The sequence below is a fragment of the Saccharibacillus sp. WB 17 genome, from assembly GCF_008634075.2.
Taxonomy (GTDB): domain Bacteria; phylum Bacillota; class Bacilli; order Paenibacillales; family Paenibacillaceae; genus Saccharibacillus; species Saccharibacillus brassicae.
The window spans coordinates 1-57,671 of the sequence record NZ_VPFK02000039.1 but is presented as its reverse complement, the minus strand read 5'-3'; the positions used below and the strand labels follow the sequence as shown (position 1 = coordinate 57,671).

The following is a 57,671-nucleotide window of genomic DNA, read 5'->3' as shown; positions in this document are numbered from 1 at the left end:
ACCGACTCAAGGAGATGGCTCCCGAACTGAAGCAATGGGGCATCGATTCCGTCTGGATTCCGCCTGTCACCAAAGGCCAATCCGCGGAAGATACCGGCTACGGCGTATACGATTTGTACGATCTGGGCGAATTCGACCAGAAAGGCACGGTCCGGACCAAATACGGCACGAAGGAAGAATTGAAAAGCGCTATCGCGGCCTGCCACGAATTCGGCGTTGCCGTCTACGTCGATCTGGTCATGAACCACAAAGCGGGCGCGGACGAGACAGAACGGTTCAAAGTCGTCGAAGTCGATCCGAACAACCGCAACGAAGTCATCTCGGAAGAGCCGTTCGAGATCGAAGGCTGGACCAAGTTCACGTTCCCGGGCCGCGGCGAGCAGTATTCCGCGTTCAAATGGGATGCTACCCACTTCAACGGCACGGACTTCGACAACGCGACCGGCAACAACGGCATCTACCGCATTGGCGGCGAGAACCGCGGCTGGGACGACAAGGTCGACAACGAATTCGGCAACTACGATTACCTGATGTTCGCCAATATCGACTACCGGCTGCCGGAAGTGCGCGAAGAGATGATGGAGTGGGGCCGCTGGCTCGTCGATACGCTTCAGTGCAGCGGCTACCGGCTGGACGCGATCAAGCATATCAACCATGACTTCATCCGCGAATTTGCGGGCGAGATGATCCGCAAGCGCGGCGAAGACTTCTACATCGTCGGCGAATTCTGGAACAACGACCTGAATGCCTGCCGGGAATTCCTCGACAACGTCGATTACCGGATCGATCTGTTCGACGTCGCGCTGCACTACAAGCTGCACGAAGCTTCGCAGTCCGGCAGCGCGTTCGATCTGACGAAAATTTTCGACGACACGCTCGTCCAGACCCACCCGACGAACGCCGTCACGTTCGTGGACAACCATGACTCCCAGCCGGGCGAATCGCTGGAATCGTGGATCGACGACTGGTTCAAGCAGAGCGCATACGCGCTGATCCTGCTGCGCCGCGACGGGTATCCGTGCGTCTTCTACGGCGATTACTTCGGTATCGGCGGCGAGAACCCGATCGAAGGCAAGAAAATGGCGATCGATCCGCTGCTCTACGCACGCTGCCAAAAAGCGTACGGCGAGCAGGTCGACTACTTCGACCATCCGAACACGATCGGCTGGGTTCGTCTGGGCAGCGAAGAAGTCGAAGGTTCCGGCTGCGCGGTCGTCATTGCGAACGGCGAACCGGGCGAGAAAAGAATGAACGTCGGCGCGGAGCGCGCGGGCGAAGAATGGATCGACCTGACGAACACGCGCGAAGACAAGATCGTGATCGAGGAAGACGGCTTCGCCACGTTCCCGGTCAACGGCGGCAGCGTATCCGTCTGGGCGCTTCCCGAACAAGACAGCACGATGGACTGCGCGGCGCAGGAGTAAGCTTGCGTCTGGCGCTTGGAGCGGATTCGGACGGCTGTGAGCCGTTGCGGACCGGGGAGCGCAAGTTCCCCAGCCCGACCGTCCGCGTCCTGTGCGTGTGTCATACCAACAGCCCGTTAGAAGCGAATCCGCCGAAAGGCGGATTTGCGGCTAACGGGCTGCTTGGCGTTCAGCCGCGCGGCAGCTCCTGCAGCAGATTCCACGCCAGCACCAGCGCGGTGCCCCAGATGAACAGCGCCGAGCCGCGGTTGAACCGCAGCATCAAGCGGCCGCCGCCGTCGAAGCGGCGCAGCGCCGAACCGGCTCCGGCCAGGCCGGCGAACCAGATCCACGAGACGGCGACGCAGGCCGCCGCAAAGCGCAGTTGGTCCGCGCCGGCGTAAGCGAGCGCGCTCGTCCCGATCACGCCGATCGTGTCGAGCAGCGCGTGCGGATTGAGCAGCGATACCGAAGCGGCGAACAGGATCTGCTTCGCCGGCGACAGCGCCCGGGCAGGCGCGGCCTCGCCGCCCTGCGTTTCGGCCGGGCGCGACCGCCAGAGCGAGAAGCCCATATAGGCGAGAAAAGCGATCCCGGCCAGCATCAGGGCGAGGCGGAGCCCTTCGAACTCCAGCACGACGGCGGAGACGCCGAATACGGCGAGCAGGATCAACAGCGTGTCGCACAGCGAAGCCGCGACCACCGCCGGCAGCGCGCCAGGCAGGCGCGGCTGGGCCGCGCCCTGGGTAAATACAAATACGTTCTGCACGCCAAGCGGCAGAATCAGGCCGAGAGCCAGCACGAATCCGTGCAGGATGGCTTCCATGGGGCATCGACTCCTTTGCTTGTTCCATGTTACGCTACGGACAGCAAAAGAAAACCTCCAATTGGATGGTTTGGACACCATCCAATTCTGATCCGGTCGGGGTTTGTTTTACGAATACCCGGCAGGATTCCGACGAAGAAAGGAGCCGCTGTCATGGATTGGAGACCGGACCCAAACTCGCCGCGCACTTTGCAGGCGCAGATCGCCGCCTGGATCGCCGAGCGAATCGAACGCGGCGACTGGCCTGCCGAGAGCCGCCTGCCCGCGCAGCGCGAACTCGCCGCGCGCTTGGGCGTCAACCGAAGCACCGTGCAGGCCGCGCTCGACGAGCTCAGGGCGGACGGCCTGATCGAGACGCGCCGGGGCTCGGGCGCCTACGTCTCGGGCAGCGCCTGGAACGCGCTGCTGGCGCGCTCGCAGCCGAACTGGCAGCGCCATATCCGCGCGAGCGTCCATAAGCCGAACCGGCATACGATCCGGCTGATCAACGACAGCGAGCCGGACCCGTCCTTCGTTCGGCTCGGCACCGGGGAGCTCTCCCCGGAACTGCTGCCGGTCCGGGAGCTTGAAGCGTCGCTGCGCGAGCTGCGGCTCGATGCGCGCTCGATAGGCTATTCCGAGCCGCTCGGCAGCCTGCGGCTGCGCCGGGCGCTGTGCGTCAAGCTTGCGGCGCTCGGCGTGAAGGCGCAGCCGGATAACGTGTGCATCGTGTCCGGCGCGCTTCAGGCGCTGCAGCTCATCGCCGTCGGCCTGCTCGAAGAAGGTTCCGCCGTGTTCCACGAACCGATTTCGTATCTCAATTCCGTCCATCCGTTCCAATCGGCAGGCATGCGGATGCTGCCGTTCCGCCAGAAGGACCCCAAGCTCAAAGAGCGGCTGGCCCGCTCCGCGCGAGGCCGGCAGTCGCTGCTCTACACGGTGCCCACGCTCAACAATCCGACCGGCCGAAGTTGGGACGAAGCCGCGCGGCGCCGCGTCTACGAAGCCTGCGCGGAACTGCGCATGCCTATCGTCGAAGACGACGTGTACCGCGACCTTCTGTTCGCTCCCGGCACGCAGCCGATCAAATCGTTCGACGATTCCGGACAGGTGCTCTATCTCGGCAGCCTGTCCAAATCGCTGAGCCCCGGCCTGCGGATCGGCTGGATCGTCGCCCCTTCGCCGGTGGCTGCCCGACTGGCGGACGTCAAGATGCAGACCGATTACGGGTCCAGCGCTTTTTCCCAGCATATCGCCGCGCACTGGCTGGAATCCGGCCTGCACGAACGAAATACGGAGCGGCTGCGGAGCGAACTGCAACGGCGCGCTGCATTCGCCGAAAATATCCTGCGCGGCAATTTCAGGGAACTTGCGGACTGGGCGTCGCCCGAAGGCGGCTTCTATATCTGGCTGCGCTTCCGGCAGCCGATCGTGGACAAAAGCTTTTTTCGGCGCCTGTTCGAACGCCGTATCCTGATCAATCCCGGCTACGTCTACGACCCGGACGATTCGCATCATGTTCGGCTCTCCTATGCGTATGCATCGCGCGAAGAGATGGAGATCGGCCTTGCCGCGCTGCGCGAAGAAGCGGAGCGGGCCGGCTCCCAGCAGCGCAGTTAGAGCGACGCGGAAGGCTGCCGTGCAGGAACAGGAAAAAGCCCGCCTTATGACAAGGCGGGCTTTTTGTCGTTCGTTTCGAACGCAGATCTTCGCGGCGGTGCGCTTATACCCAGCGGATGACGTCTTCCACCGGTCTGCGCGTCTGCGGCCGGGGCTCCTTGTCCCGGTAGCCGAACGCTGCCATGACGCTGACGCCGTAGGCGCCGTCTTCGAGCAGGCCGGCTTCCGCCAAGATGTCGTCCAGCTTGGCGCGGTCGAAGCCTTCGATCGGGCACGAGTCGATGCCGATCTGTGCGGCGGCGGTCATCATGTTGCCGAGCGCGATATACGTCTGCTTCGAAGCCCAGTCGAACAGGCTGCGTTCGTCGCGCAGGTCCATATGTTCTTCCTGGAACGTCTTGTACAGATCCGTCGTCATCTTCTCGACGAGTTCGGGCGGATACTTTTTCACTTCAAGCATCTGCTCTTTCATATAGGCCGAATCGTAGCGCACGTCGCGGCGGGCCAGAATAACGACGAAGTGGCTGGCCGTCGATAGATGGCCCTGTGCGCCCCACGAGACCGGGCGCATCTTCTCGCGCAGTTCCTGATTCTGGACGACGACGAATTTCCACGGCTCCAGACCGACCGAACTTGGCGACAGCCGCCCTGTCTCCAGAATAAAATCGAATTCCTCGGCCGGAATTTTCCGGTCGGGATCAAAAGTTTTGGTTGCGTGTCTGAACCGGTACGCGTCCAGAATGTCTTGTCTTTTTGCTTCGCTGCTCATAGATCCGGTCACCCTCCGATAGATGCTAAAATCGATAATTGGTTACTTTTAATTACCGATACATTCTATCGCGTTTGCCGCCCCGGGTCAAACACGCGAAAATTCTTTGCTCCCGCTCGGCTGCGAAGGCTGCGACAGAACCGCAAAGCGGCCGCGGCGCCGACATCCGTCCGCACGCAAAAAGCCCCGCTGCCGGCCGGGGCCGTAAACGGGGCTTTCCTTGTTGGTGCCGACTTGAATCGGCACCATTTAGATGCTGACGTCGAAATTGCGTCCGACCCGTACGGCTTTGGCCGGTTCGGAACGGTTCTCCCACGGCTGCACCGCGCCCGGAGCGGCCGGCGGCGCGTAGAGCGACCCCAGCGAACCGAGCGCCTCCAGCGAGCCGAGCATCGCTCTGGCGTAATCGTCGCCGCCTTTGGGCGCTTTGCGCGGTACGGCAGGTTGTTCGTTGACCGACTGTTCCTGAAGTTCTTCGGTCATGCTGAATTCAGGCTGCGCCTGAGGTTCCGATTCCGGGTGCTCGCGATCCGGGCGTCCCTGCACGGAAGTGAATTCCGGGCGTTCGCCGTTGGCTGCGTCCAGCAGCGCGATATGCCGTTCCAGCAGCGCGATATGGCGCCGGATACGCATCGCGCGCTGTTCCCGGTCCTGATCCGATACCGGAAGCTGAAGGATACGCGACAGCTCGACTTCCAGGCTCGCTTTACGATTCTCCAACGGCGCCTTGCCGTGACGGCTCGGCGTGTAGGACGTATTCAGCGCGGGCAGGGCGCTGAGCGGAGCCACCGGCGAAGTTCTGCCCTGTATGCCTTGTATGCCTTGTATACTGCTCATTGAAGCCATCCGCCTTTCCTTATCAAAATGAAAAACGTCGAATTTCAAATGCGCTGCACAAACTTAAGCCGTGTATTTCATTCGTGTGTTGAAGCACTTGCTGCGGTTGTGATCACACAGGTTGGACAGGCGCAAGCGGTTCGTCGGCTGGAGCAGAGCGAAGTAGATTACGAAGGTTGTGATTCCGTAATCATTACCCCGTTTTCAAACTTTGTAACGGCCTTCCGCAAAAAAAATGTAAATTCAGGCATAAACGGATAAAACAAGTTAGTTTGCAAGCAAAACTTGATATTTCGCGGTTCCGTTACCGCAAATCGCCTGTTCGATCGGCGCCGCGCACCGCTTCCGCCGTAACGCGGACGACGATGCGCAGCGCTTCGAGCAGCGTCTCCTGCGGCAGCGAAGGCAGCGAAGGCTTGAGCGCGGCAAGCCGGGTCGATGCCGGAAAATGCACGAAGCCGGCAAGCGAAGGCGAGCCGCTTTCCCGAAGATCGTCGAGCAGCGCGTACATCGTATTGTTGCAAATATACGTGCCGGCCGTATTGGAGACGGCAGACGGAATGCCGGCCGCCTGCAGCTCCTGCACGATCCGGCGGATCGGCAGCGTCGAGAGCAGGCCGTCCGGACCGTCCGCGCGGATCGGTTCGTCTGTCGGGCTGCGCCCTTCGTTATCGGCGTAACTTTCCGTGTCCTTGACGTTGATCGCGATCCGCTCCGGCGTGATGGCGGTGCGCCCCGCGGCAAGGCCGCAGGCGATGACCGCATCCGGGTTCAGCCGCCGCGTCTCGGCCAGCAGCTTCGCGGCGCATTCGTCGTAGCGGACCGGCAGCAGCAGCGTATGCAGCCGCACGTCCGCAAACGCTTCGCCCAAATCTTCCTGTCCGATCTGCTCCATCAGCTCCTCGGTCGGATTGATCGGCGAACCGCCGAACGGCTCGAAGCCGGAAATCAAAATATTCATATTTTTTCCCCCGTTCGTTTATTTGGCGCTTTTTTCCCCTTCGTTCGGCCGAAACCGTCGTCTTCTTCATGTTCGTCATGTTCTTCGCGCCTTTTATCTTTGAAAATGGCGTAGGCGATATGCAGAATCAGGCCGATAAAAATGCCCGTGCCGGCCATGACGTACACCATCGTGAACACTTTGCCGAGGTTCGTCGCCGGCACGAAATCCGGATGCCCGACCGTGCTCAGCGTCATGACGCAGAAATAGAGCGCGTCCACGACCGTCAGCCCTTCTTCGTTGACGTAGAACAGGGTGCCGGACAGCAGGAATACGAGCACAAGCACGAACAGCGCCTGAAAATTTTTGGAACGGAACGCCCGGAAGATGCCGCCAAGCAGACGCTTGAGCGTCAGCAGAAACGAAATCATGCCATCCCTCCTTTTTTTGTATCCACCGTACGATAAAAAAATCCGTACGGCAAATACGCGACGCTACTGCCTCTGCCGCACGCCGTCTTCCGGGAACAATCGGTCTTGAGACCGAGTCCTTTTCAACCCGTTGAACGAGGTGCCGATCGGCAGAAGGGCGTATAGTGAAACCAGACGATAAAAAGAGGAGAGGTTGTTATGTCAAAAAAAGCGATTTGGGGACCCCTGCTGATCCTGCTCGGCGCTTATCTGCTGCTCGGCCAGGGCATCGGCATGAACTCGGGCATGATCTTCGGTTATTTCTGGGCGTCGCTGTTCATTCTTCCGCTGGGCCTGTTCTTCCATTGGATGTATTTCTCGATGACGCACGGGCGTCTGCCCGGACTGCTGATTCCCGGCGGCATTCTCGTGACCGTCGCGATCGTCTGCCAGATTGCGATGCTGTTTGGCAGTTGGAACGTCATGTGGCCGGGCTTTATTCTCGCTCCCGCCATCGGATTGTTCGAATTCTATTGGTTCAGCGGCCGCAACCGCTGGCTGCTGATCCCGATCAATATCCTGACCGTGCTGTCGCTGCTGTTCTTCGCCGTCTTCTCGATCGAAGCGCTGACGACCCGCACGTTTATGGAGCAGCCGCTGCTGGCGTTCGTCCTGATCGGCCTGGGCGCCCTGCTGCTGCTGCCGCTGCGCAGAAAGACCAAATCCGGCCCGGTCGGCCGCGTCTAGGCGAAATTCCGCCGGGTACGTCAAAAAGCCCCTGTGTCCGCGATCGGCGGCGACAGGGGCTTTTTTCTATTCATATCCGAAGCTGCGAATCTCTCGCGATCCGCATCCGCGGCACCGGTCACGCGGCACCGGTCACGAACCTTTGAGCGCGTCCACGAGCAGCTGCGTGTAGGCGCGCGCGCCGGCCGGCATCAGATGCACGCCGTCGCGGGCGAAGAAATCGTCGCGCCCGGCGCTGGCCGAATGCCAGTCGATCAGCAGGACGCGGTCGTCCCGCTGCGCCGCGCGTTCCAGCGCGCTGTTGACGACGCCTTCCCACGGACGCGGCACCCGCGTGTTGACCAGAATGATCTTCTTCGCTTCCGGCAGCTTCGCCAGCAGCCCGTCCAACTGCTCGTCGGTAAACGAGCCGTTCGTCCCGAGCTGGATCAGCACGGTCGTGCCGATCCGGCCTTCCGCTTCGAGCTGGTCGACCAGCGCCGGCGCCTGCGACATCTGGCGGCCGACGAGGCCGTCGACCGCGATGCCCGGCAGTTCCGCCGTCAGGTACGGCTTGATGTCGAGCATGACGGAGTCGCCGATAGCCGTCATGCCGACGCCCGTGCCGGCCGGCAGCGGCACATCCGCGGCGTCGACCGCCGGCACTGCCGCAGCCGGATCGGCTGCCGCTTCCACAGCCGGCACGTCCGTGCCGGCATAAGGCGTCTGCGCTTCGGCCGGCGGCGCCAGGCGGTTCATCGCGAAGCCGAGCACCAGCACGAGCGCCGCCGTACCGCCGAGCGTGCGCAGCAGCCGCTTGCGGCCGATGCCGGGCTCGCGCATGACCCGCTTCCACCAGCGGCCGAAATTGCCGCTCCGCACAGGCTGCTCGACGTAGCGGTACGACAGCTCCGCCAGCACGAAGCTGACGAGCAGCTGGAGCAGGATGCGCGTCATGTTCGGGCCGCCGGTATTGACGAGCGGGGTCGTCAGCACGATGACCGGATAGTGCCACAGATACAGTCCGTACGAGCGGGCGCCGATCCAGCGCAAAGGCTTGGCGCCGAGCACCCGGCCGAGCCGGCAGGCCGGATGGGCGAGCGCCGCGACGAGAATCGTCGTCGCCAGCGACAGCAGCACCATGCCTCCGCGGTACAGGAACGTGCCGTAATCGTTAGACTTGAAGATAAGCACCGCGATCACGATCAGGCAGATCGTCGCCGTGACGTCGAGCGTCTTCGTGGCCGATCTGGAAATGTTCGTTTTGAGCTTGCGGCTCGGCCAGACGACGGCGAGCGCCGCGCCGATCAGCAGCGAGAACAGGCGCGTATCCGTGCCGTAATAGACACGGCTCGGGTCCTGTCCCGGCTGGTACATGATGCCCATCGCGAGCGCCGAAGCGAGCGACAGGCCGGCCAGCACGAGCGCCAGCTTGCCGCGGTTCTTCTGGGCCAGAATGAGTCCGATGCCGAGCAGCACCGGCCAGAAGATGTAGAACTGTTCCTCGACCGCGAGCGACCACAGATGGCCGAGCGGCGAGAGCGGGCCGAAGCTCTCGAAGTAAGACACTTCGTGGAAGATCAGCCACCAGTTGCTGTAATACAGCAGCGCCGCCGGCACGTCGCCGAGCATCGCCGGCAGGCGGCTGCGGTCGACGAGAATCGACCACAGCACCGTCGCCAGCACGACCGCGAGCATGGCCGGCAGCAGTCTTTTGGCCCGCCGGACCCAGAAATCTTTCATGTCGAAGCGACCTGTCCGGTCCCACTGCGCCAGCAGGATATCCGTGATCAGGTAGCCCGACAGCACGAAGAACATCGTAACGCCGAGCAGTCCGCCCGGTGCCCACTGCGTATGCAGATGATAGAAAATGACGGCGAGCACCGCGAGCGCGCGCAGCCCGTCCAATCCCGGCATGTAGCGGCCCGCGCCCGGCTTGGGATGCTCGGCCGCCGGTTCGCGGCGCCGGGGCGGGGAATCGTGTCCGGCATACCGCCGATTTTCGCTGTTCGCTTCGCTGCCTGCGTATCTTCCATTGCTCATGGCCTCTGCCCTTTCGACATCTCGAATAGTCCGATTTTTGAAAATCCAATCTCTATCAGAATCCAATCTCTATGTAAAATCTAATCTCTATTATAGCAGGACGCCGGTGGATATCTAGAACAGGAACGGAGAAACTCGGCAGCGGAGACCGCATTATTTGAATTGTTCGGCAGGAATGGGTAAGATCAACAGGATTGCCCCAAATACATATAGCGAAAGCGAGGTTCGGGCCCATGTTCGAATGGATTAGGGAATTGGACGTAGTGTGGCAGTACGCGGCTTTGTTTCTGCTGGCAGCCGCCCCGTGGCTGGACATTTTTCTGGTCGTGCCGCTCGGCATTGTCTGGGGCTTGTCCCCGGTCGCCGTGTCGATCATCGGCTTTGCAGGCAACTTCCTCATGGTTCTGCTGATCGGCCTCTTCTTCACCCGCATCTCCGCCTGGCTGGAGCGCCGCAAGGTCAAGCAGGGCCGCACGGCTTCTTCCAAAAAAGAAACGCGGGCTAGGCGGGTATGGGAAAAATACGGCGTCCCCGGCCTTGCGCTCGTCGCTCCGGCGCTCGTGGGTACCGATATTGCCGCCGTGCTTGCCTTGTCGTTCGGTTCTTCCCGACGCTGGGTGATCGGCTGGATGGCGGTCAGCCTGGCCGTCTGGACGGTGGTCATGGCCGTCGGCTCGGTGTACGGCTTGAGCTATGCGACGCAGTAGATTTAAGGTGTCCGTCAAAAAAAGAGCAAAAAAAATCCCGTCCGCGCTTCTGCGCGAACGGGATTTTTCGTCGTGTGCTGTACGTGGTCCCTTTTCCCTCTACGTTTTGCGTTTTGCGTTTTGCGTTTTGTGTTGAGTATGCTGCGCTTTACGAACCGTTCATTTTGAACTGCAGGAACAATTCGTTGTAGCGGACCAGCCATTTTTTGCCCAGATTCTCGTACACTTCAAGCTGATTCGTCAGCTCGTCGGACGGATAGAAACGTTCGTCGCCCGAGATGTCTTCCGGCAGCAGCGCAAGCGCGGCGTCGTTCGGCGTCGAATACCCGACATATTCCGTGTTCTGCGCGTTCACTTCGGGATCGAGCATGAAGTTGATAAATGCCATCGCCCCGTCGACGTTCTGCGCCGTTCTCGGAATGACCATGTTGTCGAAGTACAGATTGGACCCTTCCTTCGGCACCACGTAATCGAGTTCTTCGTTCTCGCTCATGATCTCCGAAGCGTCGCCCGAAAATACGAGACCCGCCGCCGCTTCGCCGTTTGCCAGCAGCAGCTTGATCTCGTCGCCGACGATCGCTTTGACGTTCGGCGTCAGATCCATCAGATGGTCCAGCGCCTGCGCCAGATGCTGTTCGTTCTTGTCGTTGAGCGAATAGCCCTGGCTGACGAGCCCGGTGCCGATCACTTCGCGCGCCCCGTCGGTCAGCAGAATGTCGTTGCGAAGCGTCGGGTTCCACAGGTCTTCCCAGCTCTCGAACTTCAGGTCCGTCAGGGTCGGGTTGTAGACGACGCCGAGCGTCCCCCAGAAATACGGCATCGAGTACTCGTTGCCCGGGTCGAACGACAGATCGAGAAACTTGGGATCGAGATGCCGCATATTCGGGATCTTGGCATGATCGAGCGGAATGAGCAGCTTCTCTTCCCGCATCTTCTCGATCGCGTAATCGGACGGAATCGCCACGTCGAACGTCGTGCCGCCCTGTTCGATCTTGGTCAGCATCGCTTCGTTCGAATCGAACGTCTGGTAGATGACCGTGATGCCCGTCTCTTCCTGGAAGCGGTCGAGCAGTTCGGGATCGATATAATCGCCCCAGTTGTAGATGGTCAGCGTGTTGCCGCTGCTGTAGCCTTCGCTGGAGTTCAGCCGGTTGGCGAGAAACATCAGCGCAAAAGCCGCGACCAGTATCAGGATCAGCGTGCGCGTCATCGATTTCATTCCGGCACCCCCATCCGCGCGGCCGCGTCGGCCAGCTTGCGCTTTTCGCCGCGGCGCATCGAAATGTAGTACGCGACGACGAGGAACACGGTGAACAGGAAGATCAGCGTGGACAGCGCATTGATCGACAGCGACACGCCCTGTCTGGCCCGCGAGTAGATTTCGACGGCAAGCGTCGAATAACCGCTGCCCGTCACGAAGAACGTGACGGCGAAGTCGTCCAGCGAATACGTCAGCGCCATGAAGAAGCCGCTGAAGATGCCGGGACGGATAAACGGCAATATGACTTTGGTCAGCACGTCGCGCTTGCTCGCGCCGAGATCGCGCGCCGCGTCGAGCAGCGTCGGGCTCATCTCCTGCAGCCTCGGCAGGATCATGAGCACCGTGATCGGAATGCTGAACGCCACGTGCGAGATCAGTACCGAAGCGAAGCCGAGCTTCACCCCGACCATCGTGAACAGGATCAGGAACGAAGCGCCGATGATGACGTCGGGGCTGACGATCAGCACATTGTTAAGCGACAGCAGCGTGTTCTTGAGCCGGGCGCGCCGGATATTCTCGATCGCGAGCGATCCGAACACCCCGATGATCGTCGCGATCGTCGAAGACAGCAGCGCGATGACGAGCGTGTTGATCACGATGATGATCAGCCGCGTATCGGCGAACACTTCCTTGTAATAGTCGAGCGTAAAGCCTTCGAAGCCGTGCATCGTGCCGCCGCTGTTGAACGAGTAGAACATCAGGTACAGGATCGGCGCGTACAGGACGGCGAAGACGAGGACCAGATACAGATTGGAGATGCCGTTCTTTTTCCTCATCTTCGCACCCCTTTTCCGGTTCCGCCGGTCAGGAACATGATGACGGCCATCGCGACGATCAGGAACACGGCGACGGTCGAGCCCATGCCCCAGTCCTGCGTGACGAGGAAGTGCTGCTCGATCGCCGTGCCGAGCGTGATGACCTTGTTGCCGGCGATCAGGCGCGTGATCATGAACAGCGACAGCGCCGGGATGAACACGGAGATGCAGCCCGATTTGACCCCGGAGAGCGTCAGCGGGAAAATGACCCGGCGGAACGTGATCCAACTGGAAGCGCCCAGGTCGCGGGCGGCGTCGGTGAGCGACACGTTCAGTTCTTCGAGCGCGTTATAGATCGGCATGATCATGAACGGCACGAAGATGTAGATCGACACGAACACGAAGCTTCCGCTCGTGAACAGCAGCTGCTGTTCGCCGAACCCGATCGAACCAAGCAGGGCGTTGATCGGTCCGTACGTGCCGAAGATGCCGATAAACGCATACGTCTTGAGCAGCAGATTGATCCACGTCGGCAGGATGATGAGCAGCAGCCAGAGCTGCTTGTGCTTGGTGCGCGTCAGCAGATACGCCGCCGGATACGCGATCAGCAGCGAGAACAGCGTAATAAGAAACGCGTACCAGAACGAACTCAGCGTCATGCTCAGATAGACGGGAGTGAAAAAGTCCGCGTAATTCGACAGCGTCAGATTGCCTTCCACGTCGAACAGCGAATAATAGACGACCAGCACGACAGGCGCGATAACGAACAACGCCACCCACAGATAATAAGGAATGTAGGCGAGCGACCGCGCGTTTCCGCTGCCCTTACCGTTCATGGACCGGCACTCCCGCGTCTTCGTCTTCTTCGTACGCTTCCAGGCGGCGGTCGAATTCTTCCTCCGTTTCGCCGAAACGCATGACGTGGATCGCTTCCGGATCGAACGTCAATCCGATCTGCGCGCCGACTTCGGCCCGTTTGGTCGAATGCACGAGCCATTCCTGGCCGGAATCGTCGTAGCAGCTAATCTCGTAATGGACGCCGCGGAACAGCTGCGAATCGACGCGGACTTGCATCTTGCCGGCTTCCGGCGTCGTAATCTCCAGATCTTCCGGACGAACGACGATCTCGATCGGCTCGTTCGGACGCAGGCCCGCGTCGACGCATTCGAAGCGCCGGCCGTTAAATTCGACGCGGTAGTCTTCGATCATGACGCCGGGCACGATATTCGATTCGCCGATAAAATCGGCCACGAAGCGGTTGATCGGCTCGTCGTAAATATCGTTCGGCGTGCCGCTCTGCTCGATCCGGCCCTGGTTCATGACGAAAATATAATCCGACATCGCCAGCGCCTCTTCCTGGTCGTGCGTGACGAAGATAAACGTGATGCCCAGCCGCTGCTGCAGCTCGCGCAGGACGTACTGCATCTCGGTCCGCAGCTTGAGGTCGAGCGCGGACAGCGGCTCGTCGAGCAGCAGCACTTCCGGCTCGTTCACGATCGCCCGGGCGATCGCCACGCGCTGGCGCTGGCCGCCGGACATCTCGGTAATCGCGCGGTTCTCGTAGCCGTCGAGATTGACCATGTTCAACGCTTCCGTCACTTTGGCCGCGATAACGTTCGGCTTCATTTTTTTGATCCGCAGCCCGAACGCCACGTTCTCGAACACGTTCAGATGCGGGAACAGGGCGTAATCCTGGAAGACGGTATTGACCTGTCTTTTCTCCGGCGGCACTTTGTTGATGACCCGTCCGCCCAGATAGATCGAGCCTTCCGTCGGTTCCATGAAGCCCGCGATCATGCGCAGGATGGTCGTTTTGCCGCAGCCCGAAGGACCGAGCAGCGTATAGAACTTGCCCCGCTCGATTTCGAAATCGATCTTTTTGAGCACGGTGAGCCCGTCGTCGTACTGCTTCGTTACGGACTCGAAACGAATGATGTGTGGATCTGTGATGATGAAACCCCTCCTCTGGCAACCGGATGCCCGGACCCCGATCGGCTCCGGTCTTTTCCCGATATTTAACGGTATCTTTAACTTCTTTCTAACCGCTATTCTATAGAAAAAAACGCATGAAGGCTACATTTCTATGTATGCGGACGTCGCTTTCTTGATTAAAAAGCAGGGAAAAGATCGGCTTCGCGAGCCCGATCTTTTCGGCGCCGGTCAAGTGCGGGTCGCAGCTCCGATTCCGTCAAAATTTATATTTGCGCATGATCGGCACGCCGACCCGGTTGAGCAGCGGCGACAGCAGCGCCCAGCCGGCCCGGCGATGCGGCGGCAGATGCCGGTCATACACGGCGCTGTATTCGATCTCCGCGACCGCGCCGCGGTTGCGCTTGAACTGCGCCGCTCCGGCGCTCTCGTGCAGCAGGCAGCCTTCTTCGGCCGCCAGGCGCAGCAGCACCGCCGACAGCATGCGGTACAGCCCGATCTTCTGCGGCACGCCCGTGTCGTAGCCGAACACGGGCGTCGTCATGATGCCGCCCTGCGCGTAATAGCCGAGCACGGCGTCCAGCCGGCCGCTTGCGCGCGAGCGCAGCGCATGCAGCTTCAGCAGGTTCGACCGCAGCGCCCGCTCGAAAAAGCGCGGCGTAAACGCCGGATTGTGCGCCGAATATTTGTCGAGGTACAGCAGCCGGTACAGCTCGGCCAGCCGCGGCGCGTCGGCTTCGCCCAACTCTTCCGGCCCGCACACGTCGTAACCGTGCTTGTCCAGCAGGCCGTAATCGCGCTTCTGCAGCCAGCGGGCTTTGGACGGAATCCGGTCCGGCGCTTCGTACAGATACACCTGGCGGCTCGGCACGAGCCGGAAGCCCATCTCCGTCAGCGCGTCGAGATAACCGGGCGTCGTGCAGCGGTTGAGCGAACGGAACACGATCGAGCGGTCCGGGAACTCCCGGAGCAGCAGGGCGACGGCGGATGCAAGAGCCGACGCGTCAAGCGGCGGATACAGATTCGTCGACAGCAGCCGGTTGTTGACCTGAACCGCGCGGTTGAACCGCGACGCCTTGAGCAGCCAGCCGGCCGGCGTCAACAGCGCGCCGAGCAGGGCGCGGGCGGCGCGCGATTCCAGCAGCGACAGCTCCTCGCGCGCGTAGCTGACGTAATGCGTGTACGGCGAGAACACGTAGGAATCGCCGTATTCGCGGTCGCCCACGCTCAGCGGAAGCGTCACGCCGAGCGCTTCGCAGCGCAGGGCGCGCAGCTTCGTATCGACGTTCGCGATCAGTGCCGATACGCCTTCGCCCTGCATGGCGGACAACCAGCGCAGCGTGGAGGCGTCGTCGTCCGAAGCTTCGTGACAAGAAGATTCATTAAGAGACACTTCGTTATAACAAGAACAAGATTCGTTATAAGACTCTTTATTGTCAGGTTTATTATTGTAAGAAATCTTACTATAAGGTGGCTTATTATTTGCGGATTCGCCGTCCGCAGCTTCGCGGCGGGATTGTTGTTCCGTCAGCCAGCGTTCCAGACTGTCCCCTTCATACAGGTTCCATTCGGTCATTCACCGCAAACCTCCTCTGCACCCGTCTCAATTTGACCGCTCCGGGCACGAAAACGTACGGCGCGAACGCCGTCTCCGGCATGGCCGCGCCGATACGCGCGCACAGCGCGGCCAGCGCATTTTGCACGTCGGCTTCGGTCTGCGCCCGCACTTCCGTTCCGGCTGCCGCGGCCGTGTCCAGTTCGATCTCAAGCCTGCCCGGCGCGTGCAGAACGGCGCGGTAAGCTTCGACCCGCTCCGACGCGCCGATAATCGCCCGCGAGACGTAGTCCGGGAACAGCGTCACGAAGCCCGTCCCGTTTGCCGCAGGCAGCACGAACAGGTCGTCGCTTCGCCCTTCGATCCGCTCGATCGCCGTAAAAGGCGAGCCGCAGGCGCAGCGCTCCGCACTTTCGGTCAGCAGGTCGCCCAGCCGGTAGCGCACGATCGGCTGGGAGAAGCGGACGAAATCGGTCACGATCGGCACGAACGTTTTGCGCTCCGCGTCCACGTATTCTTTTTCGATATGGACGACGTCTTCGTTGAGATGCAGCGTCCCGTGGCTGCACGACGCGCCCAGAAAACCTTCGGTGCACTGGTACACCTGATGGATGCGCAGACCGAAGCTCTCTTCGATCATGCGCCGGTCCAGCGGATCGAGCACTTCGGCCATCGACACCAGATGTCCGGGCGCGATGCGGAGCCGGCCGGAGCGAACTTCGCCCGCCAGCAGGCGCAGCATCGACGGCGGCGCGGCGAGCACGCTCGGACGCTGCGCGTTCAGCCGTTCCACATGCCGCTCAAGCGGATGCAGCAGATCGTAGAACTCGAAGGCCACCCGCCGGCTGCGCACCGATCCGTACAAATTGCTATCGGCCCGCAGGAAAAAAGCGATCCGGTGTCCCTGCAGCAGCGGTCCGGGCAGCACACGCTGCAAAATGGTCCCCGTCCAGGCCAGACGCTCGCGGCGGCTGACGAGAAACAGCCCCCGGCTGCCCGACGTGCCGGATGACAGGCCGATCGTCAGCCCGCCGATCTCCGGCGTGAAATCGCGCGTGCGCTCCCCTTCCAGTGCCAGCTCCATCGCGTCTTCGCGGCGGACGCCCGCTGTATTGAGCGTATCGAAATGCTCCATCATCGCTTTTTTGTCGATCTCCGGGAACCGGCGCCAGTCCCGCGTGTCCAGCCCCTGCCACAGCTCCCGGTAAAAAGGCGAAGCGGCACGCACCCTGTCCAGATGGCGGAGGATGCGCGGCTCCCGCCACCGTTCCAGGGCATCGCGATCCGGCATGGCCGCGCGCCGGCGTGCCGCCGCGTACTGCATAACAATATGTAGGGAATCGGTGTTCATCGGCACGTTCCTCCTGTTTGAAATATGAATGTTCGGCGCAAAAGTTCGAGCGGCGCGCCCGAAGCGGAAAGTCCGGCGCCCTTATAGCGGGCTGCCGCCTATCGCGTAGGCGGCTTCCGCTTCCGGGCAGTGCGAAGCGACGATGCGCAGCTCCGGGAAAGCTTCATGCAGCCCGCGCAGCGCGCGGAAGCTGTCCGCGTAGGCGCGGCGGTCGGGCATGATGACGCCCGCAAGCGCACTCGGCGGGCGGTCTTCCCGGTAAGCCGCCGCCGACCAGGCGGCATCGGCGCACAGCAGCGCCGGTCCGCGGGCCGTGCGCAGCAGCAGCCCGATCTGCCCATAGGCATGGCCGGGCAGATCGACGGCGAGCAGGCTGCCGTCGCCGAGCACGTCGGTCAGGCGCCGCCAGGCAAAGCCGGGCAGGAACCCTTCCGGCACGTCGACGCGCGACTCCGGCGCGAACGGCCGCGCCCGGCGATCGAAATCGCCGGGCAGCAGCCCCGGCAGGAATCCGCGCTTGACCGCGCCGATCCCGCGCAGTCCGCGCATCTTGTCGAGCGCTTCGCGCTCGTACAAAAAGGCCGCCTGCGGAAAATCGCGCAGTCCCGCCACATGGTCGGCGTGAAAATGCGAGATAATAATGCGGCCGACCGCTTCCGGCCGCATGCCCGCGGCCCGCAGCCGCTCGGCCGCGCTCTGCCCGGCTTCGAACTGCACCGGAGTCGTGATCCGGTACAGCCGTTCCGGGAACGGGTCCGTCTCGCGGAAAAAGCGGTCCGAATAGCCCGTATCGAACAGGATCAGGCCGTGCCGCGGATGGCGGATACAGGCGAACAGCGCCGGAATGCGGACGCTGCGCAGCCGGCCGCCCCGGATCGTGACCCATTCCGGATGACGGCAGCTTCCGGTCGGGAACAGGCTCAGTTCCACTCTGGGCACGGGTCCGCCGGCCAGTTCCCAGAGCGAATCGAGCGCGGAAGGAGTCGGGCGCACGCCCGTTTTTGCCTCGTCCGATTTGGTATTCAACTCGATATTCAACGCGATCTCTCTCCTTCCCGCACGTTCCACCATTCGACGAAACGGTCCAGCCCTTCTTCGATGCCGACGAGCGGTTCGTAGCCCAGTCCGCTCCGCGCGGCGCCGATATCCAGCGTTTGGCTGCTGCCGAGCATGCCGACCAGCGCGCGGGTCAGCATCGGTTCGCCGCCCGAAGGCCGCAGCCTGGCGGCGCCCTCCATCAGGGAGGCGAGTGCATAAGCGGCGGCAAAAGACAGCTTTTTGCCGCGCAGCGGACGGCCCAGCTTCGCGAACAGCAGCTCGGCGGCCGCGGCCAACGCGATCGGCACGCCTCCGCTTATGTTATAAATGCGGGCGCCGACCGAAAGTTCCGCGGGGGCGAACGCAGCCAGCTTGAGCGCGCGGACCGCGTCGTCCACGTACGTCAGGTCGATCAGCGCCTCACCTCCGCCGATCAGCGGCACACCCGTCCGGCCGTTGGCTTCGATCAGCCGGGGCAGGATCGTGAGATCTCCCGGCCCGTACAAAGCACGGGGCCGCAGCACGATCGCGTCCAGTCCGAGCCGGCGTACGCGTTCGACTTCCTGCTCCGCCAGCCGCTTGGTCCGGGCATATGCGCTGATCGGCTTCGCGGGCAGCGGATCGTGTTCCCGCACGCCGATCCGGGCTTTGGCCCCGAAATACAGGCTCGGCGTGGAGATATGCACAAGACGGGACACGCCGGCGCGCAGACAGGCTTCCGCCACGTTCGTTGTACCGTTCACGTTTGCCGCCATGAACGTTTCTTCCGGTCCCCACGCAGCGGAATGCGCGCCGCAGTGAATCACGGCGTCGAATCCCGCGCCGATCGCCCGCCCGATAGCTTCCGCGTCGTCCAGTTCCGCGCGGACGAAGCGGATGCCGCTCCGCTCCAGCCGTTCGCCGACCGTTACGTTTCGTCCCAAGCCGGTCACTTCGTGTCCGTCTTGGAGCAGGTTGCGCGCCGCATGCCCGCCCAAAAACCCGGTCGCCCCGGTCACCAGAATCTTCATTTTCCGTCCCTCCCGAGGCTGTCATATTGAATTTTTCCCGCAAATTCCGGTGTTGTGCACAACTTTTTCCAAAACAAATTTTTCATTCATCCACAGAAAAGGGGGGTGGTTATCCACGTTGTCCACCGTTTTTCACCGATTTGGACACAAAATGGCCCAAAATAGTCCTTTTCGACACTTCTCCACATGTGGATAACTTTTTTCTCCCAAAAAGTTGTCCCTCCCTTATACACACACCATGCTCGGTATCCTTTTGGCAGGATCTCTCCGGGACGGACTCTTGATCCGCGGTACCTCGGCGGGCTGCCGAAGTCTCGTCCGGGCCAAGCTGCTTTCGCTTCAATCGTTCGAAGGGGCGGCTCGCCCGTCGATCCCTTCTTCCCCGATCGGCTGGCCATCCCAGCCGATATCGGCTACCGAAGCTTCCGACAGCGAACCTCCGATCGAACGCGCGCGGCGGCGAAGTTCCCGCATCATGCGCAGCGCCTGCGGCAGCACTCGGGCATCGCCGCGCCGCAGCAGCACGTCGCGCGAGCCGCGCAAATCGCGCAGCCAGCCGGCAAAGCGCTTGGGCCGCGTCAGCTGGCCCAATCCGCTGCCGAGCATCGGCAGCAGCAGCATCGGCGTTCTCGCCGGACAGGCCAGAATCACGGCGTCCACCGTATCCGGCCGCGCCAGCGCATCCGTCAGATCCGGAGCGCGCCGACGATCGCCGGACGCGGACAGCTCCGCGCCCCCGAACGAAGTTCCGCCGCCCGCGGCCTGCGGCGCAAGCAGCAGATGCACGCCGCTTGTGGCGCGCGGATTGCATTCGATCGGCAGCAGCTCCCCTTCCTCCGTCCGGATGAAGTCGAACGCCAGCTGACCGCTGAAGTTCGTCCGCTCCACGAAGCGGACCACCCATTCCCGCACCTGCGGATCGGCGTCGGGTTCGAAGCAGACGGACGCTCCGCTCGCCGTCTGCGGCGCGCGATACGCCGCATGCGCGAGCAGCCGCCCTTCGTGCGCGGCTCCGTACGTGCACAGCAGCTCGCCCGCGGCGTAGCGCTGCGCCACCCACGACCCGCCCGCGCGGCGCGCATGCTCGCGCGCTTCGCCGAGCGACCCGTGCCGGGATACCCCGGCCGAGAACCGGGAAAACTCCGGCTTCAGCACATAAGCCGGATCGCCGGGCGCCGTCCGCGGAATCCGCCCTTCGATCCGCTCTTCTTCGCGGCTGCTTGCCCGGCCACCGCCACCGGACGGCGCTTCGCTCCCGACCGCTACGCTTTCTCCCGCGCCTTCACCGCCCTCCTCGCCCCCAGCCCCGTCCGCGAACGTCAGCCGCACCGTCTCCGGCACGGCCAAGCCCAACCGCGCGCACAGCGCGATAAACGCCCATTTGCTGTGCAGTTCGCGCAGCGTCCCCAGCGGAGGCGCGAGCACGCGGCAGTCCGGGCCGAAGCTGCCCCGGTACGCGGAAATGTAGAAGATTTCCTCGCAGGTCGGCAGCAGCAGACCGATACTCTCGCGGCGCACGATATCGCGCAGCGCGGCCGCGTAGCCTGCCGGGTCCTGCGCCGGCGGCGGCACGCGGAAGCTCCGCTTGACCGCGCGCGAAGCCGCGCACAGCGGATGCTCCAGACTCTCGGCGGCATACACCTCCGCGCCTCTCGCCGCGAAAGCGCGCGCCAGGTCCAGCGCGCACGGCGCGCGGCCGCCCGTAATCAGAACGCGCAGCCCGTTCATGACGTCTCCCCCTTCTTCGAACCGTCGCCCCGCGTGTCCGTCCGTTGTCCGCCTCAATAGACCAGCGCGACGCCGCCGAGCGACAGCCCGGCCGACGTGCCGACCAACAGCACGTTGTCGCCGCGCTCCAGCCGGCCTTCGCGCACGGCCCGGTCCAGGCCAAGCGGAATCGAAGCGGCGATAACGTTGCCGTAATATGGCGCGATATAGAGCATCTGCTCCTCGCTAATGCCCAGCTTGCGCTGAAGCAGCCGCATGGCCATCACGCTGCCCTGATGCGGCACGACGAGCTTGAAGTCGGCCATGGACAAGCCGGCGCCGCCCAGCAGTTCCTGCATAAACGCCGGCAGCAGGCGCGAAGCCTGGCGGAAGATACCTTCGCCGTCCATCGAGAACAGATAATCGGCGGCTGCCGCTTCACTGTAGGAAGCAGACGGCAGGCCGCTGCCTCCGCCCCGGATCTCCGAATGGTGCGCGCCCGCGCTGTGCGTCGTCATCCGGGCATGCAGGATGCGCGAAGGCTCGCCCGCGGCGGAGCGTTCCACGACCGCGGCGGCGGCTCCGTCGCCGAACAGCGCCGCGCTTTCCTTGTCGGACCAGTTCAGCCCTTTGGAAGCAATCTCGCTGGACACGATTAGTACCCGGCGATAGCGGCCCGCGTCCACGAGGTACGACAGCGTGTCGAGCGCGGTCACGAAGCTCAGGCAGGTCGCATTGATGTCGAAGCACGGCACGCCGGATTGTTCTTCGCCCAGCGCGCGCTGGATCAGCGCGGCCGTGCACGGAATCGGCTGCTCCATCGTGCCGCTTGCGCAGACGAGGCAGTCGATATCGGCAAAAACCAACCCGGCTCGCTCCAGCGCTTCGCGGGCCGCTTGCGCCCCCATATGCGAAGCGGTCTCCGCCCCGACGAAATGCCGGTTGGCCACGCTCGTCTTGCGCATGACCCAGCCCGGTTCGGTGCCCAGCCTGTCGTCGATCTCTGCAGCCGATATGCCGTCGCCCGGCAAATACCGTCCCGTTCCCGTAATTTTGACATGACGCGCTTCCATAACCATTCCCCCTACCGAATATCTGACCCACCCTCCGGCGTTCGCCGGCCGCGAATTCGTGATCCGCGGCCAGCTGCTTCGGGTTTTGTCTTCCTTATACGACGGACGGTCCGCGCGGTTTCTCATATTCGCCGCACTTCGGCCGTTCCAACCTGCATGCACCCGCCCAAACAAAAAAAATCGCTTCCGGTTCGAGGCTCAAAACGAGCGATTCGTACCGAAAACGATTTGATATTGGGTCTTCAATGAACTCATGTATGGCGCTATACTTTCGACCGGTCTGCCGGTCTTACTTGTTCTGCGCTTTCGGATCTCCGGTCGGATTGGCCAGCACCGGAAGCATTTTCGTATCCCGTTTCATCGAAGACGAGCAGATCGGACACTTCGGTTCATCCTCGAACGAAAAGTTGTCCCTCATCCAGCCCTTGCAGTCTTCCTGCTCGCAAGTCCATACGGCGGTGCTTTCTTTCACAAGTTCCTCGTCCTGTTTTTTACGAAAATACATGCTCGATGCCTCCCCGCATTTGATAGGGGCCGCAGCCGGTCCCGGTATATGTTAACCATTAAAAAGTTGTTTCCAAGTGAAAAAGGACTGCCCCCAACGCATGGTTAAGAGCAGTCCGTTCATTGAGTTCTTACAGTTTAGTTACGTTTTCAGCTTGTGGTCCACGGTTGCCTTCAACGATGTTGAATTCTACGCGTTGGCCTTCGTCGAGGGTTTTGAAACCGTCGCCTTGGATAGCGGAGAAGTGAACGAATACGTCGCTTCCGCCTTCTACTTCGATAAAGCCGTAACCTTTTTCTGCGTTAAACCATTTTACTGTTCCTGTTTCCATGAGAGAAAACCTCCAAAAATTTTGATTCCGGAGCTTTGGAGATGATCCAAGTCCGGTCAACATGCATTTTTTATGCTCCGTGGGGATATAAAAAAATCACACATTGGAAAAGGTTCCATAACCCATACATGACAACCCTTTCCAATATGTGAAATCAGGAGGCATATTCATATTCGCTGTTACCTAAAATATTACCACAGCCTTTCCCCAAAAGCAAACGTTTCCGCTATTTTTTCGATAATTCCGCCCGGAATTTAGCTTGGACGCTCGCTTTAAGCCACGCCGGACCTGGGAAAAAGCCCTGTGCACTTTTTTGGTTTTTGCGGCCGCATTCGGCGGAACCGGCAGGCGCCTGAAGGCATAGCCGTCTCCGCCAGCGCTCCCGATCCGGCGAGGCGGAATTACGAACTCCGGACTTTTCCGTAAGCCAGCGAACTGATGCCGATCCCCGCCTCGTACAGCAGGATGAGCGGCAGCGTCACGATCAGCAGCGACAGCGCGTCCGGCGGAGCGATGAAGCCGGCGGCGACCAGCAGGGCCAAATACGCGTACTTGCGGATACGCCGTAGCGAAGCCGGAGTCACGATCCCGAGCCGGGTCAGCAGCGTCAATAGAAGGGGAAGTTCGAACAGGATGCCAAAAGGGACGACGAGGCGCAGCATGAAGTCGAAATATTCGCGAATGCCGATCACCGGCTCAAGTCCCAACTCCGCCGTCAGCCCGAACATGAAGCGCAGCATGATCGGGAACACGATCTCGTACGCAAACGCCGCCCCGACCAGAAACAACGCGAAGATCGCGAAGATATGCAGCCGGATCGCGCGGCGTTCGGCTCCGTACAGCCCCGGCTTGACGAACTGCCACGTCTGGTGCAGCGCAAGCGGCAGAATCAACACCGCGGCGAACCAGAATGCGGCCTGCACCATAATGGAGAGCGCGTCCGTCACGCGGAACACGTGCAGCGACAGACCAAGCTCCGCGCCGGAACGTTCGAGCAGGCCGATGACCGGAGGCGCCGCGAAGAATCCTCCGACGAACAGCACCAGAAAAACGCCCGCGCATACCAGCAGGCGCCGACGCAGCTCGACCACGTGATCGAGCAGTCCCATGCGCGCCTCGTCAGGGAGAGTCGGGCCGTCCTCCCCCGCTTTCGCCTTCAACCGGCTCTTTGGACAGGGCGACCGTCGGCGCCGCGTCGGCCGATTTGCGTCCGCCCGCGCCCGAATCCTTGGCGGAGTCGTCTCCGAGTCCCCGCGTCGCGCTGCGGAATTCTTTCAGCGTCTCTCCGGCCGCGCGTCCGAGCTCCGGCAGCTTTTTCGGACCGAACACCAGCAAGGCCACCCCTACTACGACCGCAATGCTTCCTGGCCCAAAAGCCATATTCAACGCCTCCGTTTTACATAATTGATAATGATTATCATCCAAGCGAAATAAACTTAGTATAGAGCGAGGCAAAGCCCTTGTCAAACTTAAATCTCTCCCCGGAAACCGGAAAACCGTTTCGGTAAATATTCGGCTGTAATCCTTGCCGTTATGGGCTTTTCCTTCCCGCTCGCCCTGAACGTACCTGCTAATTTTTTGACATTGACAACCTTCTTCCGCGCTTCTATACTCAGAGTTACTTTTAACCAAATGATAATCATTATCAAAACGAAACAAACGAACGAGGCGTTACCCGGAAAGGAAGATCCGTCCATGTCCATCCCGTTTCTGATTCCTGTCCGCGTTCGTGTCCCGGCCGTCCTGCTGGCGCTGCTTCTGCTGCTCGGCATCTTCGGCGGGCACGCTTCGGCTGCCGGCGATGCGCCGGCCGACGCGCTCGCGGCCGTGGACGCGGCCCTGCTTCAGCTCCGCAGCGGCGACGCGGAAGCTTCGAAAGCCAGCTTCGCCCCGGTCAAGTCCTGGTGGGCCCGCAGCAAGCAGGGCGCCAAAGCCGACTCCGCGGCGCTTGCCGCCGAAATCGGCAGCGGGATCGCCGACGTGTCGCTGGCCTACGTCGGCGGCGATGCGGAGGAGATCCGCTCGAAGCTTGAAGCGCTGCGTCTGGCGCTCGTCAGCTACGACGAAGGGGCCTACGCCGACAACGACGGCCGTACCCGCATGACGCTCGGCGCTTACCTATCGAAGCTTGGCGGCGTCAAATCGGCGATCGAAGCCGGCGATCCGGACGGCGCGGCCCGCGGAGCGCGGGAGCTGCAGAACCTGTGGCTGGCCGTCGAAGGCGAAGTCGTCGGCCGTTCGGCTTCCGTCTACGCGAATACCGAACGCGATCTCGTGCTGCTGCCCGCCTACCTGGATGATCCGGACCAGATCGACCGGGCCGTGCCGCTGCTCGACGGCATGATCGCCGCGCTGACGCCGCTCGCGGACGCCGGCTACAGCTGGATCGACGCGGCGCTCATTCCGATCCGGGAAGGGCTCGAAGCGCTGCTCGTCGTCGGCTCGCTGCTCGCTTTCGTCCGCAAGTCCGGCTCCGCGCGCGGACAGCGCTGGATCGTCGCCGGTTCGGCGGCCGGCCTGCTGTTCTCGGTCGCGGCGGGTGCCGGCGTCTCGCTGCTGCTGTCCGCTTCCGTGTTCGGGGCGGGCAACTCGCTGCTCAACGGCTGGACCGGCATCGCGGCCGCCGCCATGCTGCTGTACGTCGGGTATTGGCTGCACCGCAGCTCCGATATCCGGCGCTGGAACGAGAAGCTGCAAGCAGGCAGCCGCCGGGCCCTTTCGGGCGGGCGGACGTTTTCGCTTGCGCTGCTCGCTTTTCTCGCGATCGTGCGCGAAGGACTGGAGACGGTCATTTTCCTGATCGGCCTCGCCGGCCGGATGCCGGGACGCGAACTGCTGCTGGGCATCGCAGCCGGATTCGGCGTGCTGATCGTCGTCGCCGTCGTCATCCTGAAGCTGGGCGACCGGCTGCCGTTGAGACCTTTTTTCCTCATTTCAAGCGTCGTCGTGTTCTATCTGGGCTTCAAATTTCTCGGCTCGGGCATTCACAGCCTGCAGATGGCGGGTCTGATTCCGTCCACGACCGAAAGTTACCTGCCGTCGATCCCGTCGATCAGCCTGTATTCCTCATGGTACAGCACGCTGCCCCAACTGCTGCTCCTGTCCGCCGCGCTGGCCGCTTATGCCGGTCCGCTGCTGACCCGCAGAAGCCGCCGGGCGGCCTGATCCCGCTTTTTTTCCTATTCCATTTACGGAGGTACCCCCATGACCCATCTGTACCCGATCAAAAATAACGAACCGACGCCCCGCCGCAAGCTCCCGTTCGCCATCCTCTCTTCGGCCGCCCTGGTCGCGATGCTGGCGCTGAGCGCCTGCGGCGCCGCCGCGGAAGACACGGCCGCAAGTACGCAGACCGCTCCCGCAGCCGCCGAGGAGCCCACTTCCGCAGCGCCGGCTCCGGCGGACACCGCGGCAGATAACGAAGCCGACGAAGCGGTGCGGCAGGGCGCGCAGAAGATGAAGGACGAGACGACGCAATTCCAGGCGGCGCTCGCCGCCAAAGACGATGCCAAAGTCAAGGAACTCAGCGGATCGATCAACGATTTGTGGCTCTCCTACGAGAACACGGTGCGCGACCGCTTACCGCTGCTGTACACCGAAGTGGAGAAATACGAGATGCCGATCTTTTCCGCTTCCGCCTATGACAAAATGGATTACGCTGCGCTGACCGACAACGCCGGCAAGCTGCAGGGCGCTCTGGACGACCTGCTGACGGCCAAAAAGACCGACGCCGACGCTTCCGAAGTGCTCGCCGAAGCCGTCGCCGGCTACGAGAAATACGTGCGCGAGCAGACGGACCGCTTTGTGGAAGAGACGCAGGTGTTCGCCGACGCGGTCAAAGCGGGCGATATCGAAGCGGCCAAAACCGCTTATCCCGTCTCCCGTACCTATTACGAAAATATCGAACCGATCGCGGAAAGTCTCGGCGACCTTGATCCGAAGATCGACGCGCGGCTGCCGGACGTGGAGAACGAAGAACAGTGGACCGGCTTCCACCGGATCGAACGCGCGCTGTGGGAAGACGGTTCGCTGGAAGGCCAGGGCAAATACGCGGATCTGCTCATGACGGACGTCAAAGCGCTGCAAGCCAAAGTCGCCGACCTCAAGCTCGAACCGGAAGCGATGGTCGCCGGCGCGATGGAACTGCTGAACGAAGCGGCAACCTCGAAGATCACGGGCGAGGAAGAGACGTATTCGCATACCGACCTGGTCGATCTGGCCGCGAACGTGGAAGGCTCCAAAGCGGTCTACTTCGCGATGATCCCGGCGCTGAACGACGGACACCGGGAGTTGGCGGACCAGCTCGACCAACAATTCCGCACGATGGAAGAGACGCTGGCCCAATATAACAAAGACGGCAGCTATGCGCTCTACACCGATCTCAAGACGGAACAAATCCGGGAACTGAGCGATCAGCTGTCCCAACTGTCGGAACTGATGTCGCAGACGGCGAAAATCTTGTAGGCGCCACGGAGCGGAGGACGAAAAGATGAAGCACACAAAGCACGAACCGGCAGACGGCGAACGCGGCACCGAAAGCTTAGACGGGAATCCTTCGGCGCAAGAAGCGAAGGCAGGCGAAGTCGCAGGAGCAAGCGAAGCGGGCGGTTCGGACCGTTCGGGAAAAGGCTATACGCGGCGGGAAATGCTCAAAATGTCCGCAGCCGCGGGCGGAGGGATCGCGCTGGGCGCAAGCGGCCTCGGCGCCATCCTGAAAATGTTCGGAGCGGCGGAAGCCCCGCCGGCCGCGGTCGGCGGAGAACCGGCGGCGGCCGCGAATGAGCGGCTGGACTTCTACGGCGACCACCAGGCCGGCATCGTCACCCCGCAGCAGACCTATATGTATCTGGTCGGCTTCAAGGTGACGGCAGCCGATCGCAAGACGCTGATCGGCCTGCTGCGGGACTGGACCCGCTTTTGCGACCTCAGCACGGGCGGCGCTTCCGCCGTCGAAGCGAACGGGCGCCTGCTGCCGCCGAGCGACAGCGGCGAAAGTGTCGACCTTCCGGCCGCAAAGCTCAGCGTCACGTTCGGGTTCGGCCCTTCCCTGTTCGCGCAGGGCGGACAGGATCAGTTCGGCCTTGCGGCGCGGGCGCCCAAGCATCTGCGCGACATTCCGCGCATGCCGAAAGACCGGATCGACGAAGCGCTGTCCGGCGGGGACATCTGCGTGCAGGTGTGCGCCGAAGACCAACAGGTCGCTTTTCACGCGGCGCGCAATTTGATCCGGCTGTCGGCTTTTACCGCCTCGGTGCTGTGGATGCAGGAAGGCTTCATCAGCTCGCCTCCGGGCAGCACGCCGCGCAACCTGTTCGGCTTCAAGGACGGCACGGCCAACGCGCTGCACGATTCCGGCGCCGGCTACGGCGACGTCGTCTGGTGCGGCGAAGACGAGCCGGACTGGATGCGGGGCGGCAGCTATCTCGCCTACCGCAAAATCCGCATGCTGCTGGAAGTGTGGGACCGTTCCTCGCTCAAGGACCAGGAAGACACGTTCGGCCGGCGCAAAGACTCCGGCGCGGCCTACGGCAAGACGGGCGAATTCGACACCGTCTCGCCGGGCGAACTGCCCGCGGACTCCCATGTCCGCCTCGCCAAACAAGACGGTGCGCAGATGCACCGCCGGGCCTATTCGTATACGGGCGGGATTGATGCCCGGACCGGCAATGTAGACGCCGGACTGCTGTTCCTCAGCTACCAGCGCGACCCGGACAAGCAGTTCGTGCCGATGCTGCGGCTGATGAGCCAAATGGACAAATTGAACGAATATACGGTGCATATCGCGAGCGGCCTGTTCGCCTGTCCGGGCGGCTGGAAGCCCGGCGAATACGTGGGGCAGCGCCTGCTGGAAGGCTAGCCGCTAGGCGCCGAGCAGCGGGCGCAGCGCCTGCACGATCTCGCCCGCCCGCTCCAGGGCGTCGTCCCCGCTTCGCACGATGAGGTCGCAGCCGCTCAAGGCCGCGATCTCTTCGTCGTATCCGGCGAGGCGCGCCGCGATCTGCGCGGCGTCCGACCCGCGCGCCAGCAGGCGCGCTTCGCATTCGGCGCGCGAAGCGGACACGCCGAGCAGCAGCGCGCGCTCGCCGAGCAGCGCCCGGGCGACGCGGGCGCCGCTTGCGTCGAGCACGATCGAACGCAGCCCCGCGCCGCGGGCCGTTCCTTCGATCGAAGCGAGCGACGTACCGTACAGGTGGCCGCGGTATTCGCTCGTCTCCAGCATGTCTCCCGCTTCCTTCATCCGCTCAAGCGTCTGCCGCGGCGCAAAGTGGTAATCGACTCCGTCGATCTCGCCGGCGCGCGGCGCCCGCGACGTCCAGGTCACGATGCGGGGCAGCCCCAGCATCGCTTGAAGCGTACTTTTGCCCGAAGCGCTCGGACCTTGAAAAACAACCAGGGATACGTTCATGTTCCAACCTCCGAATACCGAACTTGCGGGAAGCACGGCTTCTCCGATTCGGTCTGATAAGATGCAACGTGTATTTTCTCACGTTCGGGCGCAATCCGCCAGCCGGGCCGCACTTTTTTCGAAAGCCTTTTTCATGATAAACTAACGGTATGCGCGTGCCCGCCGCATGTTTGCGTGCGAGCCGGGCCGCCAAATCGAAGTGCCGATCCGGTCGGAATGCCCGCCGGAGACGGCCCACGGAAAGAAGGCTTTGCATCCATGAAAAAAGAGCTGATCGAACGTCTCGACCGCTACGCCCGTTTCGATACCCAGTCCAACGAAGACAGCGAGACCTGCCCGTCCACGCCGGGACAGATGAAGCTGGCCGAGCAGCTCGTGCGCGAGCTGACAGAAATGGGCCTTACCGAAATTACGCTCGACGAAAACGGTTACGTCATGGCTTCACTCGAAGCCAATACCGACAAAGGCGACGTGCCGGTCATCGGCTTCCTCGCCCATCTCGACACGGCAACCGAACTGAGCGGCGCCAACGTCAATCCGCAGATCGTGGACCGCTACGACGGCGGAGACATCGTGCTGAACCGGGAACTGGGCATCGTGCTCTCCCCGCGCGATTTCCCGGAGCTTACGCATTACGTCGACCACACGCTGGTGACGACCGACGGCACGACGCTGCTCGGCGCCGACGACAAAGCGGGCATGGCCGAGATCATGACCGCCCTGAATCATCTGATCGCGCATCCCGAACTGAAGCACGGCAAGATCCGCGTGGCGTTCACGCCGGACGAAGAGATCGGGCGCGGCCCGCAGCGCTTCGACGTGGCAGCGTTCGGCGCGAAGTACGCCTACACGATGGACGGAGGCCCGCTCGGCGAACTGGAATACGAAAGCTTCAATGCGGCGGCCGCCAAAGTGACGATCAAAGGCGTGAGCGTCCATCCGGGCACGGCCAAAGGCAAAATGATCAACGCCGCCAAGATCGCGATGGAGTTCCACCGCCGCCTGCCGGAGCAGGAGTCGCCGGAATTCACGGAAGGCTACGAAGGCTTTTTCCACCTGCTCGACATGAACGGCGGAACGGATCAGGCGACGCTGTCGTACATCATCCGCGATTTCGACCGCAGCAGCTTCAAAGCGCGCAAAAAGCTCATGGAAAGTATCGCCGGCGAGTTCCGTCAGACGTACGGCGACGAGAACGTGCTGCTGGAGCTGCGCGATCAGTACTATAATATGCGCGAGAAAATCGAACCGGTGATCGAGATCGTGGATCTGGTCGGCGACGCGATGAAGAAGCTCGGCATCGAGCCGGACATCCGTCCGATCCGCGGCGGCACCGACGGCTCGCAGCTGTCGTACATGGGCCTGCCGACGCCGAACATTTTCACCGGCGGCGAAAACTACCACGGCCGTTACGAGTTCGTCTCCGCCGACAACATGGTCAAAGCGACCGAAGTCATTCTGGAAGTCGTCCAGGCGTTCGAGCGCCGGGCCTAGACGGGAGGCGCCATCGACATGTTCGAATATCAAAATCGCGAATACGAAGACGTCGATTTCGGCTCGCAGGAGATGCGCGACGGCGAACTGGTCAACTGCACGTTCGTCCGCTGCCGCTTCGCCTACGGTTCGATGGAAGAGATTCTGACGACAGGCTGCCGGTTTACCGAATGCGATTTTCGCGGCGCTTCGATGAACGGATCGATCCATACCGATTCGGCGTTCGAGAACTGCAAGTTTACGGAAGCGAATCTGTTCGCGGCCAAGTTCGACAGCTGCAAGATGACCGGGTCCGACTTCGCGGGCGCGAAACTGGACGGCTTCACCGTCGTGCGCGGCGACTGGTCGTACACGAACCTGCGGCAGACGCGGCTGGACCGGCAGGATCTGCGCGGAGCGCGCTTTTTCGAAGCCGATCTGTCGCAGACCAGCCTGCAAAAAGCCGATCTGCGCGGAGCGGACCTGACCCGCTGCGTGCTGGCCGGAGCGAAGCTGCAGGGCGCGGACCTGCGCGAAGCGATTCTCGACGGCGTCGATTTCAAATCGCTGGACGTCAAAAACGTGCGCATGGACCGCGAGCAGGCCGTCTTGTTCATGCGCGCCTACGGGGCAAAAGTCGATTGAGGCGCAGCCACGCTTTTTGAGCGAACGACTTTTTGGGTAAATAAACAGGATACCGGGGAGACGCGGTTGCGACAGCGCGGCGTCTCCCTTTTCCTATTCCCAGTTCCGGAAAGCGAGGTTTTTGCAATGACGAAAGCGGCACACCAGAAAACGACTTTGGGCAAAAGCGGACTTCGGGTCAATCCGATCGGACTCGGCACCAACGCGGTCGGCGGGCATAACCTGTTCCCGAACCTGGACGAAGAAGCCGGCAAAGCTTCCGTGCGCGCGGCGCTCGAGAGCGGCATCGATTTTCTCGATACGGCGTTCATCTACGGTCCCGGGCGCTCCGAAGAATTGATCGGCGAAGTGCTGAAATCGTACGGACGCCGAGACGAGATCGTGATCGCCACCAAAGGCGCGCACAAAATAACGGACGGCGGCGTGGAAATCGACAATTCCCCGGCTTTCCTGCGCCAATCGGTCGAAGACAGCCTCAAGCGGCTCGGCACCGATTATATCGATCTCTACTATATCCATTTCCCGGATGACCATACGCCCAAAGACGAAGCGGTCGGCGAACTCGCCAAGCTGAAGCGGGAAGGCAAGATTCGCGCGATCGGCGTGTCCAACTTCTCGATGGAGCAGCTCCGCGAAGGCAACAAGGACGGGCATATCGACGTGGTCCAGGGCGAATACAATCTGTTCAAGCGCGGCGCGGAAGCCGAACTGCTTCCTTATGCCCAAGAGAACGGCATCTCGTTCGTGCCTTATTTCCCGCTGGCTTCGGGCCTGCTGACCGGCAAATACGGCGCGGACGACACGTTGGACGAGAGCAAGCTGAAGAATCCGCTGTTCCAGGGCGAACACTTCAAGCGCAACGTGGAAAAAGTGGACCGGCTGCGCGAGATCGCCGGCGCGCAGGAAGCGAGCGTCGCAAACGTCGTCCTCGCGTGGTATCTGACGCGCGGGGCGATCGATGCCGTTATCCCGGGCGCCAAAAACGACCAGCAGGTCGCCGCCAATCTCAAAACGCTCGACGTCGCGCTGACGCCGCAGCAGATCGAACAGATCGACTTCCTGTTCCGGGACTGAACCGGAACACGCTGACCGGATCACGCCGGAGTCCGTCGTGATCGTTATCGCTTGGCTGCCTGTTCAAGACCGTTGGCTTCGGCCGGCGGTTTTTTGGCGTGTCCGCAAACCGGGTGGGCGGAAAGCGTCTCTTCGTCCGCACGGACAGAAAGCCGTTTTTTCGAATCGCGGGCCCGGTAAGCGCATCCACTTTCTTCCCGCTGCCGATTCCCGAAATTTTTTCGAAAAAACGTGACTTTCCATATTCATTTCGGCTTTCTTTTCGAGTACAATAGGTCAGTTGAGTTCTACACGGAACGTAAAGCTCCGGGCCTTATCCGCTTTCTATCTTGCATTGTTGGAGGAATAACAGAATCATGAATCACCCGTCCCCTACCCACGTCAAAATCACTACCGCCGATCCCGGCGCCATCGGCTTGTTCGGTCTGGCCATCGTCACGCTCGTCGCTTCGTCGCAGAAGCTCGGACTGACGGAAGGTCTCGGTTACGCCGCGGCCTGGGCCGTTTTCCTGGGCGCCTGCGCCCAGTTGTTCGCTGCGATCCAGGACGCCAAGCACGACAATACGTTCGGCATGACCGCTTTTGCGGCGTACGCGTTTTTCTGGTTCGCGATGGCGGCCAACTGGATGATCAAGCTCGGCACGTTCGGACCGGAACTGGCCGGGTCTGTCGACGGCAAGCAGCTCGGCTTCGCGTTTGGCGGCTATCTGGTCTTCACCCTGTTCATGACGATCGGGGCGATGGAGACGAACAAAGTGCTGTTCTTCATCTTCTGCCTGATCGACGTGCTGTTCCTCGGTCTGACGTTCGACGCGTTCGGCGCTCCGGAATTTTTCCACCAGCTCGCCGCTTACGCGGAAATGGCGATCGGCCTGCTGTCGCTGTACGGCTGCGGCGCCAACGTGCTCAACGCGCACTTCGGCCGCGAGTTCCTGCCGATCGGCAGACCGTTCGGCATCTTCAAGCCCCGTCCTTAACCGGAACAGGCCAACGTTCGACCGTCCCGCTTCGCGTATGTACGCGAAGCGGGATTTTTGCGTTCGGCGTGCCGCGTGCCGCGTGTACGGACTTGCTGCGGCGACGCGCGGCGGATGCAGAGACTTGGCGTCGGAACAGCGTCGGAACAGCGTCGGAACAGCGTCGGAACAGGGTCAGAACAGCGTAGGAAGCCCTTCTTTTCATAAAAAGGCTTGATTTACTTACTAAATGTAACTATAATGATGTTAAGTAAGCAAATCACAGCCATTCCTGCGGAACGCCGCGCGCTGCCCGATCTCCCGAGAATCGCAAGCGCGTCGTCCGCATGCAGCGGCAAAAGGAGTTTTTCCCATGAAAATCGAAGTCTGGTCGGACTATGTCTGCCCGTTCTGTTATATCGGCAAGCGCCGTCTGGAACACGCCCTGGAGCGGTTCCCGCATCAGGATCAGGTCGAAGTCGTCTACAAAAGCTTCGAGCTTGACCCGAATGCCCATGTGCATACCGAAGGCGATATTCACGATCTGCTCGCCGGCAAGTACGGCATGAGCCGCGAACAGGCGATCGCTTCGAACCGCAGCGTCGGCGAAGCGGCCAACGGCGTCGGCCTGCATTACGATTTCGACCGGATGCGCTACACGAATACGTTCGATGCGCATCGCGTCGCGCATTTCGCGGCGGAGAAAGGGCTGTCCCAGGCCGTGACCGAACGCCTGATGCAGGCCTACTTCACCGAAGGCGCCTTCTTGGGCGATCCCGAAGAGATCGCTAAGCTTGCGGCCGAAGCGGGCCTGGACAAGGACGAAGTGCTCGGCGTACTGAACTCGGACGCCTACGCCCAAAACGTCCGGGCGGACGAAGAACAGGCGACGCAGCTCGGCGTGCGCGGCGTACCGTTCTTCGTGCTCGACGGCAAGTTCGCCGTATCGGGCGCGCAGCCGGACGAAGTGTTCGATCAGGCGCTGACCCGCGCCTGGGGCGAACGTTCGCCGCTGACCGTGCTCGGCGCGGACGACGGCGATGCCGAAGGATGTTCGGACGGTTCGTGCGCGGTGCCGCAGGCCAAGTCGGAGTAAGCCCGCTTGCGGACGTGCTGCCGGTTCGGCGCCCGGCAGGCTCAGGCGTTCCGTTTACGGAGCCGGATGCCTGACTGCCTGCCGTCCGGCGCCGTATAAGCCACAGAAAAGCCCCTGATGACCGCAGATGCGGTCATCGGGGCTTTTTTTGGGGTGCACTGCGATATTCAGCTTCGCATCCGCTCGTACAGACGCTCCGTCTGCGATTCCGGCTTGACGCCGAGTTCTTCCTGCAGCAGGCGCTCCAGCGACAGATAATGTTCGCGCGCCTGCCGCTTGTCTCCGGCCGCTTCGCAGGACCGCATCAGCTCCCGGCAAACGTCTTCGGCGAACGGTTCTTCGCCCTGAAGCGCGCTCAGGCGGCGGATCGCTTCCTGCGGACTGCCGCTTTCCCGCTCCCGTTCGGCCAGCTCCAGCGTCAGGCGCAGACGCAGCCTCTTTAACTCGTCGGCCCGGTTCTCGGCCCAGCCGTAGTCGTGCTGCTCCAGGTACCCGCCGCGCCACATGGCGAGCAGCCGCTGCAGGCCGGACATTCGCCCGGCCGCGTCGCGGGGCAGTTGTTCGCTGCCGCGCTCGAACAGCTCGGCGTCGGACGCCGCCCCGCCGCGCAGCAGGCGGTAACTCTCCTGCCGGTATTCCAGCTGCAGCCGGGGATTCCACTCTTTGAGCATCTTGCGCAGCTGGTAGACGGACGTGTGCAGATACGCCGCCGATTTATCGATCGGGGCGTCCGGCCAGAGCAGGTCGATCAGCTCGTCGCGCCGCACCCATTGCTCGCCTTGATGCAGCAGGTAGGCGAAAAGTTCCTGCGCCTTCGCCGTGCGCCATTTGATCGCACGAACGTCGCCGGACTCGGGATCGACCAGTTCCAGGCGGCGAAAAGTCAAGATGTCCGCAGGCGGCCGCTCTTCGTCCGCCGCCGGAGAGACGGGCGCCGAAGGGACACCGGCGGCCTGTCTGGCTTGAACGGAAGGCACGAGCCGGTCGATCGCTTTTTGCAGGCGCGGCGTGCCGATCGGCTTGAGCAGGTAATCGATCGCCTGCAGGTCGAACGCTTCCACCGCGTAATCGGAATAGGCCGTCACGAAGATGATCGCGATGCCGGGGCGGGCCTGCTGGATATACTCCGCCGCTTCGAGCCCGTTCATCTCGGGCATGCCGATATCCAGAAAAACGGCATCCACCTGTTCCCGTTCCAGCCGTTCTAGGCCTTCGCGCGCCGATGTGCACAGAACGGCCGGCTCGATTCGTCCGTCTGTTCGCAGCAGGCGCTCCAAGTGCATCAAAGCCGGCTTTTCGTCGTCGATCAGCATTGCCCGCATGCCTACTCACTCCTGTTGTGTATGACTTGTCTATGTCCGCGAACGCCTAATCGTCCTGGCGCCGCGAAGCGTTTTCGCAGGAATGCCGCAGCCGGACGACCGTCCGCGCCAGCCTTTCCCGCGTCAGGGGTTTGATCAGATAGTCGAAGGCCTGCTGCTCGAACGCTTCGACCGCGTACTCCCGGCTGGCCGTCACGTAGACGACGTGCAGACGGGGGAACTCGCGCAGCAGCCGTTCGGAAGCCGCAAGTCCGGAGATGCACCCGAGCTTCGTGTCGATGAATACGGCATCGGGCTCAAGCCGGGCGACTTCCTGCAATCCCGGGGACGCGTCTCCCGAACAGCCGAGCAGGTCGATGTCGGTATATTCTTCCAACATTCGGGCGGTCAGCAGGGAGGACCTTTCGTCGCTGTCCAATATATAGATCCGCAAATTTCTCAGCCCTTTCCCGGGAACGCGGACGTATCCGTCCGCTGCAACCAGCATAACGGACAGGGCTGAACATTTTCTGAACAAGCCGGAATCCGGCCTTAGAGCCCGGCATCCTTCGGCAGTTCGAAGCCGATCGCAGTGCCTTCGCGTCCGGCAGGCCGCTCTTCCAGGTGCAGCGAAGCGCCGTGCAGCGCGGAGAGGCGGCGATGGATATTGCGCAGGCCGACGCCGCCCCGCCGGCCGGCCATGATCTCGCCGAACTCCTCCGGCCCGAGCCCCACGCCGTTGTCTTCGACGCGGACGGAGACCGACCGGCCGTTGTCGCGAATCTCCAGACGGACGACGCCGCCCGCAGCGCGCTGCATGATGCCGTGGCGGACGGCGTTCTCGACCAGCGGCTGAATGCTCAGCGGCGGCACGAACACGCCGACGAGATCGTCGGTCTCGCAGACGAACGACAGCCGTTCTTCGAAGCGGGCCTGCTCCAGCGCGATATACGAATGGACCAGTTCCAGTTCCTTGTGCAGCGGAACGAGATGGTCCCGATTGCGGAAATCGAAGCTGCCGCGCAAATACTGGCTCAGTTCGATCAGCAGCTCGGTCGCCTTGTCGGGATCGACCGGGCAGGTGGCGATGATCACGTTAAGCGCATTGTACAGGAAATGAGGCTTGATTTGGGCTTGCAAAAAAGCCATTTCTGTTCGGACCGCTTCTTCGGCCGCGCGGCGCATGCCGATCAGCGTGCGCACTCTGGCGCGCAGCTCGCCGGCGTCGACCGGCTTGCCGAGAAAATCGCTCGCGCCCGCGTCGAAGCCGGCCCGCACGTCTTCCGGAAGCCCGCGCGCGGTCAGCAGCAGAATCGGCAGCTCGGCCAGCGAACGGCGGCTGCGCAGCTCCCGGCTGAGCTCAAGCCCGGACATGCCGGGCATCATCCAATCGGTGACGACCAGCTCGATATCGGGATGGACGTCGAGAAAAGCGAGCGCTTCGGCGCCGCCGGATACGGCCGAAACGTCGCAGCCGACCGTCGCCAGCAGGTTGAGCAGCACGCGCCGGTTCACCGGATCGTCGTCGACGATCAGAATCCGGCCCGCGTCGCCAACCGGCGCGGCCGCTTCGTCCGGTTGATCCGCGCCGGACGTATCGGACGTACCGGACGTACCGGACCGGCCGGACAACCCGGAGAATGCCGAAGGTTCGGGCCGCGCCCGCGGCGAACGGAAGAGGTCAAGCGGGTCCGGCAGGCCGGACTGCGCTTCGGGGCCGCTTCCCGCTCTCACCAGACGGTCTTCTTCGCCGCGATCCGGCGTCTCGGCCGAGATCGGCAGCGTGAAGAAGAAAGTCGTGCCCGCGCCGGGTTCCGATTCCAACCAGATCCGGCCTCCGCCCAGTTCCACCAGTTCCCGCGTAATGCTCAAGCCGAGACCGGCTCCCCGCAGCCCTTCCGTCTCTTCAGCCCGTTCGAACCGGCGGAAAATATCAGGCCAGCGCTTGCGCTCGATACCGACGCCCGTGTCGGACACTTCGACCGTCACCCAATCGCCCGACGCCGACGCGCGGACGCAGATCTCGCCCCGCTCCGTATATTTCACGGCGTTGCCGAGCAAATTGTACAAAATTTGCCGCAGCCGGTCTTCGTCCATGCGTACGCACGGCAGATCGTCCGGGCATTCCTGCCGAACCGAGATCGGCTTGCCGTCCAGCGTGTAGGCGACGACCTCCATGACCGACTGCACGACGGAAGACAGGTACAGCGGACGGGCGGCCAGGCGGACCCGGCCTTCTTTGAGGCGGGAGAAATCCAGCAGGTCGTCGACGAGCCGCGATAACCGCTGCCCCGTCGTCATGATGATCGCCAGATTTTCTTTTTGCTTGCTCGAAGCCGGTCCCGCCGCACCTTCCAGCATCGACCTCGCGATATTGATAATGCCGTGCAGCGGCGTTCTCAGCTCGTGCGACGTATCGGCCATGAATTCGTCCTTGAGTCCGTCCAGCGTGAGCAGCCGCTTCGACAGCCGTTCGACGTCGGCAAACGCCCGGACGAACCGGCGAATGATCAGCACCGTCTGCGCAAGCACGAACAGCACCAATTCGTAGATCGCCAAGCGGCTGATGTCCAGCCCCGTCACCTGCCCGATGACCATCAGCAGGATGAACATGGAGATGGCCAACAGGCCGAGCCCGACCAGATTCGCGTCTTCCGGCTGCCGGCTGACCCAGCGGAACGTGACGAGCATCGTGTACGCGATACTGATCAGCGCGGCCGTGAACAGCGTCGCCTCGACGTGCGAGAAGATCGCCATCGGCAGCACGAGCGCCGCGAACGCGCCGCCGAACGACAGCACCGCGTAAGCCCGCAGCATCGTTCGGTGCACCGTCCCGGGCATGAGCACGTACATGTAGGCCACCAGCATGAGATAGATGAGGTTGGACGATACCGCCTGCAGCTTCATCACGGCCGCGTAAGGCAGTTCCGGCAGCAGAAAACCGATCATTTTCTCGCCGTGGGTCAAAATGTACAGCACCGCCAGCATGCAGAACAACCCGAGAAAAAGCTGGGGCAGCTCTCTTTTATGCAGCACGTACAGCAGCAGAAACAGCAGGCCGGGCAGCAGAAATCCGCACAATACGACGAAGTCCCGGATCCAGTCGCTCTGCTCCTCGCGCAGAATGACGTTCTCGGGCCCGAAATCGATCGTATCGACGATTCCGCCCGAAGCGTAACTGAAATTCGCGGCCTGCACGATCAGTTCCGCCTGCGAACCGGAGAGGCGCGTGAATCCGGTATACGGCAGATTGGCCTGAATGCCCGCTTCCGGCGTCGCGGCCGGTACGCCGCTCGAACCGATCTCTTCGCCGTTCAGGTAAGTCCGGCTCGCCATGCGCACGTTGGCGACGCGCAGACCGTAATCCTCGTTCGTCTCGCGGCCCAGCTCGACGACCAGCCGGTAAGTCCCGATCCCGATCGCCCCGCCGGGCATGGCCCGATTCCAGGCAGACGGAACGCGCAGAATCGTCCGCCCGGCTTCGGTGCCCGAAAAATCGCCGGGACCCAGCAGGACGCCGGGATAAAATTCCCATTCGCCGCTTAACGAGACGGCTCCGTAGGACGCGTAATCCCAGCCGCCCAGATCGAGCCTGCCGTCCGACGCTTCCGGCGCGCCCTGCTGCGCCGAAATCGTGTTGAACAGACCGATCGCCGGCACGACCAGAACCAAAAAGAAGCCAAGAAGCAGGATCAACCATTTTTTTAGCATGTATTCGTTCTCTTTTCCTTGCGGAACGGCGCTGAAGGTCCGGACCGTTATTTAAAAAACGTCTGTTTCCCTTTTTTCGGAAGCGGGGCTTTTTTTGTGAATACCCCGGCGAAAATTCGTTGGGGCCGCTGCCGTTTCCCCGTGTTCGTCCGAGGTCCGCGCGCCGGATTGCGGAGCGGCAGACGACCTGCTAGGCTAAATGCAGCGAAGATTCGGGCTATAAGGAGGAACGGCATGAGAGAAAATCCGAGAAAAAAACAAATCGTCGAAGCCGCGGCGCGGGCGATGGCGAGCCGGGGCTATTCGGACGCGTCGATCAAGGAGATCGCGGCGGAAGCCGGATTGGCCGCGCCTGGATTGGTTCATTACTATTTTAAGACCAAAGAAGAAATTCTGCACGAAGTCGTGCGCGAAAGCTGCCGGCGGTACGAAGCGGAATTCGGAGGGCTGTCCGCCGAGCGAGATGCCGGGCCGGACGCCGCCGCGCAGCCGCTGCCGGAGACCGGCGAAGACGCGGACACCCACCGGCCGGAATGGTACAAGCTGCGCTACGAGCTGTTCGCGCTGGGACTGCGCAGCCCGGAGCTGGCCGGAGAGATCGCGGAGCTGCTGCGGGTCGGGCAGGGCGGCATCTCCGGCGTGCTGCAGGCCGCGCTGCCCGTCATCGAGGCGGAAGAACGCGAAGCGCTGTCCGCGGTGCTGCTCGCCTGCTTCGACGGCTTGGCGCTCCAGAAAATGCTTCGGCCGGAGCTGGATCTGGAAAAAGCGTATGCGCTGCTGGAATCGATGATCGTCGAGCGCTTCCCGCCCGCGGAATGAAGATGGATCGGAGCCGCGTTCAAGCTGTTCTGATCCAAAAAGCGTTATCAAAAAAGCGAACGGCGCGATGCTCGCGGCCGTTCGCTTTTCTTTTGCCGCATCGCTTCCGTTGGGCTTCGGTTCAGTACCGCTGCAGCATGGATCGCAGTTCTTCGCGCAGCTGCTCTCTCAGCTCCGGCGGTTCGATTACTTCGGCGGAAGATCCGAGCGAGAGCAGCAGCGGCAGCAGGTCCTCGGTCCGGCGCATGCGAAAATGCAGCCGCCAATCCGCTCCGTCGGCTTCGGCGCTCTCCAGGTAATACGGCCGCTGCTCCCGGACCGTCCGGGCTGCCGCGGCGTTCGCCCGGACGACGGCCCGCATCGAGCGATCGTCCGGCGCCCGGTAATCGGACAGCCGAAAATCGTCGGGCAAGCGGAACGTTTCGTCGAGCACGGCCAGCCGCTCCATCCGCGACACGCGAAAATGCCGGATCGCTTCGCGCGCATGGCAGTAGGCGATCAACATCCAGGCGCCCCGCATCCAGACCAGGCCGTACGGGGACACAGTACGCGAAGCGGATGCCGCTTCCGCGGATGTCGGCGCTTCGTCTCCCGCTCTGGTGTAGCCGAACCGGACGTTGCGCCGCTCCAGCACCGCGCGGCGCAGCAGCTCCGTGCGCTCGAATTCTTCTTCGTCCGCCGCCGAGACATTTTCGATCAGGAGCCGCGTCGTTTCGCGCAGCTGCTCCACGTCCCGGCGCAGGTCCGGCGGCAGCACGGTTTCGATCTTTTCGCGAAAAGAACCCGAACCGAGACGCACGCGCCCGCCGAAATGCCGCGCGGTGAAATCGGCGCCGATCAGCGCGGCTAGCGCTTCGTCCGCAGTCAGCATCACCGGCGGCAGGAAATAACCTTCCATCAACGAGTAGCCGCTGCCGGGCGTGCCCAGCAGCGGAACGCCCGCCTCGCTCAAAGCCTGCATGTCGCGATAAATCGTTCTGACGCTCGTCTCGAACGTTTCGGCCAAATCTTCCGCCCTAAGCGTTCCGCTGCGCTGCAGCCGCAGCAGAATCGCCAGCATGCGATCGGTCTTGTTCACACGGGGTTCCTCCTTCGCCAAGCCGGAAATGTCACGATCGGGCGGCTTGCCTTCCCTGTCTGTTATACCCGATTGCGACCAAAAGGGCGAGCGCCAAAAATCGGCGCCGCCCTTATCCCCTTATGCCCTTATCCTGTTCGGCCTGTCCGCCGGAACCCCGCACACGGCTATTTGAAGTGGTGCAGCCGCTGCGCGACCGCTTCTTCTTCGCTGCGCATCCGCTGCGCGCGATAGAACTGGCTTAACTGCCGGGCATGCGCCATCCAGAGCCGCCGCAGCCGCTCGCGCTCGCTGTCTGCCCACGCGTAATCCAGTTCGGCCAGATAATCGCCCGTGTAGCCGCGCAGAGACGCTTCGTGCAGACTCACCGTCTCCGGCCCGATCGGCGGCAGCGCCGCAAGCCCTTCTTCCCAGTCTTCGACGTCGAGTTTGACCGGGCCCGTTTCCAGCCGGTAGCCCGCCGCCGGACCGCCTTTGGACAGTGTAAGGTCAAGCCCTTCGTCCTTCAGTACCGCCCGGACGGTATAGATCGTATTGTACAGTTGGGACGCCGCCCGGTCCGGCTGAAATCCCTGCCACAGCAGCTCGAACAGCGTGTCCCGGCCGACCATCCGTCCCCGGTTGTGCAGCAGGTAAGCGAACAGTTCCTGCGCTTTGGTCGTTCGCCATTTCGGGTAACCCGGCCCGCGCCCGGGGCGCTCGACCTGCAGCGGTCCCAGGCAGCGCAGTCCGGGTTGTCCGGCCGCGCCGGTCGCTTCCCGGGTCTCCGCCGTCAAGCGATGCCGGGCCCGGTCGAGCGTTCGGCTGAGCCGCTGGCGATCGATCGGTTTTCTCATATAATCCAGCGGATAATATTCGTACGCTTCGACCGCATGCCGGATCGAGCCGCTCGTGAATACGATATCGACCGACGCGTCGGCGGCCCGAATCCGGGAAGCCAGTTCCAATCCGTCGATCTCGGGCATACCGATATCGAGAAAGACGATATCCGGTGCCGTTTCCCGTATCCCTTCCAGAGCCTGGCTGCCATCGCTGAACACGCCGGCGATCCGCACCCCTTCCTCCTGCTCCAGCATGCTTTTCAACCGCAGCAGCGCCAATCTTTCATCGTCGACCAGCAGCGCTTTCATATGACCGCTTCCTTTCTTTCGTTTCCTGATATCGAATTCGTTAAAAAGACCCTGCCCGGAAAGTTCCGGACAGGGTCGTCAATCTTCAGTCGGCAGCCACCCAATCTTCGCCTCCGCCGCTGCGCTTGGCATAATCATGGTCCAGCGAAGCTTCCATCAGATCGCCGTAAGCCCAATGCGCAGCCGATACGTCCGGCCATGTCGCGCCTTCCGCGCCGTGCAGCGGTCCGCGGTCGAACAGCCGGTTCAAGATCGTGACCGCTTCGGCCCGAGTCAGCGCCTGCTGCGGACGGAACGTGCCGTCCGGGTAGCCGGACATGAGACCTTCGCTCTGCACGGCGGCGATGATGCCGCCGGACCAGCCGTTGGCCCGGACATCCGGGAACCCGCCGGTCGAACTTCCTGCCTTCAGACCCAGATAGTTGAACGCGATCGAAGCCATTTCTTCGCGGGTAATCGCGCCGTCCGGCTTGAAGCTGCCGTCCGTGTACCCTTTCATCCAGCCCGCTGTCGTGACCTGACCGACGTAATCGCCGGCCCAATAGCCGCTCCGCAGATCGGAGAAGGCGGACGCTTGCGTGCCGGAGGCCGCTTGCAGTTGGCCCAGACGGCTCAGCATCGCCGCCATCTCGGCCCGGATCACACCTTGATCCGGACGCAGCGTGCCGTCGGTGTACCCCTGGATATACGCGTCATGATGCGCCGCTTCGGCCAGATGCACGATCGTGAACGTGCTGAACTTCTGGATGCCGAAACGCAGGCCGAGCTTGCCGCCCGCCGCCGCGTCCATCGTCACGACTTCGCCGCGTACCACTTCCTTGGTGCCGTCGCTGTGTTCGATATACACGCCCAGTTCCCGCAGGAAGTCGGCGCGCTGCGCCGCGTTCGCCGGCAGTTTTGCCGCGTCCAGCGGCAGCACGAGCGTCACCGGACGGCTCGACAGATTGGTCTCGATCGTCATCGGACGCGAGGCGACCGTCGCCGCTCGGTTGCCGCTCAGCTCGCGCACGACCTGTTCGGTCACGGCGCGATTCTCGACCTGCTGCCGCTGCTGCGGCTGCTTGATCGGCACGAGGCGGAAGTACAGGTCGCCCGCTACCCCTTCGAGCGAAGAGGCCGGCACGACGACCGTGCCGTTCGGGTTGTGGATCTCCAGATTCACGCCGCTGCGGGTCAGCAGCGCGATCGTCGCCTGCGGCAGATTGACGTTGACTTCGCCGATCGCGTCGGTCGGATCCGGAATAAGAATCCGCGCGGTCGGATCGTTTTTGGCCAGTGCTTTGCCGATCGCTTCCTGCGCTTTGGCCGGTGTAAACGTCACCTGGTCGCTCAGCGACCCGTCTGCGTTCGTCGTGCGTTCCAGCTCGACCCGCGTCAGATCCGTCAGACCTTCCGAGCCGGCTGCCACGTCTACCGAGATGATCTGCTTGTTCGGCGCCGCAGGTACAGGCGTCGGCGAAGACGGAATCGGAACGGACGGCGGCGGCGTAACCGGAGTCGTCGGGTTGGTCGGATTCGTCGGTTCGACCGGTACTGGCGTCAGCCCGGAGCGGGCCGCGTTCAGACGGTTCAGCGCGGCATCGATCCGGGCCTGCGTCGCCGTCTTGTCGCCCAGGACCTGCGCTGCTTCGTCCAGCGCCCCTTGCAGTTCGTTCCACGTCGAAGGCGTGTAGGCGGAACCCTTGAGACCCTCGCCGACGATGGCGTCGCGGCGCTGCTGAAGTGCCGTTTTGTCGACGACCGTGAACGTGCGCGTCTTCACCGCGACCTGCCCGTTCTTCTTCGCGGTCACTTCAACCGTGTACGTGCCCGGCGGCAGCGACTGCTCCGAAGCCAGGTTCCAGGCGCCGGTCGACGGGTCGATAACCGCCGCGCCGCCCGCGCCGGCGACGATTTGGCCCTGCGCGTCGCGAACGACGACGTCGAGCGATTCCGTGCCCGGCTCGGTCATGCCGCCGAAGGCCGGCTCGCCGCCGTAGACGACGCCCGTTACCGTATCCGGCTGCGCGATCGTCAGCGCCGCGCCGAATCCGCTGTGGGCCGGTTCATTGAAGCTGCCGACCGTTCCGCCGTTCAGTCCTTGCAGGCTGCCCGTCGCCGAATCGTAGGACACGCCGACCGTGTCAACGTTCGACAAGTCGAGATCGGCCGGCAGATTGATGCGTACCCGCGTCGGATCCTGCGGATCGACGCTGATATTCGAAGGCAGAAGCGGCACGTCGGTGCTGCCGACGCGAACCGTGAAGCCGGCCGGCACCTGGCCGCCGAACGTCACGCCGCGATCCAGCGTCACCGTCACGCTGGAACCGGAAGATCCTTTTTCCAGCACCGCCCGGTCAAACGAGACTCCCTGAAGCTTCAGGCCGTCGTAGGCATCGGACAGCGCTTTGAGCGCCTGGTCGATTTGAGCCTGCGAAGCAAGCGGATTGCCGAGTTGAAGCTTCGCCGCGGCCTGCTTCTCCACCAGGACGGACCAGCTTGCCGGCGTATAATCGTTCTCTTTGAGCTTGCCTGCGGTCAATTCGCCGTCGATCAGAGACACTCTGGCGTCGAGCGCCGTCTTGTCGACATGGGCGAACGTGAAGAACTCTCCGTCGGCCAGTTTATCGCTGCCGAGCGTGATGCTTCCCGACGCATCCAGAGGCAGAAATCTCGGGTTCTGCAAATCTTCCCGGGAGCTGACGACCAGATAATGCTGTTCCGGCTGCGCGGCATTGCGCGGCGCAAGATCGAGCTGCAGCGTGACCGCTTGATTGCCCCAGTTGGTCGTATCCGTTTTGTGGATACGCTCCATCCGCTTCAACGAGACGTCCTGTGTCTGGGCAATGGTCTGCGTGTAGTTCGCGTCGGTGCCGTTATCGCCGAAAATGAAAAACGACAGGTCAGCGGCGAATTCGTTGAGGTTGGCCGAGTTGGTCTCCTGAACGGCCGTGCCCAGCGCCGCCGTCACGACCGCGCCCGCTTCCTGCGCTTTGGCCTGCTTCTGCTTCAGGCCGCTGCCCGAATCGCTGCCGATGCTCGTGATTCGGTGCGTGTACGAGCCGTTGAGTACGGAGTCCCACACTTTATTTTCGCCGGAATCGAGGTAGGAAGCGTCGTAAGTGTCCCCCGGACTGATTGTATATCCGTTCTTGATCGCCAGGTAAGTGCTCACCTTTTGGCGCTCCAGATCCGTCAGGGCGCGATCGTATACGATGATATCGAGGATCTTGCCGTCCCAATACCCTTCGGCTTGACCTTCCGGAATGACTTTGCCGATGGCCGCACCGTGCGTGTCGGTCGTATTCCACATCTTGGGCACGATTTGCCCGAATCCGTTCGGTTTATTCTCTTCGACAGGTTTCATTTTGCTGTACAATCTGGCAATATTGTCGTTTCCGCTTTCTCCGCCGGTCCAAGTCAGGAACTGCTCATGCGGAAATTCAACGTTAACCAGATTGTCGACGGAATACATCGTTTGGGTGCGGTCCGTCGAAGAGTTCATCGGAGTCAGTCCCAATTTGCTTCCGTTTCTCAGCATGCCCGCGGCCGTATTGACGCTGTTGGCCGTTCCCCACGCAATCACATAGCTGATCCCGGACAACGTATCGGTTTTGGCCGCGATCGCGACCGTTCTGGCCTTTTTGCCAAGCGGCAGCGTATTGATGCCAAGCGACAAAAAGTCCCGATCAAAATCCAGCACCGGATTGAAGTTGATATTGTGCGCCGAATCATTCCAATACGTCGGCTGTGACGCCGCCGCGGTCTGAGCCGCATTATTGGCCGACGCGCTCTGATCTTTCCAGGCCGCCACGGATTCTCCGTTCATCGAACCGGCGTCCATATCCGATCTCATCCACAACACCGGTCCGGCCACGCCGCCCGGATTGATCGTGACCGCGGCATGCGCCGTGCCCATCGCTCCGAAAGCCCCTTCGGCCGTACCGATCACGACGGCCACCACCAGCAGCGAACGGAAGCCCCGTTTCACGCCGTAACCCCATTTTTTGAATTCCATAATTCCCCCACTTTCCGATTTGAATAGCCATCCTCTATTTCTGCTCCAGCCTACCAAACGGACATGTACAAAAAATATACAAGTCCCGTGTAGGTGCGCCGCAGACGGGTTCGAGCAGGTTTTTTGGACGTCGGAAAAATCCCTATTTTAAAAAAACCTCTGTCTGCCGACATATATAGTAAATTTTATTCACTTTCATTCCGTGCATCCAATCGCTTGGAACGAAACCCGTGATCGAACAGGAGGAATATCCGGCATCATGTTAATCGGCGTATATCATCGTACCGACCCGTTCGAGGCCATTGGACGAGCGCGCATCGACGCGCTGCTCGCGGAAGCGGAGCGCCAGAACGTCTCGCTCTGCTTCTTCGGCCTGGACGGCATCGATCCCGAAAGGGAAACGATCAAGGCGCTTCACCCCCATCACGACCAATTCCACCTGCGCGAGACCCCTTATCCGGACGTCGTGCTGAACGAAGCTCCGGAGCTTGCCGCCAAGCGGCCCGAAGCGGAAAAAGCGCTGCGCCAAAAAGTTCCTTTCGCCGTTCACCTGATCGGAGACAAAGAGGCGGTGGCTTCGTCCCTTCAAGCGGAGTTTGCCGAGCTTCTGCTGCCGACGGAGCCGCTCGACTCGGCGCAGCGCGCGCTGGACATGCTGGCGCTGCACGGCGACGTCGTCATCAAGCCGGCCGCGGGGCGCCGCGGTCAGGGCCTGCTGCGCCTGCGCCGCGAAGCGGACCGCTACCGGCTGGACGAGAGCGGCGGCGCTTCGCGCCTGCTCGGCCCAAGCGCGCTGAACAAACGGCTGCGCCAAATCGCCTCCGACCCGCGGCGCCATCTGGTTCAGGCCTGCCGGCCGACTTTGACGCTGCAGGGCGAGCCGATCGATTACCGCGTGCACGTCCAGCGCGACGAGCACGGCGAGTTCCGCGTCACCCGCACGTATCCGCGCGTCGGCCGGCCCGGGTCGTTCGTCAGCAATCTCGGGGCGGGCGGAACGAGCCCGGATCTCGAAGAGACGCTTCGATCCCTGCACGGAGAAGACGCCGGAGCGCTGCGGATCAAGCTGGAACAGACGGCGCTGCGGCTGGCGGAAGCCGTCAATCGGCCGTATCCGTTTTTGTGCAACGAACTCGGGATCGACCTGCTGCTCGGCGAGCGCGGCGAGATCTTTTTCCTCGAAGCCAACGCTTCGCCCGAGACGCGCGACCACGAAGAGCTGCGCGCGGTGCGGCTGCTCGGCTTCTGCCGGCATATGCACGCCGTGCGGAGCGGTCAGATTCGCACGCGGCAGACGCTCGGCATGCTCGTATCCGAACGCGACAACGAAGTGCGGCTGCACGACGCCATGGCTTTTGCCAGCGCCGCGCACGATGCCGATTTCTTCTGGTTCCGTCCGGTCGACGCGGCGTTCGCTTCCCCGCTGCTCAAAGCGCAAGTGTTTGAACGCGGCCGCTGGACGGCGCAGTACCGGCGCCTGCCCGACGTCGTGTACGACCGGCTCAAGGAACGGGGGCTGCGGCGCTCGGAGCAAGCTTACCTCAGGCTCGAAGGCATCCCCAACACGCATTCGCGCCCGGCCGGCAGCTTCAGCAAGCTCAAAGCCTACGAACTGCTCTCGGGCGATCCCGAAGTCGCTCCGCACCTGATTCCGTACGCCGCGCTGGATTCCGCCGCGGCAGCGAAATCGTTTATCGACGACCACGGCCAGACCGTGATCAAGCCGAGCGGCGGGACGAAAGGTTCCGCGATCATCGTCGTCCGGCGGGAAGGCGAGCATTATCGCGTCGACGATCCGCTGTACAGCCATCTGCTGCCCGAAGACCGGTTATCCGAGCTGCTCGGCGGATTGGCCGCAAGCAAAGAGATGGTCCTGCAAAAATTCGTCGACAGCGTGACTCCGGAAGGACTGCCTTTTCATATTCGCGTCCATCTGATCCGGGGCGAAGACGACCGGTTCCACATCATCGGCCATATGCCGTACATCTCCACGCAGCAGCGCCACAAAGTCGTCAACCACCATACCAACCTGCGGGCTTTTACCCAATGGAGCTGGTTCCTGCCGTACCAGTTCCCGGGCCGCGAAGAAGAAATGGACGCCCGCGTCCGCCGTTTCGCTCTTGCCGCCGCAGATCGGCTCGAAGACCAGCTGGAACACAAACTGTGGGAAATCGGGCTCGATCTCGGCATCGAACGCGACGGCTCGATCTGGCTGTACGAAGCTAACATGAACAAAGTCGGAGTCATCAGCCGCGAACTGGAAGCGTCCAAGATCCTGGTGCCTTCCTGCCTGCGGCTGATACGTCCGTAGATCCATAGATCCATAGATCCATAGATCCATAGATCCATAGATCCTATTCGATAATCAGGAGCGTGCCTTATGAACAACAAGAAGAATGCAGCCCGCAGCAAAAGCAAAAATAAAGCAAAAGTCATGCTCCGTTCCGCCGTGCTCACGACCGGCTTGACCGCCCAGCTGTTGACGGGTTCCTCCGTCGCGGCCCACGCCGAGCCCGCAACTTACGAAGGCGATTCGTTCGCCTATCTGAGCCAGTACCTCGGCCTCGGCGCCGCTTACGCGGAACCTGCGGACGACACGCTCTCCGACCAGCCGTTCGAAGCGCTGGGCGAATCGGGCGGCGACACGGGCGGCGGCAGCTCGGGCACCGAAATCCCCGAAGCCGACCTCGCCTGGCAGAGCCTGACGGCCGAATCCGGCGACCAATCGGCGACGCTTCGTTATACCAAGCCCCGGAACTTCGAAGACGGCCGACTGGAAATTTCGGGAGACGACGGCATGAATTACGAAACGGTCAACCCGTCGAACGTTTCGAACCTCACGGACACGTCGCTGACCGTCACGGGCCTCGTTAACGGGAAAACGTATTATTTCCGCTTCGCGATCAAAAGCCATTCGAACGTCGGCTACTCCAACTTCGTATCGGCTACGCCGAAAGGCACGCTTCCGCCAACGGAAACGCCGCCTCCGGTCGAGACTCCGCCTGCCGCTCCGGCACCGGCGCCTACGTTCGAAGTTCCGGCACCGACGACTGCAACGACTGCACCGACGACTGCACCGACAACCCCGGCCGCAGGCGCGGAAGAATCGATCCAGGTGCTCGCCGTCTCGGCCGGCAACCTGACGACCCGTTCGGCCAGCCTGACCCGTTCCACGGCGGAGGACGGCTCGTCGCGCGCGGAACTCCGGCTGACTCCGCAAGGGATCTCCCAGGCTTCCGAGCAGGCGGCACGCGGCGAGACGCTCGCTTATCGCCTGCCGCAGCTCAGCGGTACCGCCATGCAGATCCTGTTGGACGGCAGCACGCTTGCGCCGCTGTCGAGCAAAGCGAATAGACTCTCGGTTAGCACGGCCGACGTCGGCATCACGTTCCCGGTCGAACGCCTGCGCCTCTCCGAAGCCGCGCAGCGCCTCGGCGTGACGTCGGATCAAGTCTCGATCCGGATCGAGATCGAGAAGACGCCCGTATCGACGACTCCGGGCGCCTGGACCAAAGCGGTCGGCGCCGTGCCGGTCGGCGACGCGTACGCGTTCCGCATGATCGCGAGCAGCGGTTCCAAATCGACTGACATTAACGGCTACGACCGCCGCTACGGCGAGCAGACGATTCCCGTTCCCGCCGGTTCCGACCTCGCAAGCCTCGGCGCCGTCATGCTCGTCGACGGCAAATACGTGCCGATTCCGGTCACGTTCAAGGACGGCCAGGCGATCCTGCACACGACCGGCGGCAATCCGGTCCTGCTCGTTCGTTACGACAAACCAGCCGAATCCGGCAAATGGTTCGATAGCGCGGTCAGCGCGTCGACGACCAAAGGCATTCTCGAAGGCCGCGAAGTCGCCGCGCCGCTAGACCGCGAAGCGTTCGCCCGCATGACGGTACGCGCGCTCGGCCTTGAGTCGTACAGCACGAACGCCGCTTCGTCGCTGGCCGCGCTGCGCAGCGCGGGCTTGTACGAAGGGCTGCCGGCCAGCGTCCAGTCCGACGGAGCGATCACCCGCGAAGAGATGATCGCGATCCTCGTGAACGCCAGCCGCCAGTTCGACCTGCAGCTGAACGCCCTCGCCCCGGCTTCGACCACGGCGAAAAACGCGTTCGGCGATGCCGGCGACGTCTCCGAATGGGCCGATTCGTACGTCGAGACCGCGTACGCGGCGGGCCTGTTCCGCGGCGACAAAGGACAGATCATCGCCGCGCAGCGCCAGGGAACGGCCGGCGAAGCCGCCGCGCTGCTGGTCAACCTGCTGCGCAGCACGGGACTGGCCGATCCGGCCGGCAAGTAACATCATTTTGCAAGAAGCGATTTTCAGAGCAGCTCCATTGGAAAATCGCCGGCAAGCAGCGAGGCGCGCCAGCGCTGCGCAATCAGAACGGCAAAAAGAAGCGGAAGGCCCCGGGGCCTCCCGCTTCTTTTTGTGCTTGCCGTGCGCCGTATGCGCGGCTCGGCTAGGCATGATACATCCTGCGTCAGTCGGCAGCCACCCAATCTTCGCCTCCGCCGCTGCGCTTGGCATAATCGTGATCCAGCGAAGCTTCCATCAGATCGCCGTAAGCCCAATGCGCCGCCGATACGTCCGGCCATGTCGCGCCTTCCGCGCCGTGCAGCGGTCCGCGGTCGAACAGCCGGTTCAAGATCGTGACCGCTTCGGCCCGCGTCAGCGCCTGCTGCGGACGGAACGTGCCGTCCGGATAGCCGGACATGAGCCCTTCGCTCTGCACGGCGGCGATGAGGCCGCCGGACCAGCCGTTGGCCCGGACATCCGGGAACCCGCCGGTCGCACTTCCTGCCTTCAAGCCCAGATAGTTGAACGCGATCGAAGCCATTTCTTCGCGGGTAATCGCGCCGTCCGGCTTGAAGCTGCCGTCCGTGTACCCTTTCATCCAGCCTGCTGTCGTGACCTGACCGACGTAATCGCCGGCCCAATAGCCGCTCCGCAGATCGGAGAAGGCGGCCGCTTGCGTACCGGAGGCCGCTTGCAGTTGGCCCAGACGGCTCAGCATCGCCGCCATCTCGGCCCGGATCACGCCTTGATCCGGACGCAGCGTGCCGTCGGTGTACCCCTGGATATACGCGTCATGATGCGCCGCTTCGGCCAGATGCACGATCGTGAACGTGCTGAACTTCTGAATGCCGAAGCGCAGGCCGAGTTTGCCGCCTGCTGCCGCGTCCATCGTCACGACTTCGCCGCGCACCACTTCCTTGGTGCCGTCGCTGTGTTCGATATACACGCCCAGTTCCCGCAGGAAGTCGGCGCGCTGCGCCGCGTTCTCCGGCAGTTTTGCCGCGTCAAGCGGCAGTACGAGCGTCACCGGACGGCTCGACAGATTGGTCTCGATCGTCATCGGACGCGAGGCAACCGTTGCCGCTTTGTTGCCGCTCAGCTCGCGCACGACCTGTTCGGTCACGGCGCGATTCTCGACCTGCTGCCGCTGCTGCGGCTGCTTGATCGGTACGAGGCGGAAGTACAGGTCGCCGGACACCCCTTCGAGCGAAGAGGCCGGTACGACAATTGTGCCGTTCGGATTGTGGATCTCCAGATTTACGCCGCTGCGGGTCAGCAGCGCGATCGTCGCCTGCGGCAGATTGACGTTGACTTCGCCGATCGCGTCGGTCGGATCGGGAATAAGAATCCGCGCGGTCGGATCGTTTTTGGCCAGCGCTTTGCCGATCGCTTCCTGCGCTTTGACCGGCGTGAACGTCACCTGGTCGCTCAGCGACCCGTCCGCGTTCGTCGTGCGTTCCAGCTCGACCCGCGTCAGATCCGTCAGCCCTTCCGAGCCGGCTGCCACGTCTACCGAGATGATCTGCTTGTTCGGCGCCGCAGGTACCGGCGTCGGCGAAGGCACCGACGGTTGGAACGGCGGATTGACCGACAGAACGGTCAGCGCCGAGCGAGCCGCGTTCAGGCGGTTCAGCGCGGCATCGATCCGGGCCTGCGTCGCCGTCTTGTCGCCCAGGACCTGCGCCGCTTCGTCAAGCGCCCCTTGCAGTTCGTTCCACGTCGAAGGCGTGTAGGCCGAACCGTTCAGATTCTCGCCGACGATGGCGTCACGGCGCTGCTGAAGCGCCGTTTTGTCGACGACCGTGAACGTGCGGGTCTTCACCGCGACCTGCCCGTTCTTCTTCGCGGTCACTTCAACCGTGTACGTGCCCGGCGGCAGCGACTGCTTCGAAGCCAGGTTCCAGGCGCCGGTCGACGGGTCGATGACCGCCGCACCGCCTGCGCCGGTGACGATTTGGCCCTGCGCGTCGCGAACGACGACGTCGAGCGATTCCGTGCCCGGCTCGGTCATGCCGCCGAACGACGGCTCGCCGCCGTAGACGACACCCGTTACGGTATCCGGCTGCGCGATCGTCAGCGCCGCACCGAATCCGCTGTGGGCCGGTTCATTGAAGCTGCCGACCGGCCCGCCGTTCAGCCCTTTCAGGCTGCCCGTCGCCGAATCGTAAGCCACGCCGACCGTGTCGACGTTCGACAGGTCGAGATCGGCGGGCAGGTCGATCCATACCCGCTTCGGATTCTGCGGATCGACCTTGATGTTGGCTGCCGGGACGACAACTTCCGCGCCGCCGACACGAACCGTGAAGCCGGCCGGTACCTGGCCGTCGAACGTCACGCCCCGATCGAGCGTAATCGCGATGCGCGAACCGGACGTTCCTTTTTCCAATACCGCCTGATCGAACGCCGCTCCCTGGGGCTTGAGTGCCTGCCGGGAATCGGACAGTTCCTTCAACGCCCGGTCGACGGCGCTTTGCGAAGCGTTGACGTCCGACAATACGGCGCTTGCCGCTATCCGTTTATTTTGCAGGTCGTTCCAGCTGTCGGGCGTGTAATCTTCCGGCTTCAGCGTTCCGCCGGACAATTCGTTGTCGATCGCAGCCGCGCCTGTCGTCAGTGCCGTTTTGTCGACGCGGGCGAACGTGAAGTAACTTCCGTCCGCCAATTCGCTGCTGTCGAGCGAGATTTTGCCGTCTTTGTCCGCCGGATAGAACTTCGCGCCCGCAAAAGTTTCGTTGGCGCTTGCGACCAGGTAATACTGCTGGGAAGCCGATGCCGTTTGGGCCAGATCCAGATCCAGCGTCACGACCCGATCGACCCAGTCCGTTTTCTCCACTTTGAACGTACGCTCCATGACCGGGAACGTACCGGCCTGCGTGTCCGTAACCGTGCCCGTGTACGAAGCGGCTTTGCCATTGTCGCCGAACGTCAGGAAAGACTGTTCGTTCGTGATCGCATTCGCGTTGTCTTTGTTCGACGGCGCCACTTCCACGCCCAGCGCCAACGTTACGAGCGCGTCTTTATCTTGCGACTTGGACTGCTTCTGCTCCAGTCCGCTGAGAGCGTCTCTGCCGATGCCCGTAATCCGGTGCCCGTAGCCCGCATTGTCGCCGGCGTCCCACATCGAGCTGCCGTCGCTTGCGATATAGTCGACGTTCTCCAGATTGCTGCCCGTCAGCGTCATTCCGTATTTGAGCGCGAGGTAACTGTTCACCTTTTGGCGTTCCTGATCCGCAAGCTTGCGGTTGAAGACGATCATCTCGGAGACGCTGCCGTCCAGCACCTGATTATGCGCCGCCCCGAAATAGTAAGCGCCCGACGAAGGCACCTGGCTGACAAAGTCGACGGTGTTGGTATTGTCCAGCGTCACCTGTTCGCCGTTCAGGGAAGCCGCCCACTCGCCCGGCATACTGTGCATGTTCAGCAGGGTCCCCTGCGTCAGGTCGCGCTGCTTCAGATCGACCGTTCGGGTCTGGGACGAACCGAAGTAGGTAGACAGGCTGGAAGGCAAATACCGGGCGCCCGCCGCGGAATAACCGCCTCCGAGTTCCCACGGATACCCTTTCGAAGCGGTCGCTTGCACCCGCTGCACCGAGAAGACTTCGACGGTATCCGTAATTTTATTTTTGAATCCCGACGCTGCCGGTACCTGGAAATAACCGTAACCGGCATACGCCGGATTGAAATTCAGCGCGGCGGCATCGTACGTTACCGCGCCCGATGCCATCCAATCGAATGGCGAAGACAAATCTGTCAGCTTGGGAATGACCTGTCCCTGCGACTGCTGCGAACTTCTCGCGATGTCTACCCACGAGACCAATCCGCTCTGGATGCCGCCCGCGTAGACATTTTCGGTCACCGATGCCGCAGCGGCGTTCGCTGCTTCAGCGGCCGCGCGGCCCGTACCCGGGCCGATTCCCGCCAAGCTTCCGGCCGTCAGCACCCCCGCCAACGCCAGTCTGAGCATCCTGCCCGACCCTGCCGGATTTTTCGTTTTCAACAATTGTTCCATCCCCCTGTCCTTGGTTCGAACCTTTTCTTCGCCTTGCCGTCATTGCGTTCTTGTACACCCTAACAGACCGACATCTACAAAAAATATACAGCCGTCCGACCGCCTGCGCGCCCGACAAAACCGGCACCGGAAAGGTCGGGCGGAGGCGGCCAAAATCCGGTATCTTGAAATCAAGGAGGGGAATGCGGTGAACGTACTGGAAAATATGAACGAAGCGATGGCCTATATCGAACAGCATCTCGGCGACGAGATCGACCTGAAGGCGGCTGCCCGGATCGCTTTGTGTTCGGAGACCCATTTCAGGCGGATGTTTTCGTTTCTCGCCGGGGTCACGCTGACCGAATACGTCCGGCGCAGACGACTGACGCTGGCGGCCTGGGAGCTGCAAAGCGGCGGCGCGAAGATCGTCGATCTCGCGCTCAAGTACGGATACGACTCGGCGGATTCGTTTGCGCGGGCGTTCCGGTAGCTGCACGGCGTGACGCCGTCCGAAGCGCGCCGCAGCGGCGCGAAGCTTCAGGCGTATCTGCCCATGACCTTCCGATTGACCGTTGAAGGAGGAGAGCGCATGAAAGTTCGTATCGTGGAAAAAGAAGCTTTTCGCATCGTCGGCATCATGAAGCGGGTTCCGATCGTGTTCTCAGGCGTGAACCCGGATATTGCCGCGATGTGGCACAGTCTGGACATGGACAAAATCGGCCTGATGAAAAAAGTGTCGAATATCGAACCCGGCGGCCTCGTCAGCGCTTCGACCCGGTTCTCGGAAGAGCGGATGCAGGAAAAAGGCGGGCTCGACCATTACATCGGAGCCGCGACCACCCTCGCGGTTCCGGAAGGCTTCGCTTCGCTGGAAGTGGAAGCTTCGAGCTGGGCCGTGTTCGAAGCCGTCGGCAAATTCCCGGACGCGCTGCAGGAGACATGGGGCCGCATCTATTCGGAGTGGTTCCCTTCTGCCGGCTATGAGCAGGCGGAAGGGCCGGAGCTGCTGTGGAACGAGCAGCGCGACCAGAGCGCGCCGGATTACCGCAGCGAGATCTGGATTCCGGTCGGAAAGCGGAAGGACGGAACGAAACCGAACAGAACGGAGTCGAACACAACGGAGTCGAACACAACGGAGTCGAACACAACGGAGCAAGCTTGAAAAAGACCCCGAACGGAAGCCGGGCCGCGAGGCCTGCGCTTTCGTTCGGGGTCTTCGAATGTACGGTGAAATATAAGGATTGAAGTCATGGGGCTGCCGATGATAAAAAGGCATTAACGATCATAAAAAGGTTTTTTCCATGATTCCATACTGTATGAATGCTTATAGTATGAATACTAACTATAAATCCTCTAAGAAAAATTGGAATCATCCTGAGAACGGCGTGAAGTTCTCCCTCAAGTTCCCGGCAGCTCCGCGCCCGTTCCGAACGCGCAGCCGCCGGTCCCCTGTCAGTCGCGCCACTTCATAAAGCGGCGCTCGAACAGGTCGACCAGCGCGAACAAGGCGAATCCGGCCGCGCTGAACAGCAGGATGCCGGCGTACATTTCGGGGTAGTCCAGCCGCAGCCAGGCGTCCATGATGAAGTAGCCCAGGCCGTGCTCCGTGCCGTAGATTTCCGTGAAGAACAGGACGGAAAAAGCCGTGCCAAGCGAGATCCGCACCGTGCTGAGAATCGGCGACAGCGCGCCGGGCAGCGTGACGTACGCGAAGCGCGCCAGGCGGCCGGCCCCGAGCGTGGTCAGCACGTCGTACGCGGCGGCCGGAATCGCTTTGACCCCGTCGCGTACGGAGATGATGACCTGGAAAACGAGAATAAGCGCGATCATGGCGATCTTCGACGCTTCGCCGAGACCGAGAAACAGCATCGCCACCGGCAGCAGCGCGATCTTCGGAATCGGATACGTCAGGTACACGACCGGATCGAGCAGCCGGTTCCAGCGCGGCGAGCGGCCCATGAGCAGGCCGAGCAGCAGCCCTCCGGCCAGCGCAAGCGCGAGGCCGGCGAAGACGCGGCCCAGACTCGTACCGATATGGAGCGCCATTTCGCTTCCGTCCAGCGCAAGCAGCGCGCGGTACACGGCGGCGGGAGACGGCAGCATCTCCCGCTTCAACAAGGCGGACAGCAGCGCCCACAGCCCGTGCAGCGCGGCGAAGACGGCCAGCAGCCGCAGCAGCGGCTGCGCGTGGCGTCCGTTCATGGGGCGCTCACCGCCCCGCCGCCCAGCAGCCGGCGCAGCGTGCGAACCTGCGCGTAGAAGCGTTCATCGTCGCGCCGGCTGTCAAACGGCAGCGAGCAGATCGCTTCGTTGTCGATCACGCGCACGCTGGCGGGCGCGGCGCCGGAAGTTCCGGCCGCGGTGCCCGAAGACGCCGGGGCCGGACGCTTCGCTGCCGCCAGCAGCACGATCTTCCGGCCGAGCAGGACGGCTTCTTCCACGTCGTGCGTGACGAACAGCATCGTTGAAGGCTGCGTGAGCCAGCTGCCGAGCAGCAGGCGCTGCAGCCCTTCGCGCGTCGCCGCGTCGAGCGCGGAGAACGGCTCGTCCAGCAGGAGCAGGTCCGGCCGCACCGCGAAGGCGCGTGCGATCGCCACGCGCTGCTGCTGCCCGCCGCTCAGCGCGCGCGGATAGCGGCGTTCCAGGCCGCCGAGGCCCATAAGGCCGAGCCAGCGGAGCGCGGCCTCTTCGCGCTGCGCGCGAGGCTCCGCCGGACGCGCGATGCGCAGCGCGGTCCGGACGTTCGCGAGCGCCGTCTGCCACGGCAGCAGGCCGTAGTCCTGCGGCACGAAGCCGACGCGCACCGCCGGTCCTTCGGCTCCGGCGGCGCCGGCCGCGCGCCCGCCGCCAAGCGGGCGGCTGCCCAGGGCGAGACGGCCGCCGAAGCCCGGCAGCAGTCCCGCGGCCGCCCGCAGCAGCGTC

At 62.5% G+C, this 57,671-nt stretch carries 43 protein-coding genes and 3 pseudogenes (1 of these 46 running past the window's edge); 16 read left to right on the top strand and 30 right to left on the bottom strand.

What is annotated here, in order from left to right; all coding sequences use genetic code 11:
* A protein-coding gene (locus tag FTE24_RS17910) for an alpha-amylase (RefSeq protein WP_150234950.1) crosses the window boundary here: on the top strand, window positions 1–1,424 show its 3' portion. 67 nt of this gene lie to the left of the window's left edge; only the last 1,424 of its 1,491 coding nucleotides appear in the window; its start codon lies off the left edge, out of view; it ends in the stop codon at window positions 1,422–1,424.
* 169 nt (window positions 1,425–1,593) lie between these two features.
* Here the strand turns inward: FTE24_RS17910 and FTE24_RS17905 are convergent, their stop codons facing one another.
* Window positions 1,594–2,229, bottom strand: a complete 636-nt coding sequence (locus FTE24_RS17905) for a LysE/ArgO family amino acid transporter (protein WP_150234948.1) — start codon at window positions 2,227–2,229, stop codon at window positions 1,594–1,596.
* A gap of 153 nt (window positions 2,230–2,382) precedes the next feature.
* Between FTE24_RS17905 and FTE24_RS17900 the strand changes: the two genes are divergently transcribed.
* On the top strand, window positions 2,383–3,828 hold the full coding sequence (locus tag FTE24_RS17900; protein ID WP_150234946.1) for an aminotransferase-like domain-containing protein: 1,446 nt from the start codon (window positions 2,383–2,385) through the stop codon (window positions 3,826–3,828).
* Window positions 3,829–3,931: 103 nt separating this feature from the next.
* On the opposite strand, the gene FTE24_RS17895 is transcribed toward FTE24_RS17900, so the two are convergent.
* The 4 genes and pseudogenes from FTE24_RS17895 to FTE24_RS17880 form a co-directional block, all read right to left on the bottom strand.
* Complete coding sequence (locus FTE24_RS17895) at window positions 3,932–4,597, bottom strand: NAD(P)H-dependent oxidoreductase (RefSeq protein WP_150234944.1); 666 nt, start codon at window positions 4,595–4,597, stop codon at window positions 3,932–3,934.
* Between the two features lie 249 nt (window positions 4,598–4,846).
* Complete coding sequence (locus FTE24_RS17890; RefSeq protein ID WP_150234942.1) at window positions 4,847–5,434, bottom strand: hypothetical protein; 588 nt, start codon at window positions 5,432–5,434, stop codon at window positions 4,847–4,849.
* A gap of 304 nt (window positions 5,435–5,738) precedes the next feature.
* Entirely contained in the window at window positions 5,739–6,395 is a 657-nt protein-coding gene (locus FTE24_RS17885; RefSeq protein ID WP_150234940.1) for a pyroglutamyl-peptidase I, read from the bottom strand.
* 89 nt (window positions 6,396–6,484) lie between these two features.
* A pseudogene (locus tag FTE24_RS17880) lies at window positions 6,485–6,805 on the bottom strand (potassium channel family protein); the annotation flags it as partial.
* Between the two features lie 198 nt (window positions 6,806–7,003).
* Between FTE24_RS17880 and FTE24_RS17875 the strand changes: the two are divergent.
* Window positions 7,004–7,531 carry a hypothetical protein gene (locus FTE24_RS17875; RefSeq protein ID WP_150234936.1) on the top strand — a complete coding sequence of 176 codons (528 nt, stop codon included), beginning with the start codon at window positions 7,004–7,006 and terminating at the stop codon, window positions 7,529–7,531.
* A gap of 132 nt (window positions 7,532–7,663) precedes the next feature.
* Here FTE24_RS17875 and FTE24_RS17870 read toward each other — a convergent pair whose 3' ends face one another.
* Complete coding sequence (locus FTE24_RS17870) at window positions 7,664–9,553, bottom strand: acyltransferase family protein (RefSeq protein ID WP_150234934.1); 1,890 nt, start codon at window positions 9,551–9,553, stop codon at window positions 7,664–7,666.
* A 233-nt stretch (window positions 9,554–9,786) separates the two neighbouring features.
* On the opposite strand from FTE24_RS17870, the gene FTE24_RS17865 reads away from it, so the two are divergent.
* Window positions 9,787–10,260, top strand: a complete 474-nt coding sequence (locus tag FTE24_RS17865) for a small multi-drug export protein (protein WP_141447545.1) — start codon at window positions 9,787–9,789, stop codon at window positions 10,258–10,260.
* A gap of 148 nt (window positions 10,261–10,408) precedes the next feature.
* Here FTE24_RS17865 and FTE24_RS17860 read toward each other — a convergent pair whose 3' ends face one another.
* The 14 genes and pseudogenes from FTE24_RS17860 to tatA all read right to left on the bottom strand — a co-directional run.
* Window positions 10,409–11,479, bottom strand: a complete 1,071-nt coding sequence (locus FTE24_RS17860) for an ABC transporter substrate-binding protein (protein ID WP_150234928.1) — start codon at window positions 11,477–11,479, stop codon at window positions 10,409–10,411.
* Window positions 11,476–12,297 (bottom strand): ABC transporter permease, encoded by an 822-nt coding sequence (locus FTE24_RS17855; RefSeq protein ID WP_141447547.1) that lies wholly within the window; start codon window positions 12,295–12,297, stop codon window positions 11,476–11,478. The genes FTE24_RS17860 and FTE24_RS17855 overlap by 4 nt, the downstream gene beginning before the upstream one ends.
* Entirely contained in the window at window positions 12,294–13,112 is an 819-nt protein-coding gene (locus tag FTE24_RS17850; RefSeq protein ID WP_141447548.1) for an ABC transporter permease, read from the bottom strand. The genes FTE24_RS17855 and FTE24_RS17850 overlap by 4 nt, the downstream gene beginning before the upstream one ends.
* Window positions 13,102–14,226, bottom strand: coding sequence for an ABC transporter ATP-binding protein (locus FTE24_RS17845; protein ID WP_141447549.1), 1,125 nt, complete (start codon window positions 14,224–14,226; stop codon window positions 13,102–13,104). The genes FTE24_RS17850 and FTE24_RS17845 overlap by 11 nt, the downstream gene beginning before the upstream one ends.
* A gap of 238 nt (window positions 14,227–14,464) precedes the next feature.
* Window positions 14,465–15,781, bottom strand: coding sequence for a GNAT family N-acetyltransferase (locus tag FTE24_RS17840; protein ID WP_150234926.1), 1,317 nt, complete (start codon window positions 15,779–15,781; stop codon window positions 14,465–14,467).
* Window positions 15,759–17,111 (bottom strand): F390 synthetase-related protein, encoded by a 1,353-nt coding sequence (locus FTE24_RS17835; protein ID WP_150234924.1) that lies wholly within the window; start codon window positions 17,109–17,111, stop codon window positions 15,759–15,761. The genes FTE24_RS17840 and FTE24_RS17835 overlap by 23 nt, the downstream gene beginning before the upstream one ends.
* 81 nt (window positions 17,112–17,192) lie before the next feature.
* Window positions 17,193–18,149 carry an MBL fold metallo-hydrolase gene (locus FTE24_RS17830; protein ID WP_237401825.1) on the bottom strand — a complete coding sequence of 319 codons (957 nt, stop codon included), beginning with the start codon at window positions 18,147–18,149 and terminating at the stop codon, window positions 17,193–17,195.
* On the bottom strand, window positions 18,146–19,159 hold the full coding sequence (locus tag FTE24_RS17825) for an NAD-dependent epimerase/dehydratase family protein (protein WP_150234921.1): 1,014 nt from the start codon (window positions 19,157–19,159) through the stop codon (window positions 18,146–18,148). The genes FTE24_RS17830 and FTE24_RS17825 overlap by 4 nt, the downstream gene beginning before the upstream one ends.
* A gap of 339 nt (window positions 19,160–19,498) precedes the next feature.
* Window positions 19,499–20,887 (bottom strand): hypothetical protein, encoded by a 1,389-nt coding sequence (locus FTE24_RS17820; protein WP_150234919.1) that lies wholly within the window; start codon window positions 20,885–20,887, stop codon window positions 19,499–19,501.
* 53 nt (window positions 20,888–20,940) lie between these two features.
* On the bottom strand, window positions 20,941–21,939 hold the full coding sequence (locus tag FTE24_RS17815; protein ID WP_150234917.1) for a beta-ketoacyl-ACP synthase III: 999 nt from the start codon (window positions 21,937–21,939) through the stop codon (window positions 20,941–20,943).
* A 289-nt stretch (window positions 21,940–22,228) separates the two neighbouring features.
* Window positions 22,229–22,444: a cold-shock protein gene (locus tag FTE24_RS17810; RefSeq protein ID WP_141447556.1), complete on the bottom strand. Its 216-nt coding sequence runs from the start codon at window positions 22,442–22,444 to the stop codon at window positions 22,229–22,231.
* Window positions 22,445–22,574: 130 nt separating this feature from the next.
* On the bottom strand, window positions 22,575–22,775 hold the full coding sequence (locus tag FTE24_RS17805; protein ID WP_018976919.1) for a cold-shock protein: 201 nt from the start codon (window positions 22,773–22,775) through the stop codon (window positions 22,575–22,577).
* A gap of 401 nt (window positions 22,776–23,176) precedes the next feature.
* Window positions 23,177–23,884 carry a twin-arginine translocase subunit TatC gene (gene tatC, locus FTE24_RS17800; protein WP_150234915.1) on the bottom strand — a complete coding sequence of 236 codons (708 nt, stop codon included), beginning with the start codon at window positions 23,882–23,884 and terminating at the stop codon, window positions 23,177–23,179.
* A gap of 112 nt (window positions 23,885–23,996) precedes the next feature.
* Window positions 23,997–24,155, bottom strand: a pseudogene (tatA, locus tag FTE24_RS23345) (twin-arginine translocase TatA/TatE family subunit); the annotation flags it as partial.
* A 315-nt stretch (window positions 24,156–24,470) separates the two neighbouring features.
* Here tatA and FTE24_RS17790 point away from each other — a divergent pair.
* Genes FTE24_RS17790 through efeB form a run of 3 tightly spaced genes read left to right on the top strand, consistent with a single transcriptional unit; the run spans window position 24,471 to window position 28,632 of the window.
* The gene (locus FTE24_RS17790; protein WP_150234911.1) at window positions 24,471–25,940 is read left to right on the top strand and encodes an FTR1 family iron permease; all 1,470 of its coding nucleotides are present in this window, start codon (window positions 24,471–24,473) and stop codon (window positions 25,938–25,940) included.
* Window positions 25,941–25,979: 39 nt separating this feature from the next.
* On the top strand, window positions 25,980–27,239 hold the full coding sequence (efeO, locus tag FTE24_RS17785; RefSeq protein ID WP_237401824.1) for an iron uptake system protein EfeO: 1,260 nt from the start codon (window positions 25,980–25,982) through the stop codon (window positions 27,237–27,239).
* 25 nt (window positions 27,240–27,264) lie between these two features.
* On the top strand, window positions 27,265–28,632 hold the full coding sequence (gene efeB / locus FTE24_RS17780) for an iron uptake transporter deferrochelatase/peroxidase subunit (RefSeq protein ID WP_150234909.1): 1,368 nt from the start codon (window positions 27,265–27,267) through the stop codon (window positions 28,630–28,632).
* Between the two features lie 3 nt (window positions 28,633–28,635).
* Here the strand turns inward: efeB and FTE24_RS17775 are convergent, their stop codons facing one another.
* On the bottom strand, window positions 28,636–29,181 hold the full coding sequence (locus FTE24_RS17775; protein ID WP_150234907.1) for a guanylate kinase: 546 nt from the start codon (window positions 29,179–29,181) through the stop codon (window positions 28,636–28,638).
* A 258-nt stretch (window positions 29,182–29,439) separates the two neighbouring features.
* Between FTE24_RS17775 and pepT the strand changes: the two genes are divergently transcribed.
* The 5 genes from pepT to FTE24_RS17750 all read left to right on the top strand — a co-directional run bounded on the left by pepT (window position 29,440) and on the right by FTE24_RS17750 (window position 34,425).
* Window positions 29,440–30,675 carry a peptidase T gene (pepT, locus tag FTE24_RS17770; protein ID WP_150234905.1) on the top strand — a complete coding sequence of 412 codons (1,236 nt, stop codon included), beginning with the start codon at window positions 29,440–29,442 and terminating at the stop codon, window positions 30,673–30,675.
* An 18-nt stretch (window positions 30,676–30,693) separates the two neighbouring features.
* Entirely contained in the window at window positions 30,694–31,299 is a 606-nt protein-coding gene (locus FTE24_RS17765; RefSeq protein ID WP_141447564.1) for a pentapeptide repeat-containing protein, read from the top strand.
* A gap of 126 nt (window positions 31,300–31,425) precedes the next feature.
* A complete protein-coding gene (locus FTE24_RS17760; protein ID WP_150234903.1) occupies window positions 31,426–32,373 on the top strand; it encodes an aldo/keto reductase in 948 nt (315 codons plus the stop codon).
* 356 nt (window positions 32,374–32,729) lie between these two features.
* Window positions 32,730–33,350: an acetate uptake transporter gene (locus FTE24_RS17755; RefSeq protein ID WP_141447565.1), complete on the top strand. Its 621-nt coding sequence runs from the start codon at window positions 32,730–32,732 to the stop codon at window positions 33,348–33,350.
* A 352-nt stretch (window positions 33,351–33,702) separates the two neighbouring features.
* Window positions 33,703–34,425 (top strand): DsbA family oxidoreductase, encoded by a 723-nt coding sequence (locus tag FTE24_RS17750; protein WP_150234901.1) that lies wholly within the window; start codon window positions 33,703–33,705, stop codon window positions 34,423–34,425.
* A 167-nt stretch (window positions 34,426–34,592) separates the two neighbouring features.
* Here the strand turns inward: FTE24_RS17750 and FTE24_RS17745 are convergent, their stop codons facing one another.
* From FTE24_RS17745 to FTE24_RS17735, 3 genes are all read right to left on the bottom strand, one after another.
* The gene (locus FTE24_RS17745) at window positions 34,593–35,747 is read right to left on the bottom strand and encodes a response regulator (RefSeq protein ID WP_150234899.1); all 1,155 of its coding nucleotides are present in this window, start codon (window positions 35,745–35,747) and stop codon (window positions 34,593–34,595) included.
* Window positions 35,748–35,793: 46 nt separating this feature from the next.
* Entirely contained in the window at window positions 35,794–36,180 is a 387-nt protein-coding gene (locus FTE24_RS17740) for a LytR/AlgR family response regulator transcription factor (RefSeq protein WP_160441819.1), read from the bottom strand.
* A gap of 98 nt (window positions 36,181–36,278) precedes the next feature.
* The gene (locus FTE24_RS17735; RefSeq protein WP_150234896.1) at window positions 36,279–39,437 is read right to left on the bottom strand and encodes a hybrid sensor histidine kinase/response regulator; all 3,159 of its coding nucleotides are present in this window, start codon (window positions 39,435–39,437) and stop codon (window positions 36,279–36,281) included.
* Between the two features lie 234 nt (window positions 39,438–39,671).
* On the opposite strand from FTE24_RS17735, the gene FTE24_RS17730 reads away from it, so the two are divergent.
* Window positions 39,672–40,256 (top strand): TetR/AcrR family transcriptional regulator, encoded by a 585-nt coding sequence (locus FTE24_RS17730; RefSeq protein WP_150234894.1) that lies wholly within the window; start codon window positions 39,672–39,674, stop codon window positions 40,254–40,256.
* Between the two features lie 121 nt (window positions 40,257–40,377).
* Here the strand turns inward: FTE24_RS17730 and FTE24_RS17725 are convergent, their stop codons facing one another.
* The 3 genes from FTE24_RS17725 to FTE24_RS17715 all read right to left on the bottom strand — a co-directional run bounded on the left by FTE24_RS17725 (window position 40,378) and on the right by FTE24_RS17715 (window position 46,461).
* Entirely contained in the window at window positions 40,378–41,334 is a 957-nt protein-coding gene (locus FTE24_RS17725; protein WP_150234892.1) for a WYL domain-containing protein, read from the bottom strand.
* Between the two features lie 167 nt (window positions 41,335–41,501).
* Entirely contained in the window at window positions 41,502–42,464 is a 963-nt protein-coding gene (locus FTE24_RS17720) for a response regulator (protein WP_150234891.1), read from the bottom strand.
* A gap of 85 nt (window positions 42,465–42,549) precedes the next feature.
* On the bottom strand, window positions 42,550–46,461 hold the full coding sequence (locus FTE24_RS17715; RefSeq protein ID WP_160441818.1) for an S-layer homology domain-containing protein: 3,912 nt from the start codon (window positions 46,459–46,461) through the stop codon (window positions 42,550–42,552).
* A 259-nt stretch (window positions 46,462–46,720) separates the two neighbouring features.
* Between FTE24_RS17715 and FTE24_RS17710 the strand changes: the two genes are divergently transcribed.
* Both FTE24_RS17710 and FTE24_RS17705 read left to right on the top strand, forming a co-directional pair.
* A complete protein-coding gene (locus tag FTE24_RS17710) occupies window positions 46,721–48,772 on the top strand; it encodes a YheC/YheD family protein (RefSeq protein WP_150235718.1) in 2,052 nt (683 codons plus the stop codon).
* 69 nt (window positions 48,773–48,841) lie between these two features.
* Window positions 48,842–50,761 (top strand): fibronectin type III domain-containing protein, encoded by a 1,920-nt coding sequence (locus FTE24_RS17705; protein WP_150235720.1) that lies wholly within the window; start codon window positions 48,842–48,844, stop codon window positions 50,759–50,761.
* A gap of 184 nt (window positions 50,762–50,945) precedes the next feature.
* Here the strand turns inward: FTE24_RS17705 and FTE24_RS17700 are convergent, their stop codons facing one another.
* The gene (locus FTE24_RS17700) at window positions 50,946–54,761 is read right to left on the bottom strand and encodes an S-layer homology domain-containing protein (RefSeq protein WP_160441817.1); all 3,816 of its coding nucleotides are present in this window, start codon (window positions 54,759–54,761) and stop codon (window positions 50,946–50,948) included.
* 196 nt (window positions 54,762–54,957) lie between these two features.
* Here FTE24_RS17700 and FTE24_RS17695 point away from each other — a divergent pair.
* Window positions 54,958–55,827, top strand: a pseudogene (locus tag FTE24_RS17695) (AraC family transcriptional regulator); the annotation flags it as partial.
* Between the two features lie 374 nt (window positions 55,828–56,201).
* Here FTE24_RS17695 and FTE24_RS17690 read toward each other — a convergent pair.
* Together FTE24_RS17690 and FTE24_RS17685 are read right to left on the bottom strand one after the other, a co-directional pair.
* Window positions 56,202–56,951, bottom strand: a complete 750-nt coding sequence (locus FTE24_RS17690) for an ABC transporter permease (RefSeq protein ID WP_150234009.1) — start codon at window positions 56,949–56,951, stop codon at window positions 56,202–56,204.
* Window positions 56,948–57,671: ABC transporter ATP-binding protein (locus FTE24_RS17685; RefSeq protein ID WP_160441816.1), on the bottom strand; the 724-nt coding region annotated here is incomplete at its 5' end. The genes FTE24_RS17685 and FTE24_RS17690, both read right to left, overlap by 4 nt.

Coding starts and splice junctions, on each gene's coding strand:
- FTE24_RS17890 (WP_150234942.1), bottom strand. CDS start 5,434: ATGAGCAGTATACAAGGCATACAAGGCATACAGGGCAGAACTTCGCCG.
- FTE24_RS17750 (WP_150234901.1), top strand. CDS start 33,703: ATGAAAATCGAAGTCTGGTCGGACTATGTCTGCCCGTTCTGTTATATC.
- FTE24_RS17720 (WP_150234891.1), bottom strand. CDS start 42,464: ATGAAAGCGCTGCTGGTCGACGATGAAAGATTGGCGCTGCTGCGGTTG.
- FTE24_RS17865 (WP_141447545.1), top strand. CDS start 9,787: ATGTTCGAATGGATTAGGGAATTGGACGTAGTGTGGCAGTACGCGGCT.
- FTE24_RS17810 (WP_141447556.1), bottom strand. CDS start 22,444: ATGTATTTTCGTAAAAAACAGGACGAGGAACTTGTGAAAGAAAGCACC.
- FTE24_RS17815 (WP_150234917.1), bottom strand. CDS start 21,939: ATGGAAGCGCGTCATGTCAAAATTACGGGAACGGGACGGTATTTGCCG.
- FTE24_RS17735 (WP_150234896.1), bottom strand. CDS start 39,437: ATGCTAAAAAAATGGTTGATCCTGCTTCTTGGCTTCTTTTTGGTTCTG.
- FTE24_RS17730 (WP_150234894.1), top strand. CDS start 39,672: ATGAGAGAAAATCCGAGAAAAAAACAAATCGTCGAAGCCGCGGCGCGG.
- FTE24_RS17760 (WP_150234903.1), top strand. CDS start 31,426: ATGACGAAAGCGGCACACCAGAAAACGACTTTGGGCAAAAGCGGACTT.
- FTE24_RS17690 (WP_150234009.1), bottom strand. CDS start 56,951: ATGAACGGACGCCACGCGCAGCCGCTGCTGCGGCTGCTGGCCGTCTTC.
- FTE24_RS17850 (WP_141447548.1), bottom strand. CDS start 13,112: ATGAACGGTAAGGGCAGCGGAAACGCGCGGTCGCTCGCCTACATTCCT.
- FTE24_RS17765 (WP_141447564.1), top strand. CDS start 30,694: ATGTTCGAATATCAAAATCGCGAATACGAAGACGTCGATTTCGGCTCG.
- FTE24_RS17870 (WP_150234934.1), bottom strand. CDS start 9,553: ATGAGCAATGGAAGATACGCAGGCAGCGAAGCGAACAGCGAAAATCGG.
- FTE24_RS17860 (WP_150234928.1), bottom strand. CDS start 11,479: ATGAAATCGATGACGCGCACGCTGATCCTGATACTGGTCGCGGCTTTT.
- FTE24_RS17745 (WP_150234899.1), bottom strand. CDS start 35,747: ATGCGGGCAATGCTGATCGACGACGAAAAGCCGGCTTTGATGCACTTG.
- FTE24_RS17855 (WP_141447547.1), bottom strand. CDS start 12,297: ATGAGGAAAAAGAACGGCATCTCCAATCTGTATCTGGTCCTCGTCTTC.
- FTE24_RS17900 (WP_150234946.1), top strand. CDS start 2,383: ATGGATTGGAGACCGGACCCAAACTCGCCGCGCACTTTGCAGGCGCAG.
- FTE24_RS17840 (WP_150234926.1), bottom strand. CDS start 15,781: ATGACCGAATGGAACCTGTATGAAGGGGACAGTCTGGAACGCTGGCTG.
- FTE24_RS17825 (WP_150234921.1), bottom strand. CDS start 19,159: ATGAAGATTCTGGTGACCGGGGCGACCGGGTTTTTGGGCGGGCATGCG.
- FTE24_RS17790 (WP_150234911.1), top strand. CDS start 24,471: ATGTCCATCCCGTTTCTGATTCCTGTCCGCGTTCGTGTCCCGGCCGTC.
- FTE24_RS17805 (WP_018976919.1), bottom strand. CDS start 22,775: ATGGAAACAGGAACAGTAAAATGGTTTAACGCAGAAAAAGGTTACGGC.
- FTE24_RS17835 (WP_150234924.1), bottom strand. CDS start 17,111: ATGAACACCGATTCCCTACATATTGTTATGCAGTACGCGGCGGCACGC.
- FTE24_RS17710 (WP_150235718.1), top strand. CDS start 46,721: ATGTTAATCGGCGTATATCATCGTACCGACCCGTTCGAGGCCATTGGA.
- efeO (WP_237401824.1), top strand. CDS start 25,980: ATGACCCATCTGTACCCGATCAAAAATAACGAACCGACGCCCCGCCGC.
- FTE24_RS17755 (WP_141447565.1), top strand. CDS start 32,730: ATGAATCACCCGTCCCCTACCCACGTCAAAATCACTACCGCCGATCCC.
- pepT (WP_150234905.1), top strand. CDS start 29,440: ATGAAAAAAGAGCTGATCGAACGTCTCGACCGCTACGCCCGTTTCGAT.
- tatC (WP_150234915.1), bottom strand. CDS start 23,884: ATGGGACTGCTCGATCACGTGGTCGAGCTGCGTCGGCGCCTGCTGGTA.
- FTE24_RS17820 (WP_150234919.1), bottom strand. CDS start 20,887: ATGAACGGGCTGCGCGTTCTGATTACGGGCGGCCGCGCGCCGTGCGCG.
- FTE24_RS17715 (WP_160441818.1), bottom strand. CDS start 46,461: ATGGAATTCAAAAAATGGGGTTACGGCGTGAAACGGGGCTTCCGTTCG.
- FTE24_RS17905 (WP_150234948.1), bottom strand. CDS start 2,229: ATGGAAGCCATCCTGCACGGATTCGTGCTGGCTCTCGGCCTGATTCTG.
- FTE24_RS17875 (WP_150234936.1), top strand. CDS start 7,004: ATGTCAAAAAAAGCGATTTGGGGACCCCTGCTGATCCTGCTCGGCGCT.
- FTE24_RS17885 (WP_150234940.1), bottom strand. CDS start 6,395: ATGAATATTTTGATTTCCGGCTTCGAGCCGTTCGGCGGTTCGCCGATC.
- FTE24_RS17705 (WP_150235720.1), top strand. CDS start 48,842: ATGAACAACAAGAAGAATGCAGCCCGCAGCAAAAGCAAAAATAAAGCA.
- FTE24_RS17895 (WP_150234944.1), bottom strand. CDS start 4,597: ATGAGCAGCGAAGCAAAAAGACAAGACATTCTGGACGCGTACCGGTTC.
- FTE24_RS17775 (WP_150234907.1), bottom strand. CDS start 29,181: ATGAACGTATCCCTGGTTGTTTTTCAAGGTCCGAGCGCTTCGGGCAAA.
- efeB (WP_150234909.1), top strand. CDS start 27,265: ATGAAGCACACAAAGCACGAACCGGCAGACGGCGAACGCGGCACCGAA.